This is a genomic window from Chryseobacterium daecheongense, assembly GCF_003729955.1.
GTDB classification, from domain to species: Bacteria; Bacteroidota; Bacteroidia; order Flavobacteriales; family Weeksellaceae; genus Chryseobacterium; species Chryseobacterium daecheongense.
Map to the genome: position 1 here is coordinate 634,387 of NZ_RJTX01000002.1, position 57,671 is coordinate 692,057.

At 36.8% G+C, this 57,671-nt stretch carries 54 protein-coding genes and 1 riboswitch (2 of these 55 only partly in view); of the genes, 32 read left to right on the forward strand and 22 right to left on the reverse strand.

The window, feature by feature from the left end; translation table 11 throughout:
- The 7 genes from EGI05_RS11415 to EGI05_RS11445 form a co-directional block, all read left to right on the forward strand.
- A protein-coding gene (locus EGI05_RS11415) for a DUF6443 domain-containing protein (RefSeq protein WP_166668335.1) crosses the window boundary here: on the forward strand, positions 1–586 show its final stretch. The gene continues 3,047 nt to the left of window position 1, outside the view; only the last 586 of its 3,633 coding nucleotides appear in the window; its start codon lies beyond the left edge, outside the window; its stop codon occupies positions 584–586.
- A 10-nt stretch (positions 587–596) separates the two neighbouring features.
- Positions 597–1,019: a hypothetical protein gene (locus EGI05_RS11420; protein WP_123263147.1), complete on the forward strand. Its 423-nt coding sequence runs from the start codon at positions 597–599 to the stop codon at positions 1,017–1,019.
- Positions 1,020–1,159: 140 nt separating this feature from the next.
- Positions 1,160–1,486, forward strand: a complete 327-nt coding sequence (locus tag EGI05_RS11425) for a hypothetical protein (RefSeq protein ID WP_123263148.1) — start codon at positions 1,160–1,162, stop codon at positions 1,484–1,486.
- Between the two features lie 993 nt (positions 1,487–2,479).
- Positions 2,480–2,866: a hypothetical protein gene (locus tag EGI05_RS11430; protein ID WP_123263149.1), complete on the forward strand. Its 387-nt coding sequence runs from the start codon at positions 2,480–2,482 to the stop codon at positions 2,864–2,866.
- Positions 2,867–3,008: 142 nt separating this feature from the next.
- Entirely contained in the window at positions 3,009–7,352 is a 4,344-nt protein-coding gene (locus EGI05_RS11435; RefSeq protein WP_123263150.1) for a CusA/CzcA family heavy metal efflux RND transporter, read from the forward strand.
- A 2-nt stretch (positions 7,353–7,354) separates the two neighbouring features.
- Positions 7,355–8,500: an efflux RND transporter periplasmic adaptor subunit gene (locus EGI05_RS11440; protein WP_123263151.1), complete on the forward strand. Its 1,146-nt coding sequence runs from the start codon at positions 7,355–7,357 to the stop codon at positions 8,498–8,500.
- Between the two features lie 51 nt (positions 8,501–8,551).
- Entirely contained in the window at positions 8,552–9,016 is a 465-nt protein-coding gene (locus tag EGI05_RS11445; protein WP_123263152.1) for a heme-binding domain-containing protein, read from the forward strand.
- Positions 9,017–9,034: 18 nt separating this feature from the next.
- On the opposite strand, the gene EGI05_RS11450 is transcribed toward EGI05_RS11445, so the two are convergent.
- Together EGI05_RS11450 and EGI05_RS11455 are read right to left on the reverse strand one after the other, a co-directional pair.
- Positions 9,035–9,760, reverse strand: a complete 726-nt coding sequence (locus EGI05_RS11450; protein ID WP_123263153.1) for a YoaK family protein — start codon at positions 9,758–9,760, stop codon at positions 9,035–9,037.
- Between the two features lie 84 nt (positions 9,761–9,844).
- Positions 9,845–10,528, reverse strand: coding sequence for a Crp/Fnr family transcriptional regulator (locus EGI05_RS11455; protein WP_123263154.1), 684 nt, complete (start codon positions 10,526–10,528; stop codon positions 9,845–9,847).
- Positions 10,529–10,657: 129 nt separating this feature from the next.
- On the opposite strand from EGI05_RS11455, the gene pckA reads away from it, so the two are divergent.
- From pckA to EGI05_RS18170, 8 genes are all read left to right on the forward strand, one after another.
- Positions 10,658–12,247, forward strand: a complete 1,590-nt coding sequence (gene pckA, locus EGI05_RS11460) for a phosphoenolpyruvate carboxykinase (ATP) (RefSeq protein WP_123263155.1) — start codon at positions 10,658–10,660, stop codon at positions 12,245–12,247.
- A 42-nt stretch (positions 12,248–12,289) separates the two neighbouring features.
- Complete coding sequence (gene gcvH, locus EGI05_RS11465; protein WP_123263156.1) at positions 12,290–12,670, forward strand: glycine cleavage system protein GcvH; 381 nt, start codon at positions 12,290–12,292, stop codon at positions 12,668–12,670.
- Between the two features lie 3 nt (positions 12,671–12,673).
- On the forward strand, positions 12,674–13,771 hold the full coding sequence (gene gcvT, locus EGI05_RS11470) for a glycine cleavage system aminomethyltransferase GcvT (RefSeq protein WP_123263157.1): 1,098 nt from the start codon (positions 12,674–12,676) through the stop codon (positions 13,769–13,771).
- Between the two features lie 25 nt (positions 13,772–13,796).
- Complete coding sequence (locus EGI05_RS11475) at positions 13,797–14,168, forward strand: glycine cleavage system protein H (protein WP_123263158.1); 372 nt, start codon at positions 13,797–13,799, stop codon at positions 14,166–14,168.
- Positions 14,165–14,761: a methyltransferase domain-containing protein gene (locus tag EGI05_RS11480; RefSeq protein WP_123263159.1), complete on the forward strand. Its 597-nt coding sequence runs from the start codon at positions 14,165–14,167 to the stop codon at positions 14,759–14,761. The genes EGI05_RS11475 and EGI05_RS11480 overlap by 4 nt, the downstream gene beginning before the upstream one ends.
- Positions 14,762–15,356: 595 nt before the next feature.
- Entirely contained in the window at positions 15,357–15,689 is a 333-nt protein-coding gene (locus EGI05_RS11485) for a HopJ type III effector protein (RefSeq protein ID WP_123263160.1), read from the forward strand.
- A gap of 98 nt (positions 15,690–15,787) precedes the next feature.
- Entirely contained in the window at positions 15,788–16,807 is a 1,020-nt protein-coding gene (locus EGI05_RS11490; RefSeq protein WP_123263161.1) for a helix-turn-helix transcriptional regulator, read from the forward strand.
- Positions 16,808–16,859: 52 nt separating this feature from the next.
- Positions 16,860–16,988: a hypothetical protein gene (locus EGI05_RS18170; protein WP_262694413.1), complete on the forward strand. Its 129-nt coding sequence runs from the start codon at positions 16,860–16,862 to the stop codon at positions 16,986–16,988.
- 56 nt (positions 16,989–17,044) lie between these two features.
- Here the strand turns inward: EGI05_RS18170 and EGI05_RS11495 are convergent, their stop codons facing one another.
- Both EGI05_RS11495 and EGI05_RS11500 read right to left on the reverse strand, forming a co-directional pair.
- Complete coding sequence (locus tag EGI05_RS11495; protein ID WP_123263162.1) at positions 17,045–18,229, reverse strand: DUF1501 domain-containing protein; 1,185 nt, start codon at positions 18,227–18,229, stop codon at positions 17,045–17,047.
- A gap of 24 nt (positions 18,230–18,253) precedes the next feature.
- Complete coding sequence (locus tag EGI05_RS11500; protein ID WP_123263163.1) at positions 18,254–19,630, reverse strand: DUF1800 domain-containing protein; 1,377 nt, start codon at positions 19,628–19,630, stop codon at positions 18,254–18,256.
- Positions 19,631–19,869: 239 nt separating this feature from the next.
- On the opposite strand from EGI05_RS11500, the gene EGI05_RS11505 reads away from it, so the two are divergent.
- From EGI05_RS11505 to EGI05_RS11535, 7 genes are all read left to right on the forward strand, one after another.
- On the forward strand, positions 19,870–20,433 hold the full coding sequence (locus EGI05_RS11505) for a hypothetical protein (protein ID WP_123263164.1): 564 nt from the start codon (positions 19,870–19,872) through the stop codon (positions 20,431–20,433).
- A gap of 115 nt (positions 20,434–20,548) precedes the next feature.
- A complete protein-coding gene (locus tag EGI05_RS11510) occupies positions 20,549–21,598 on the forward strand; it encodes a glucokinase (protein WP_123263165.1) in 1,050 nt (349 codons plus the stop codon).
- A gap of 145 nt (positions 21,599–21,743) precedes the next feature.
- Positions 21,744–22,310 carry a YceI family protein gene (locus EGI05_RS11515; RefSeq protein ID WP_123263166.1) on the forward strand — a complete coding sequence of 189 codons (567 nt, stop codon included), beginning with the start codon at positions 21,744–21,746 and terminating at the stop codon, positions 22,308–22,310.
- Positions 22,311–22,388: 78 nt separating this feature from the next.
- Positions 22,389–23,015: a YceI family protein gene (locus EGI05_RS11520; protein ID WP_123263167.1), complete on the forward strand. Its 627-nt coding sequence runs from the start codon at positions 22,389–22,391 to the stop codon at positions 23,013–23,015.
- A 66-nt stretch (positions 23,016–23,081) separates the two neighbouring features.
- On the forward strand, positions 23,082–23,723 hold the full coding sequence (locus tag EGI05_RS11525; RefSeq protein ID WP_123263168.1) for an alpha/beta hydrolase: 642 nt from the start codon (positions 23,082–23,084) through the stop codon (positions 23,721–23,723).
- Between the two features lie 107 nt (positions 23,724–23,830).
- Entirely contained in the window at positions 23,831–25,174 is a 1,344-nt protein-coding gene (locus EGI05_RS11530; RefSeq protein WP_123263169.1) for an ammonium transporter, read from the forward strand.
- Between the two features lie 100 nt (positions 25,175–25,274).
- Positions 25,275–26,693: an L-serine ammonia-lyase gene (locus EGI05_RS11535; RefSeq protein WP_123263170.1), complete on the forward strand. Its 1,419-nt coding sequence runs from the start codon at positions 25,275–25,277 to the stop codon at positions 26,691–26,693.
- A 45-nt stretch (positions 26,694–26,738) separates the two neighbouring features.
- On the opposite strand, the gene EGI05_RS11540 is transcribed toward EGI05_RS11535, so the two are convergent.
- From EGI05_RS11540 to EGI05_RS11580, 9 genes are all read right to left on the reverse strand, one after another.
- Positions 26,739–27,584, reverse strand: a complete 846-nt coding sequence (locus tag EGI05_RS11540) for a prephenate dehydrogenase (RefSeq protein WP_123263171.1) — start codon at positions 27,582–27,584, stop codon at positions 26,739–26,741.
- A 161-nt stretch (positions 27,585–27,745) separates the two neighbouring features.
- The gene (locus tag EGI05_RS11545) at positions 27,746–30,025 is read right to left on the reverse strand and encodes a cation:proton antiporter (protein WP_123263172.1); all 2,280 of its coding nucleotides are present in this window, start codon (positions 30,023–30,025) and stop codon (positions 27,746–27,748) included.
- Positions 30,026–30,121: 96 nt separating this feature from the next.
- Positions 30,122–30,511, reverse strand: coding sequence for a hypothetical protein (locus EGI05_RS11550; RefSeq protein WP_123263173.1), 390 nt, complete (start codon positions 30,509–30,511; stop codon positions 30,122–30,124).
- Between the two features lie 112 nt (positions 30,512–30,623).
- Complete coding sequence (locus tag EGI05_RS11555; RefSeq protein WP_123263174.1) at positions 30,624–31,334, reverse strand: LytR/AlgR family response regulator transcription factor; 711 nt, start codon at positions 31,332–31,334, stop codon at positions 30,624–30,626.
- Positions 31,312–32,082: a histidine kinase gene (locus tag EGI05_RS11560; protein WP_123263175.1), complete on the reverse strand. Its 771-nt coding sequence runs from the start codon at positions 32,080–32,082 to the stop codon at positions 31,312–31,314. Before EGI05_RS11560 ends, EGI05_RS11555 begins: the two co-directional genes overlap by 23 nt.
- Positions 32,083–32,087: 5 nt before the next feature.
- Positions 32,088–32,459, reverse strand: a complete 372-nt coding sequence (locus tag EGI05_RS11565) for a hypothetical protein (RefSeq protein WP_123263176.1) — start codon at positions 32,457–32,459, stop codon at positions 32,088–32,090.
- Complete coding sequence (locus EGI05_RS11570) at positions 32,459–33,652, reverse strand: alanine dehydrogenase (RefSeq protein ID WP_123263177.1); 1,194 nt, start codon at positions 33,650–33,652, stop codon at positions 32,459–32,461. Before EGI05_RS11570 ends, EGI05_RS11565 begins: the two co-directional genes overlap by 1 nt.
- Before the next feature lie 67 nt (positions 33,653–33,719).
- Complete coding sequence (gene tsaE, locus EGI05_RS11575) at positions 33,720–34,127, reverse strand: tRNA (adenosine(37)-N6)-threonylcarbamoyltransferase complex ATPase subunit type 1 TsaE (RefSeq protein ID WP_123263178.1); 408 nt, start codon at positions 34,125–34,127, stop codon at positions 33,720–33,722.
- Positions 34,128–34,682 carry a transglycosylase domain-containing protein gene (locus tag EGI05_RS11580; RefSeq protein ID WP_166668334.1) on the reverse strand — a complete coding sequence of 185 codons (555 nt, stop codon included), beginning with the start codon at positions 34,680–34,682 and terminating at the stop codon, positions 34,128–34,130.
- A gap of 186 nt (positions 34,683–34,868) precedes the next feature.
- On the opposite strand from EGI05_RS11580, the gene dnaG reads away from it, so the two are divergent.
- Positions 34,869–36,845: a DNA primase gene (gene dnaG / locus EGI05_RS11585; protein WP_123263180.1), complete on the forward strand. Its 1,977-nt coding sequence runs from the start codon at positions 34,869–34,871 to the stop codon at positions 36,843–36,845.
- A gap of 52 nt (positions 36,846–36,897) precedes the next feature.
- Positions 36,898–37,584, forward strand: a complete 687-nt coding sequence (gene clpP, locus EGI05_RS11590) for an ATP-dependent Clp endopeptidase proteolytic subunit ClpP (protein WP_123263181.1) — start codon at positions 36,898–36,900, stop codon at positions 37,582–37,584.
- Between the two features lie 42 nt (positions 37,585–37,626).
- Here clpP and EGI05_RS11595 read toward each other — a convergent pair whose 3' ends face one another.
- Complete coding sequence (locus EGI05_RS11595; protein ID WP_123263182.1) at positions 37,627–38,736, reverse strand: T9SS type A sorting domain-containing protein; 1,110 nt, start codon at positions 38,734–38,736, stop codon at positions 37,627–37,629.
- Between the two features lie 106 nt (positions 38,737–38,842).
- Positions 38,843–39,031: riboswitch (cobalamin riboswitch) on the reverse strand.
- Positions 39,032–39,107: 76 nt separating this feature from the next.
- On the opposite strand from EGI05_RS11595, the gene EGI05_RS11600 reads away from it, so the two are divergent.
- Entirely contained in the window at positions 39,108–40,370 is a 1,263-nt protein-coding gene (locus EGI05_RS11600) for an esterase-like activity of phytase family protein (protein WP_123263183.1), read from the forward strand.
- Positions 40,371–40,439: 69 nt separating this feature from the next.
- Here EGI05_RS11600 and tpiA read toward each other — a convergent pair whose 3' ends face one another.
- The 5 genes from tpiA to EGI05_RS11625 form a co-directional block, all read right to left on the reverse strand.
- Entirely contained in the window at positions 40,440–41,198 is a 759-nt protein-coding gene (gene tpiA / locus EGI05_RS11605; RefSeq protein ID WP_123263184.1) for a triose-phosphate isomerase, read from the reverse strand.
- 15 nt (positions 41,199–41,213) lie between these two features.
- A complete protein-coding gene (locus EGI05_RS11610; protein ID WP_123263185.1) occupies positions 41,214–43,340 on the reverse strand; it encodes a S9 family peptidase in 2,127 nt (708 codons plus the stop codon).
- Positions 43,341–43,367: 27 nt separating this feature from the next.
- Positions 43,368–43,718, reverse strand: a complete 351-nt coding sequence (locus EGI05_RS11615) for a tellurite resistance TerB family protein (protein ID WP_123263186.1) — start codon at positions 43,716–43,718, stop codon at positions 43,368–43,370.
- Positions 43,719–43,820: 102 nt separating this feature from the next.
- Complete coding sequence (locus EGI05_RS11620) at positions 43,821–44,936, reverse strand: BT_3928 family protein (protein WP_123263187.1); 1,116 nt, start codon at positions 44,934–44,936, stop codon at positions 43,821–43,823.
- Between the two features lies 1 nt (position 44,937).
- On the reverse strand, positions 44,938–45,504 hold the full coding sequence (locus tag EGI05_RS11625; RefSeq protein ID WP_123263188.1) for a DUF1599 domain-containing protein: 567 nt from the start codon (positions 45,502–45,504) through the stop codon (positions 44,938–44,940).
- A 147-nt stretch (positions 45,505–45,651) separates the two neighbouring features.
- Here EGI05_RS11625 and folP point away from each other — a divergent pair, with 147 nt between their 5' ends.
- The 7 genes from folP to ilvA all read left to right on the forward strand — a co-directional run bounded on the left by folP (position 45,652) and on the right by ilvA (position 53,984).
- Entirely contained in the window at positions 45,652–46,512 is an 861-nt protein-coding gene (folP, locus tag EGI05_RS11630) for a dihydropteroate synthase (protein WP_185144972.1), read from the forward strand.
- Positions 46,513–46,850: 338 nt separating this feature from the next.
- On the forward strand, positions 46,851–47,723 hold the full coding sequence (gene ilvE, locus EGI05_RS11635) for a branched-chain-amino-acid transaminase (protein WP_123263189.1): 873 nt from the start codon (positions 46,851–46,853) through the stop codon (positions 47,721–47,723).
- Positions 47,724–47,899: 176 nt separating this feature from the next.
- The gene (gene ilvD / locus EGI05_RS11640) at positions 47,900–49,579 is read left to right on the forward strand and encodes a dihydroxy-acid dehydratase (protein WP_185144973.1); all 1,680 of its coding nucleotides are present in this window, start codon (positions 47,900–47,902) and stop codon (positions 49,577–49,579) included.
- 9 nt (positions 49,580–49,588) lie between these two features.
- Positions 49,589–51,322 (forward strand): biosynthetic-type acetolactate synthase large subunit, encoded by a 1,734-nt coding sequence (gene ilvB, locus EGI05_RS11645; RefSeq protein WP_123263191.1) that lies wholly within the window; start codon positions 49,589–49,591, stop codon positions 51,320–51,322.
- A gap of 12 nt (positions 51,323–51,334) precedes the next feature.
- The gene (locus tag EGI05_RS11650) at positions 51,335–51,616 is read left to right on the forward strand and encodes an ACT domain-containing protein (RefSeq protein WP_123263192.1); all 282 of its coding nucleotides are present in this window, start codon (positions 51,335–51,337) and stop codon (positions 51,614–51,616) included.
- 48 nt (positions 51,617–51,664) lie between these two features.
- Positions 51,665–52,711, forward strand: coding sequence for a ketol-acid reductoisomerase (gene ilvC / locus EGI05_RS11655; protein WP_123263193.1), 1,047 nt, complete (start codon positions 51,665–51,667; stop codon positions 52,709–52,711).
- A gap of 13 nt (positions 52,712–52,724) precedes the next feature.
- Entirely contained in the window at positions 52,725–53,984 is a 1,260-nt protein-coding gene (gene ilvA, locus EGI05_RS11660; RefSeq protein ID WP_123263194.1) for a threonine ammonia-lyase IlvA, read from the forward strand.
- A gap of 441 nt (positions 53,985–54,425) precedes the next feature.
- On the opposite strand, the gene EGI05_RS11665 is transcribed toward ilvA, so the two are convergent.
- The 3 genes in view from EGI05_RS11665 to EGI05_RS11675 are tightly spaced (at most 28 nt apart) and all read right to left on the reverse strand, a layout consistent with a single transcriptional unit that may run on beyond the window.
- A complete protein-coding gene (locus EGI05_RS11665; RefSeq protein ID WP_123263195.1) occupies positions 54,426–55,895 on the reverse strand; it encodes a M20/M25/M40 family metallo-hydrolase in 1,470 nt (489 codons plus the stop codon).
- A gap of 9 nt (positions 55,896–55,904) precedes the next feature.
- Positions 55,905–56,141: a hypothetical protein gene (locus EGI05_RS11670; RefSeq protein WP_123263196.1), complete on the reverse strand. Its 237-nt coding sequence runs from the start codon at positions 56,139–56,141 to the stop codon at positions 55,905–55,907.
- Between the two features lie 28 nt (positions 56,142–56,169).
- On the reverse strand, positions 56,170–57,671 hold the 3' portion of the coding sequence (locus EGI05_RS11675) for a peptidase associated and DUF5686 domain-containing protein (RefSeq protein ID WP_123263197.1). Its footprint extends 913 nt past the window's final position; only the last 1,502 of its 2,415 coding nucleotides appear in the window; its start codon lies off the right edge, out of view; it ends in the stop codon at positions 56,170–56,172.

Here is a 57,671-nt window from a genome sequence, read left to right on the forward strand (position 1 = left end):
GGTTGAACAATTTAAAAGTCATTTTGATAAATATGTAAATAATGGATTACTTCCAGATAAATGGTATGGTCCTGCGGGGCAAGGAAACTGGTTTTTTGGTACAAGTGCAACTTTAACTGGTTTTGTTGGAATTATACAATCTGAAAATATGTATGCACAAGGTGTTAGAAGAGGTATTTCCGGAAATTATACTTTGGCAGGAAGAAATTTAAATTTATTTGGAAAAGCACCAATGACAAAAGCTACTGTCCCTATTTCTAAAATTGGAAAAATGGGCGGTATACTAGGTAAAGTTTCTTTTGGTCTCGGAGTAGGTATGGACATTAAAGGGGTAATAAATTATTATGATAATCCCAATTCACCAAATGCTGTTATTCCAGCTAAAGCAGGTATTAATACAATTATGGGAGCCATTGGAACATGGGGTGGAACTCCTGGTGCAATTTATGGTGTATTTTACTTTGGTATTGATGCATTCTATGGTAATGGTACCGGTTGGAATGGAGTAATGAATGATATCGAAACAGCAGAACATAAATCGGATTATAGTATTGATTGGGGAACAATGGCTCCAAATGGAGCATAGAATTTAAGCTATGATAAAAAAAGCATATTATTATTTTTTCTATAAGATTTATAAATCAATAGAATATACCTCTGATGAACTAGGAGGTAAATTTTGGAGTGATTGGAAAGCAAGTTTGGTATTGGATGTATTATTTTATTTTATAATAACCTCATTATTTATTTATTATAAAATATTCTTCAATCGTTATATACATCTCAGTGAAAGCAATTTTGATATATTTTTAATCATAATTCCAATTATATTATTCAATTATTTTATTTTTCATCATAAGTATCAATGGAAAAATATAGTTAAAGAATTTGATAGACTGCCTAGAGAAAAAAATCTATTGGGGGGATGGATTGTTTTTGGAATAATATTATTTATTATTGCTAATCTGATTTTTTCATTTTATTTAATGAGTCAAATAGATTGGGTACAATATAGATGAATGGAAATGGAGGTCAAGGGGGGCTAGGTTTCTTTAATGGAGCTAATGATTTTCAAAGTGATATAGATAAAGGGTTTAATCAGGCTGGACCCTATAAGTTCATATTATGGGCTCATGAACCTAAATAAAATTTGGACCGATTGGAAAGCTTTTTTAGTTTTGACAGTTTTGGAAATTTGGTTAGTTTCTTTGGTAAAATATATTATTTATTTAATATTCCAATTGAAAGCTCAGATTATAGTAGTATTGACATTTCCACAGTTATTATAGGATTTTCTTTTATTATTTTAAATTGGTATATTTTTGAACATGAGGATAAATGGAAAACGATAATAAAAGAATTTGACTTGTTGGCTAAAAAAACTAATAGAATTGGAGGCATTATTGTATGGATACTAATCATATTAATTGTTGTGCTTTATTGGTATAGTATTTTTAGTATTCTTCCAAAACTCACTTATATTTAGTGTTTTGAAGTCAATACCATAATTTTTTAATTGATTCACAAAAGATTTACATAATCATATAGGACATATAGTTTTTTGATTTTTTATTCAAACTATAAAATATTTGATAATTCTTATAATTATAAATTAATATATACCGGCCCTTAATTGAGTCGGTATTTTTTAATTTGTTTTAGTCTTTTACTTGAAATAGTATTATTTTAAGTTAAACTAACACAAAAAATCTCTATATTTATTCTCCACCAACTAAATATACTATGGAAATCAGAATTACAGTAAAACAACTAGGTAAGAAACATCCTCTCCTCTCAGAGCAAACACTTGAAATTGCTTACAATCATCCTAATATTACATTATAAGACTTATTAAAGCTCATTGTCTAACAACAGGTAGAAATCTTTAATGAGAAATAATTTGAAAAGGAGGATGAGGATTACTTAAAAGCTCCACAAGAAAACTATCTTAACATTCTTACAGATACCGGAAAAATAGGCTTTGCCAGCATTTATAACAACAAAAAAGCTGATTTTGGGAAAGCACAGGAAAATGTCATTCAGGCTTTTGAAGACGGTATGTTTGCTGTGTTTTATAATGATGAGCAGCTTGAAAACCTCTCCCCAAACATAGATTAAGCTTGGGTCATACTTTCACTTTCATAAGGCTTACCTTTCTCGCAGGAAGCTACTGGTAATTATTTAAACACAAATCATAACATCAATGGAAATCACAGAAAAATTACAATCGAAAAAACTTGTCAATTACTATAAGAATTTAGCACTTGAGAGTATAAATTATAATTTCTCGGCAATTTGGAATTGGCTTTCGGCTTTTTGGAATTGTTGATTGTAATTGGAATTTTACATAAAAAGACAATTTTACTATGTATCGACACTAATAAACAGATTATAAAATAATTGAAATTATAGTGTACATTTAAGTTTATCATATTTATTTAAAATCATTCTTAATGAAATATTTCATAATTTTGACAGAGTGAAAAAGCTGATTTCCATATTGTTGTTATCATTATATTTGGTTTCTACAACCGAAGTGTATCAGCTTTTAAAAATGCCACTTCTCATTGAGCATTATTTTCAGCATAAAAACCTCAATCCTGAAATGTCGCTTACAGCATTTCTGAAAATCCATTACGACCATCCTGTGAAAGATAGTGATCACGACCAGGATCAGAAACTACCTTTTGTCTCCCACGTAAGCCTTCTTTCTGTGGTTTTTACCATCAATCCGTCTGTAGATTTTTATTTTACGGAGAAAATATACAATCCTCATGAGATCAAGAATACTCTTTATAAAAGTATTCTTTACCATAAAGAAATACTCAATTCTATCTGGCAGCCGCCAAGATTCCATCAATCTTAATCTGTATTTCTCAGTCATTTTTTGAACTGAGAAGGTATTCTGTTTACATATATATAAGTGCCTGCATGAGATGCAGATGCACTGGGATTTATGTTTCAGTATATTGGTTTTATCACAATAATTAAGATTAATCAATCACTTTATGCTTACAAAAATCATTGAGTTTTCAGTAAAGAATAAACTCATTATTGCATTGTTGGTATTAGGGCTCATTGGAGTAGGGGCCTATCAGGTCACAAAATTACCGATAGATGCGGTGCCTGATATCACCAACAATCAGGTACAGGTTATTACCACTGCGCCTTCTTTTGGTGCAACGGATATAGAGCGCCTTGTCACTTTTCCTATAGAACAGGCGAATAATAATATTTCAGGATTAAAGGAAATCAGGAGCTTTTCCAGATTTGGGCTGTCTTTGGTTACCATTGTCTTTGAAGATGATGTTGACATCTATTGGGCTCGGCAACAGGTTGCAGAAAGGCTGCAGCAGGTGAAAGCTGTCATTCCGCAAGGAATAGGAAACCCGGAACTTGGCCCTATTTCTACGGGGCTTGGAGAAATTTTTCAATATGTCATAAGGCCTGAAAAAGGATATGAAAAGAGATACAATATCACAGAACTTCGTACGATTCAGGATTGGATTGTAAGAAGGCAGCTTTTAGGAGTAAAAGGAGTAGCAGAAATCAGCAGTTTCGGAGGCAAACTGAAACAATATGAAATTGCAGTAAATCCCGACAAGTTGAACGCCTATGGAATTACCATCAATGATGTTTTTGATGCCCTTCAGGCCAATAATCAAAATACGGGTGGAGCTTATATTGAAAAGGGACCTACTGTTTTATATATCAGAAGTGAGGGGCTGGTAGGAAGTATTGAAGAAATCAACAATATTTCTATTGCTACAAAAACAAATGATGTTCCATTGTTTATAAGAGACATTGCAGAAGTGAAACCTGGCTTTGCAACCCGCTATGGAGCAATGACCTTTAATGATCAGGGAGAGGTCTCAGGGGCTGTAGTTATGATGCTGAAAGGTGAAAACAGCAATCAGGTTATAAAAAATGTAAAAGAAAAAATTGCCCAGGTTCAGAAGACCCTTCCCAAAGGAGTAGTGATAGAGCCTTTCCTGGATCGTACCAAGATGGTGAACAATGCCATTGGTACTGTCGAAAAGAACCTTACAGAAGGGGCGTTGATTGTTGTTTTTGTTCTCGTATTATTCCTTGGAAATATAAGAGCAGGTTTATTGGTGGCTTCGGTAATTCCTCTTGCGATGCTGTTTGCCATCTGTATGATGAATCTTTTTGGAGTCAGCGGTAACCTGATGAGCCTTGGGGCTCTGGATTTCGGATTGATTATCGATGGAGCAGTGATCATTGTGGAATCTGTTTTACATCAGTTCAGCCATAATTCAAAGTTTAAAAAGATATTATCTGTCGGACCATCAGAAATGGATACTATAGTTGTAGATTCTGCGGGAAAAATGATGAACAGCGCCGTTTTCGGGCAGATCATTATCCTGATTGTTTATCTTCCAATCCTTACTTTACAGGGAATTGAAGGGAAAATGTTCAAACCGATGGCTCAGACTGTTGCTTTTGCATTGCTGGGGGCGTTTTTACTGTCTCTGACTTATATTCCGATGATGAGTGCTGTTTTACTGAGAAAAAGAAGTGAAAAACCTACTTTTTCAGATAGAATCATGAAGAAAGCAGAGAAGATTTATCTTAATACTTTGCTTAAGCTTCTTAGAATTTCTAAAACGGTTTTTGTGATTGTGGCAGTCCTGTTTATAATGGCTGTTTTCATCTTATCCAGAATGGGAGGGGAATTTATTCCTTCTCTTGAAGAAGGTGATTTCGCAGTAGATACCAGGGTTTTGCCGGGAAGTAACTTGACAACGACTATTGAAAGTACCCAGAAAGCAGCTCATATTCTCAAATCCAGATTTCCGGAAGTGGAAAAGGTTGTTACAAAGATTGGAAGCGGGGAAGTTCCCACCGATCCCATGCCAATGGATGCCTCTGATATGATGGTGATTTTAAAAGATAAAAAAGAATGGACTTCAGCTTCCACTTTTCCGGAATTGGCCGAGAAGATGGGGAAACAACTTCAGGACGTCCCTGGAATTACTGCCAGTTTCCAGTTCCCTGTTCAGATGCGCTTTAATGAATTAATGACGGGAGCAAGACAAGATGTAGTAATCAAAATTTTTGGCGAAGACCTGGATGTTCTTTCACAAAATGCCCAGAAACTAGGGCAAATTATAGAAACAGTTGAAGGAACTCAGAATCTTTATATAGAGCCTGTTTCCGGAATGCCACAGGTGATCATAGAGTATAATCGTCCGCTGATTGCTCAGTATCATCTGTCTATCGCAGACATCAACAGGATTGTTAATACAGCATTCGCAGGACAAAGTACAGGATTGGTTTTTGAAGGTGAAAAGCGTTTCGATATGGTGGTGCGGCTTGATACTAAAGATCGCAAAAATGTTACCGATATTAAGAATCTCTTGGTACCCACTCCTTTCGGAAATCAGATCCCGCTATCCCAACTTGCCAAAATAGAGGTAAAAAATGGTCCTAATCAGATTCAGAGAGAAAATGCCCAGAGAAGAATTGTAGTGGGCTTCAATATAAAAGGCAGAGATGTACAAAGTATTGTGGAAGAACTTCAGCATAAAGCAGACCAAAAAATGAAACTTCCCACAGGATATTATATGACCTATGGAGGATCATTTGAAAATCTTAATAAAGCCAAACAGCGTCTTATGATTGCGGTTCCGATCGCATTGGCTCTTATTTTTGTGATGCTGTTTCTGGCTTTTAATTCCATTAAAGAAAGTTTACTGATCTATACTGCAATTCCACTTTCTATTATTGGGGGAGTATTTCTGATGGCACTCAGAGGAATGCCTTTTAGTATCAGTGCCGGAGTAGGATTCATTGCGCTTTTTGGAGTGGCGGTATTGAATGGGATCGTTTTAATTTCAGAATTTAATCGCCTGCGGAAGAGAGGAATTACAAATATTGTCAGAATTATTGTAGACGGAGGAGAATCAAGGCTTCGTCCCGTTCTGATGACGGCTTTTGTGGCCTCATTAGGATTTATTCCAATGGCTGTCAGTAATGGTGCCGGAGCAGAGGTACAGCGGCCTTTGGCAACTGTCGTTATTGGTGGGCTGATGGTGGCTACTTTTCTTACCCTGTTCGTTTTACCATTGCTTTACGTAAATATTGAAAAAGGATTTAAAATGAAAAAAAAGAATAATAAAAACTTGGCAGCTGTATTGATTTTGATTTTCGGTCTAGCAGGAATCGGGATTAAATCCCAAACTCCGATCAGTTTGCAGAATGCTATTAATATGGCATTGGAGAACAATAGAAACCTTAACAATGAAAAACTTAAAACGGAGTATTCAAAAGCGTTGATCAAATCGGCCAATGATATTCCACAGACAGGAATTACAATGGATTACGGGCAGATCAATAGTGCTTATAACGATATGAAATTCGGGGTATCACAGAATATAGCATTTCCAACAATGTATAAAAAACAGAAGAATGTATACACGGAAGAATGGAAAAAATCCATGTTAAACGTTTCTTTTAAAGAATATGAGCTAAAGAAAGCGGTGAGTCTTACTTTTTATAATATTTTATATTGGAAAGAAAAAGAAAAACTCCTTCAGGAAACTTTAAAGCTATATACTGATTTTCTGGATAAAGCAAGCCTTCGTTTGAAGGCAGGGGAGAGTAATATTCTGGAAAAAACAACAGCTTCCAACCAGAAGTCAGCGATAGAAATTCAGTTAAAGCAGGTAGAGCAGGAACTTTCTGTTTTAGGATATCAGCTTCAGTGGCTTTTAAATTCCGAAACAGATTTTCTGCCGGAAGATCAGAAAATTTTTCATGGCGGTCTTCAAGATGAGCTTAGCCTACATCCTGCCATCAAAGTACTGCAGCAGCAGAAAAATGTATATGAGCAACAGATTGTTCTTGAAAAGGCAAAAATGCTTCCTGGGCTTCAGCTAGCTTACAATCTCAACAGCTTCAGAGGAATGGGTGCTGATGATAACGTATACAACTCTGCACCACAGTTTCATTCCGTACAGCTGGGGGTTTCTGTTCCTGTTTTTTCAGGAGGACAGAAGTCAAGAATACAGGCCGCTAAAATTGCTGAATCAGTTGCTGAAAACGATTTGATAAATACGGAATTTGCTTTGAAAAGTCAACTTAAAAAGACAGCGCATATCTATCAGACCAATCTTGATATTGTTTCCCGATATGAAAGCTCAGAATTGAAAAATGCGGATGTCATTACTGAAACAGCTAAAAAACAGTTTCTTGCCGGGGAGATTAATTATCTGGAGTTTGTCATACTGGTCAATCAGGCGATTACCTTAAAGAATAATTATACCGACGCTGTATGGAAACTGAATCAAAGCGGTATAGAACTGGAATACATTACTTTAAATCCTTAACAATGAAATTTAAACTTAAAATTATATCATATTCCTTATCCATAGGATTACTCATATTTTACCAATGTAAAGACCATGAAAAAATAGAGACGGTTTCTGCTGCCTCTAAAGATGAAAATGTAGTAGTTCTTACCGATGCCCAATTGCGAAATGCTCCGATAGAAACAACAACGCTTTCTTTACAGAAGATTTCTTCGGTTTTAAAGCTTAACGGAATGATTGATGTACCTCCGCAAAATTTGGTTTCAGTCAGTATTCCTTTAGGGGGATACCTTACATCGAGCAGTCTGCTTCCCGGTAAACCTGTATCAAAAGGACAGGTGATCGCTGTTATTGAAAATCCACAGTTTATACAGCTTCAGCAGGATTATTTGATGGCAAAATCTAAATTGCATTTTGCCCAATTGGACTATAACCGTCAGAAAACACTAAACCAAAGCCAGGCAACCAGTGATAAGGTGATGCAGCAGGCACAGTCTGAAATGAACAACCAGAAGATCTTAATGAACTCTCTGGCTCAACAGCTTCGTCTTATCAATATCAACCCCGAATCACTAAGCTCAGGAAACATTACGAAAAGCGTACCTGTTTATAGCAGTATTAACGGTTTTGTCAGTAAGGTAAATGTGAATATTGGAAAATATGTAAATCCATCTGATGTGCTTTTTGAATTAATTAATCCGGATGATATCCATCTTAATCTTAAAGTATATGAAAAGGATTTGCAAAACCTGAACAAAGGGCAACGATTTGCAGCATATACTAATACCGATCCGGATAAAAAGTATTATGGAGAAATCTTATTGATAAGTAAAGATGTCAATCCCGGAGGTTGGGCTGAAGTACATTGCCATTTTGAAAAATATGACCAGAGCCTTGTTCCTGGAATGTATATGAATGCCGAAATAGAAACGAGTACTTCTTTCTCCAACGCAGTTCCCGAAGAGAGCATAGTTAATTTTGAGGGGAAAGACTTTGTTTTTGTCGAAGAAAAAAAGCAGACCTACAGGTTAACTCCTGTAACATTGGGTGAAACTGAAAACGGATTCATACAGATACTCAATTTTAATGATTTTAATAATAAAAAAATTGTAACCAAAAATGCCTATACACTTCTTATGAAACTTAAAAATACAGAAGAAGAATAGCTTGTAATAAATGAAGAATTATTCTAAAAAATTAAATAAGATATAAAAATAATGAAAACATCATCTTTAATAAAAAAAGGAGCCGGACTTATTGTGCTATTGATAATTATTATTCAATTTTTTGATACTGATGAAAATATAGCAGCTGCGCCCTCAGAAAATGCAATTGAAAAACATTATCAGGTGCCATCTCATGTACGGGGTTTACTAAAAACAAGCTGTTATGATTGTCATTCTAATAATACAGCTTATCCATGGTACAGTAGGATACAGCCAATAAAATGGTGGTTGGCAGACCATGTCAATTCAGGAAAACGACATTTGAATTTTGATGAATTCAACACATACTCTAATGAAAAAAAATTGGAAAAATTAGATGAGATTGCTGAGACGGTAACAAACGGAGAAATGCCTCTTACTTCATATACAGTTATCCATCATAATGCAAAATTATCTTCCGCAGATAAATCAGAAATAGAAAAGTGGGCAGCTGAAATTAAAAAACAGATCGAATAACAGCTGAAAAGGCAGAGGTTATCTTAATCTTCTTTTCAGGGAATAGTATTTAAATAAAAGTCTATCATACCATTGGGCAAATAATAGTAAAGCAACCGGAATAAAAAGGGTCTTCAATTGAAAATGCTGATAGGAGAATCCACCAATGATTCCGCCCAAAAAGAAACAGCTAATGATCATTAATTTTAAGAAGATACTTTTATTCAGTTGAATTCTTCTTCCTTTTTCTTTGTTAAAAAGGAGTTGTGACAACTCTATTCCTAAATCTGTAAAAAGCCCTGTGAGATGAGTGGTTCTTACAACTGATTGAGATACACGGGTAACAAGGGCATTTTGAAGTCCCATGGCAAAAAGCAATGCCGAAGAAATTATAAGGGGAACAGAAGGACGGTCTGGTAAGAGTTCGGGTGAAAAACCAACAGCAAGCATGATTATAATTTCAACAGACAAAGGAATTATATAAGAAGTGTGAGATTTGTGTTTTGAGGCCCATTCTATAATAATTCCCGAAAAAAAGGCACCCAGTAAGAAAAACAAAATATAGAACAAATAAATAAATGCCATCTTATAATTCTTTAAAAACAGTTCTTCAGAGAAATAAGCAAAATGCCCTGTAACATTGGTGGTGAGTGTACTTACAGAGAGAACCCCTGTGATATTCACTAACCCTGCAACACAAGATAAGATAGAAGCTAGTTTTAAATTATGGGAGTAGGTTCGTCCTTTCCCTTTATGTCTAAACATGGATCATTCCTTTAAAGTTATTATTTATGGCGGAAAAAACAAATATGCAGTTTATCAGAGGAGAGTATAAAGCAAAAAGATTATTTATCTGTAGATATTTGCAATACGGGTAAGTCTTTCCAAGTCTGTTAATTGTATTTTTCTTCCTTCCATTACAATGAGATGATCTTCCCTGAAATCATGAAGTATCCGGGCCAATGTTTCATTAGCTGTTCCTACCATATTGGCGAGATCAGCCCGGGAAAGAGTGATGTATACTTTATCTGAAATATCCGATTTATATTTCTTATGCAGGATTAATAAGCTGAGTGCCACACGCTCCCTTACAGTGCGCTGAGACAGAACTGTCATCAGGTTAGCCATTACACTGAATTCATGGCTAAGGCTTTTAAGAAGCAGTTTAGAAAATATCTCTGACCGATCAAGGATACTTAAAAAATCCTCCTTTGAGATAAAAGCAATAACAGAATTTTCGATGGTTTGAGTGGTATCCCCGTAAGAGTCATTACTTAATATCGCTGAATATCCAAAAAATTCTCCTGCATTATAGATGTAAATAATTTGTTCTCTGCCATCATTGTCCACCTTATATTTTTTTACTTTCCCTTTTTTTAAAAAAAATATACCATTAGGAATAGTTCCTTCGGTGAATATAGCATCATTTTTACGATAATTTTTAACCTGCATTACTTTTTGAAGCATCTCCTTATCATATTCAGAAAGCTCCTCAAAAAGATATTGATTATTAAAAATAAACTTTGAAATCATGGGTTACTAAATTAGGTAATTTTATGTCAATATAAATTTGACTTAAATCAAGTTTATGAAAGATATGCATCATTTATCCTTCTCTATAAAGCAATTATTTTTGTAACCATTGAAACCGGAATTTATTTTATGGAATATTTAGAATCTTTAAGGAAAATTGGAATAATACCTAATAAAGAAGTCTATAGCAATTTGTCTGTATCCCAGTTGATATCTCAAACTCTGAGAAAAAATCAGGGAATTATTACAAGTTCAGGTGCTTTGGCTTGTGATACGGGTGAATTTACCGGCCGTTCGCCAAAAGATAAGTATATCGTTATTGATGATAATACCAGAGATTCTATTTGGTGGGGAGAGGTTAATCAACCTTTTAATCCGGAGGATTTTGACAGGTTATATGATAGTGTTATTGCACATCTTTCAGACAGGGATATATATGTAAGAGACGTTTATGCTTGTGCAAAACCTGAATATAGGCTCAATATAAAAGTTATCACCGAGACTGCCTGGTCCAATTTATTTGTCAACAATCTTTTTCTCCGACCTACGGAAAAGGAACTGGAAACTTTTCAGCATGAATGGCTAATCCTTAATGCTCCCGATTTCAAGGCTGATCCCGAAATTCACAATACCCGTCAGCATAATTTTACGATTATCAACTTCACCAGGAAAATAATTCTTATTGGAGGAAGTGCCTATACCGGCGAAATCAAAAAGGGAATTTTTACAGTATTGAACTATATCCTGCCGTTTGAGAAAAATGTGCTCTCTATGCACTGCTCTGCCAACATTGGGACCAGGGGAGATACATCCGTATTTTTTGGACTCTCAGGAACAGGAAAAACAACGCTTTCGGCAGATCCCTCAAGAAAGTTAATCGGTGATGATGAACACGGGTGGGATCATGAAAGTGTTTTTAACTTTGAAGGAGGTTGTTACGCCAAATGTGTTAATTTGAGTAAAGAAAAAGAACCGCAGATATTTTCAGCAATCCGTTCAGGAACTTTACTTGAGAATGTCCGGTTTTTTGAAGGAACAGATATTGTTGATTATGATAACGTTTCAGTAACAGAAAATACACGAGCCGCTTATCCGATTGACTTCATTGATAATGCGGTGCATCCTTCCATAGGAAAAACTCCTGATCATATTTTCTTTTTAACCTGTGATGCATTCGGAGTTCTTCCTCCCATATCAAAATTATCGGTAGGGCAGGCTATGTATCATTTTATTTCAGGTTATACTGCAAAAGTGGCTGGCACTGAAGCTGGTATTACAGAACCACAGACAACCTTTTCGGCATGTTTTGGCAAGCCTTTTTTACCGCTTCATCCTACGAAGTATGCGGAGCTGTTAGGAAAGAAGCTAAAAGGAAGTAACATCAATGTTTGGCTTATTAATACTGGCTGGTCCGGAGGTGCTTATGGTATCGGAGAGCGTATAAAGCTGGCTTATACCAGAGCTATGATCTCAGCAGTCCTTGAAAATAAACTGGAAAAAGTAGATTTCATAAAAGATCCCGTATTTGGACTTCAAATGCCGGTGGAGTGTGAAGGTGTTCCATCTGAGATTTTAAACCCTAGAAACACTTGGAATAAATCCTCGGAATATGATGAAACAGCATTGCATCTTGCTGCGCAGTTTGTGCAAAACTTTAAGTCTTTTGAATCCTTTGCGGATAAAGAAATACTGAATGGAGGCCCGTTGGTCCAAAATTAAATGATAGAATAATATAGATAAACTACAAAAGATTTAGTAATAATGAAGATTCCTGAAAACCTTTTATATACAGAAGATCATGAATGGGTTAGATTAGAAAACGATACGGCCTATATTGGGATTACCGATTTTGCTCAGCATGAATTAGGTGATATCGTATACGTAGAAATTGAAACTTTAGGAGAAGATTTGAAACAACATGACGTGTTTGGAACAGTGGAAGCAGTTAAAACAGTATCTGATTTATTTTTGCCTCTTGCAGGAGAAATATTGGAGATTAATCCCAAATTAGAAACCCATCCTGAATTAGTAAATTCTGATCCTTATGGAGAGGGCTGGATGATTAAAATTAAGGTGGAGAATCTTTTTGATGCGGAAGGGCTATTGAGATCCGATTCGTATGCATCCTTAATCGGGCAATAATCAATGGAAGCAGTAAAATTAAAGAAAACGGCATTTAATGCCATGCACCATGTTTTCGGAGGGAAGATGGTAGAATATGCAGGCTATGAAATGCCCGTTCAGTACAAAGGAGTTAATCATGAACATGACACGGTAAGGAATGGTGTTGGAGTTTTTGATGTATCTCATATGGGAGAGATCTCAATACAAGGTAAAGGCTCCCTGGAGTTAATCCAGAAGATTACTAGCAATGATGTTTCAAAACTTTATTCCGGAAAAGCTCAATATAGCTGTATGCCAAATGACACTGGTGGAATCGTGGATGATTTGCTGGTGTATAAGATAAGTGAAAATGATTATCTACTGGTTGTTAATGCTTCGAACATAGAAAAAGATCTGGACTGGATTAAAAGCCACAATTCATTTGGAGCTGAGATAAATAATATTTCAGATTCCGTTTCTCTGTTGGCTGTTCAGGGACCTAAATCTATGAAAGTTTTACAGAAGCTTACTGATGTCAATTTAGAGAAGATGGAATCTTATACTTTCACTATCGGTGAATTTGCTCATATTCCGAATGTTTTGATCTCATCAACAGGATATACAGGAGAGAAAGGATTTGAAATATATGTAGAAAACAAATATGCAACCCATTTATGGGAGGCCATATTTACTGCTGGAAAAGATGATGGTATTGAACCGATCGGATTGGCAGCAAGAGATACATTACGTTTGGAGATGGGGTATTGCCTTTACGGAAATGATATTAATGATTTCACTTCACCTTTGGAAGCCGGTTTGGGTTGGATAACAAAATTTACTAAGGATTTTGTTCATAGTGGATTTTTAAATATTCAAAAAAATAAAGGAATTATTAAAGAATTGGCTGGTTTTGAAATTAAAGGCAAAGGAATCCCCCGTCATGGCTATGAAATTTGGGATAGTAACCATCAAATTATTGGCACGGTTACTTCCGGCACCATGTCTCCTACATTAAAAAGAGCGATAGGAATGGGGTATGTTTCCATTGAAAACTCTAAGCCGGGAAGTGAAGTTTTCATTAATATTAGAAATAAGCCTGTCAAAGCTATCATTGTTAAAACTCCATTCATTAAAAAATAGGTTATTTATTAGATTATAAAGTTGTATGATCGTTCTTAAAAATTTTTATTATACTGAAAATCACTTGTGGTTAAGAAAAATTGGAATATATGATTTTTGTATCGGTATCACAGATTTTGCCCAAAAAGAAATAGGAGAAATTCACCTGATTGAATTTAATGAAAAACAAGGCGTCATACGAAAAGGTGAATCTTGGGGAAGTGTATATGGAATCAATAAGACCTTTCAGCTTATAGCTCCTTGTGATTGTAAGATTATAGAAGTAAATCAAAATATAACTATAAAGCCTTCCCATATCAATACGGATCCTTACAATTGCTGGTTTTTTATTCTTTCAGCCAATATCTCTGCGGGCGAATTTTTGACATATAAAGAATATACACAAATAATAAAATGATTTTTAAACAGCTTAGGCAGAATATGAATGTAAAAGATGCCGTTTTCAATGGGATATATCCGCCTAATATACAGGCAGTGGCAGAAAGACACTGGACACCCGTTGCAGTGGCTAAAATGGCAGCGGAATATTTAGTGGATAGCCCGGGTAAGAAAGTACTTGATATTGGTGCTGGTGCAGGAAAGTTTTGCCTAGTTGGTGCTGCTTCTACAACGGGATTTTTTTATGGAGTGGAACAAAGATCATCTCTGACTAAGATATCAAGGAAAATAGCAGAGAGGCATAATATCACTAATGTAGAATTCATTAATTCCAATATCAATAAAATTAATTTTTCCAATTATGAAGCATTTTATTTTTTTAATTCCTTTTTTGAAAACATAGATACTTCATTCCCAATTGATCATACCATACTTCCTGATAATGATTTGTATCATTCCTATTCAGACTATGTAAAAGAGCAATTACATAAAACTCCTGTTGGAACCCGTCTGGTTACCTACTGGAGTAAATGGGATGAAATTCCGGGAAGCTTCGAATTGGTAGATTCCGCATGCAATGGGTTTTTGAGTTTTTGGAAAAAAGTATCATGATTTTATGAATCAAGAAACTCTATTTTTGGGATAAAAGCTTGCAAGTACAGAGAATGCAAAAGTATAATACATATGTGGTCTGAATATTATGTATGTTTTTTGGGTATTACTACAATTTGTAGTAATACCTTTTATCCAAAGACTGTGTATTGATTAATTGATGAAAAATCTTGATATTTTTTATCCCGTCAGTTATAAAACCAATTTGTTGTCCATAAATATGTTGGTTTGACATTACTATTTTTTTTAAGCATTGCCACAATTTTGTGGTAATGTTTTTTATTAATATGGATGCATTATTTATATTTGAAATGAGGCTCTACCAATGATTAAACCTTAAGTCTCATTTTATATAGAGTTTTTTTTAATTATCGTTAAAACATATGAGTAGAAGTAATATTCTTAACAAGGGATAGGATGTCCCCAATTATAAAAATGGAACATTTTAATTTTTAATGTTTTTTGTTAGGATATATTAAAGTAGCAATTTATATATTTGGATTTGTACTTTTTCGGCAATTTGGAAATGGGCTTTCAGCTTTTTAGAATTGTTGATGATATGAATTTTTAAAGTTTGAATTAAAATTAGAAATAAATGCTATTAGAACAACTGGAGAAAGCTCCTGAAACAATCCAATTTAAAGAAGTTATTGCCTATATTGATGAACATTATGATTTTACACCTACAAAATTCACTAATGGAAATACCATCAATGAAGCCAATCAGAATAATGGTTCCTGTAAAGTGTTCAGCTTTGCCCAATTGAATAATTTGTCCAAAGAAAATGTATTGCCTCTTTTTGGTGAGTATTATAGAGAAGATGTATTAAAAAATCCTGAGGGAACTGATCATCAAAACATCAGAAACTTTATGGAATTCGGATGGGATGGAATTTCTTTTGAAGGAGAAGCTTTAAAGAAGAAATAATGGATTTTTGCCATTCTGGACAAGCGAAGAATTTTATTTAGAAATATTCTTCCTTTTCAGAATGACAAATTTTAGTTTAAAAGATAAAGCACAACGCCATGTCATCCAATAAAAATGCCCTTATCCGCTATAAAACACTGGATAAATGCCTTAAAAACAAATACCGGAAATATACCTTGGAAGATTTAATTGATGAATGTTCCGAAGCGTTGTTTGAATTTGAAGGAAAAGAATCCTATGTAAGCAAACGTACCGTTCAGCTTGATCTCCAGAATATGCGAAGTGAAAAATTCGGATATGAGGCTCCTATTGAGGTATATGACAGGAAGTATTACCGATACAGCGATCCGGATTACAGCATTCATAACATTTCTGTGAATGAAAGTGATCTGAAAGCGATGAACAATGCGGTTCAGATCCTCAAGCAGTTTAAGGATTTTTCTATGTTTAAAGAAATGAACGGGGTGATCCAAAAGCTGGAAGATTCCATTCATGCGAAAAATCAGAAATCCATTATTCATTTAGACAAAAATGAGCAGCTGAAAGGGTTGGAACATATAGATATTTTGTATGAAAGTATTTTAAATAAAAAGGTTTTAAAAATTCTTTACAAAAGCTTTACGGCAAGAGAATCTGCTGTTTTTACCGTGCATCCGCAATTATTAAAGGAATATAATAACCGTTGGTTCCTGATCTGTCTGTATAAAGGAAGCATGTATAATCTGGCGCTGGATAGGATGGAAAAGATTGAAACAGATGAAAAAGCAGAGTATATTGATAAAGATCTGGATGGTGATGAATACTTCAAGGATATTGTAGGAGTTACGGTTTCCGAAACAATGAAGCCTAAAAATGTGGTATTCTTTGTAGACTCTTCCAATGCTCCATATGTAAAGACCAAACCGTTTCATAAAAGCCAGGAAATTGTAAGCGAAACGGAAGAAGGAACAGTTTTTAAGATCTGTGTACAGATCAATTATGAATTGGAAAGACTGTTTTTAGGTTTTGGAGATTGTTTAATTGTTCATAAACCCAGAAAACTGAGGTTGAAATTACAGGATAAATTCAAGGCAGGAAATAAGAATTATGAAACGCTGATCATTCCTGGAGAAGATTAATAATTTGAGTTGGCTTGGAAATTGTATTTAATTAATTATAAAATGCCACATTATGAAATCAAGACTTTTTAAAACATTGATCGCGGTTTTAGCACCTTTGGTGATAGAATTTGTAGTTAAAAAAATATCAGAAAAATTAAACGAGAAGAAGGAAGATAAAAAGCAGTTACCTGCTCAATGAAGTAGTTAAAGTTTAAAATTGAAATCGGCTTTTCCAGAGGAAAAGCCGATTTTTATTTATACAAAGTCATAAACCCCGTTTTTCCAGCCCAAAACTTTGGAAGTGTCTGCCTTAAGCCAGTTTTTAAGAATAGTTGCATACACTTTTCTGAAATCTTCCGAATAGATCAGATCACCCTCATTCAGATTCTGAAGGTCCGGAAGAGCATTTAACAGTCCTTTCTTTTTCAGGCCTCCGCTGATGAAAAACATCTGATTGGCTGTTCCATGATCCGTTCCATTACTTGCGTTCTGGGCAACACGGCGTCCAAATTCGGAAAAGGTCATAAGTAGGATATTATCGAAAAGACCATTACTTTTCATATCTGCCACAAAAGATTTTACTGCTTCATTAATGTCATTGAAAAGTTTTTTCTGACGGTCATTCTGATTAACATGGGTATCAAAACTTCCGATGGAAAGATAATAAACTCTGGTGTTGATATCAGATTTGATCAATGAAGCCACGGTTTTAAAATCTTTTCCCAACTGGGAGTTCGGATAGGCTTGAGTAGTTGTTTTCGATTTACTTTTCTCAAAAATATAATCCGCATTATTAATTGTAGAGCCTAAAGTCTGATAGAGATAAGATACTGTTTCATCATCGTGATGGTGATCATACAACGACTTGAAATATTTTTCCTGGCTCGTCTGATATAATCTTTTCGGATCTTTAAATGCAAATGCCTTATTATTTTCTCCTTTTAAAGCCAGACTTAACATATCGTCCACTTCCAAAGCCTGTGTAGGATGCTCACAACGGTAGCATTCTTCATCCAAAAAACGCCCGAGCCAGCCCGTTTCCAGATATTCATCGCTTCTGCTTGCAGAATGCCAGATATCCATACTTCTGAAATGCGATTTATCTGGATCCGGATAGCCGACATTGTTCATAATGGCTAATTCTCCACTGTCAAAAAGCTCTTTAAAATACGATAAGAACGGGTTGATCCCGGTTTCATCATTCAGGGACAGGGAATCTTTAATGGCAATGTTATTCCTTTCTCTGAAGTAAATATCGTTTTTAGTGGGAATGATGGTATTCAAGCCATCATTGCCGCCTGTAAACTGTAAAACGATCAGGATTTTCTGATTAGGTTCCAGTGCTTCATCCAAAGTCATGGCTTTCAAAAAGTTGGGCATCATGAATGATGCAGTAGCTAATGAGCTTATTTTAAGGAATTCTCTTCTTTTGATTAACATGTTGCTGATTTTTAGATGAAACAATTACATAAGCTGATATTCGGGAGTCGACATCAGGTTGATCACATTCATTTTCACGCTCTTGTCCGAGAAATTTTTCACAGAATTTATATCAAGCGTTTTGGTATTCAGAATCAGGTAGTCCTCACAGTTTTTATTACTGAAAGCCTTTTCAACGCGGTTCCAGTCGATAGTAATGTTAGGATTTTTGAAACTCTTATTCATAGCAGTTTCGCGGGATTTCATTCCCATATCAATATCGTCATCCTGTCGCGGGGTATATTCTAGAGGTCTTAATCCGGACCAGATTTGTGGGATTTGCAATCTCAGCATCAATGTGGAACTGTCGATCCACGATTTTCCATTAGGCCATCCCGAAACATTCGGCGGATACAAAAGCATCTGTCCTAATAATTTCTGATAGACAATAAGGTTTTCCGGATTCTGAATGTCCATCGGAAGTATTCTCATCATTCCTGCCATCAACTCAATGGGTGATTTTATACGATTTCCGATGTTTTTCTGGTCATAAAACCATGAAGCAGAAAATATTTCGGTCATCAGCTTTTTAATATCATAATTGGACTGATAAAAGCTTTCGCTTAATTTATTAATGATAGTGTTATCAACATTTTCATTGACAAAAAACTTGTATATTTTGGTAGTAATGAACTTCGCGGTGGCTTTTTGTTCCAGAATCATATTCAAAACATCTACACCGGTAAAATTTCCAGTTTTTCCCAGAAATGTTTTGGTACCGGTATCATGAAGATTAGGTCTTTCTCTGAAGTTTCCTAGCTTATCGAATCCCCATCCCGTAAATGCTCGAGCACCTTCTCTGATATCTTTTTCCGTATAATTTCCTCTTCCCATGGTAAATAATTCCATCACTTCGCGGGCGAAATTTTCATTGGGATGGCCTTTTTTATTTTGCTGGTTGTTGAGAAAGTTCAGCATTGCCGGAGACTGGCTGACCTCAAAAAGAAGGTCTTTAAAATTACCTAAAGCATTTTTTCTAATGACATTTAATATTTGTCTGCTGAATTTAGGATTAATGACCCTGGTTGCGAAATGTCCGTGCCAGAAAAAAGCCATTTTTTCTCTGAGCTGGTCTTTGCTGTTCACCATTTTTTCCAGAAAGTTGAGGTTCAGTTCAAGGTTTTGCTCCCTGTTGATCTTTAAAATCTCTTTTTTTCTTTCCGCTGGCGTTTTATCATTCATATAATCTATGATCTCCACATCCGGAGTATCATAATTGATTTCGGAAAAATTTTCTGTTTTGAACAGATCTTCTAATAAAACTTTAGTGTCCTTGGCCTTCAAATCTTCAATCTGGTTAATGCCCGGGCCGAAACCGGCACGCCAGAGAAGATGTTTATGATGTTGCAGAGAATGATCCATAAGCAGAGGTTTGTTTTTGGATATTCCAAAAGGTGAAAAGTTAAAATAAGAACGGTTAAGAATTCTTAATATTACTTTTTTGAAGAATAAAGTTAAACATTTATTTAATTTATCATAAAATTTAAATAATTGATATTCATTTATTTGCGGGTTATTTAAGTGTTAAAGTAGAAAAAAATACCCTGTTTTGGCATGATTTTTACAGTTTAGTGAATAGTAAAATTTAAAAAATCAGAGTTATGAAAATGTTTAAACAAGCGCTTTTATTGGCTGGAATTGTAACAGCCGGTGTAGCCAGTGCACAGGACTCACAAATGAATAACATGATCAAGGTAGGTGCCAACGTAGGATTAGCTGTTCCCGCTGATAACGTTTCTGCTGCTGTAGGTGTAGATGTATCCTATCAGAATTTAATTACTCCCGGATTTGGTTTAGGTATCGCAACCGGGTACAGTCATTATTTCGGAAAAGATAATGACGGACTGAACAATAATGATGTAGGGGTAATTCCTGCAGCTGCATTGATCAGAATTTATCCTAAACAAACAGGATTCTATTTCGGTACAGACATCGGATACGGATTCTTGGTAGGTGATAAAAAAGTGGCTTCCAACAGTACGGTTGACAGACCGGATGGAGGTTTCTACATCAAGCCTGAGATCGGATACCACAACAGAGACTGGAATTTCTTTGTACAATATCAGAAGGTATTTACGGGAGATAAAGGAGATATTGTTGGTCAGGACTACAATGTGGGGAACATTGGAGTAGGATTCGGGTACAATATTCCATTAGGAAAGTAGTTAGATTTAAATATAAACAATTATTAACCAAAACCTTTTCAATTTTTTGAAAAGGTTTTTTTGGCTCATACAAAAATTACGAAAACAATTATTATATTTGATAAAATTTGCGATTATGAATTTGAATCCAAAATTTCCATTGTATTTACCGGGAGTAAAGAATACTGATAATGATAATGTTTCTATCATTGGGGCAAATCTTCGTGAAGATGTTACCAACTTGGGGTATTTTGTTTCCAGCAACGGAAGTATAGAAATAAAAATACAAAACGATTATCCTACTAAAGAATATTCTTCCTTTTCGGAGATCTTAAAGAAGTTTATTGCGGATAATCATTTAGAGAATGTAAGTAGACTGGGAATGGCAGTTCCGGGACCTGTACTTGACGGAAAAAGTAATCCTTCAAGATTGGGCTGGAATTTAGACGTGGAAGAATTTAAGAGAGATTTTGGGTTCGGGAACGTGTATATGCTTAATGACCTTGAGGCTTCGGCATACGGAATGAGTCTTCTTCAGGACAGTGATCTTGAAGCGATTTATACTAGCGGACACCTGGAAAAAGGGAATGTGGCTATTTTAGCACCAGGTAACGGATTGGGCGAAGCAGGATATTACTTTGACGGAAAATACCTGAGACCTTTCGCTACAGAAGGAGGACACTCCGAATTTTCTCCAAGAACCAATGTAGAAGTTGAATTCTATCAGTTCCTGAATAATATTTACGGAATTGTAAGCTGGGAAAATGTATTGTCTAAAACAGGCTTATTCAATATTTATCGATTCTTAAGAGATGTCAAAAGACATCCGGAACCTGAAGGGCTGGCTGAGCGTCTTTCCAACGGGAATTTTGTTCAGGAACTATACAAAGCTGCTGTAGAAGATGATATTTTGATCTGCAAAATAGCATTAGATACATTCCTTGAGTTTTTAGCAAGAGAAACTAACAACTTAACCTTAAAGCTAAAAGCGACGGGTGGTGTTCTGATCTCAGGAGATATTCCACAGATCATTAAAGATTACATCGATAAAGACAGATTTTACGAAAAATTCAAGATCAGCGATAAAATGGAGAACATGCTGAGAAATATTCCAATCTATCTGATCAATAATGATCACACGGGATTGAATGGTTCAGCACTCTATGCGGCTTATCCTCAGGAATAAATACAGCTCCGGTTTTCCCGGAGCTTTTTTTTAACTGATATTATTCATAAAAAGAATTGGTTTTATTGATATACATCAACGAAATCTATCAAAGAAGATAACTACATTTGCATCATTAAATAACAAGGTAAATAACTTTATTCTAATGAAAAAAATATTATTATTAGCTGTATTAGCTGGTGGTTTAGCTTTTGGACAATCTAAAAAAGTAGTAGCTTCTGACGTTCACTGGTGGGGATATAAAGTAGCTAAATCTGAGGCTAGCTCTCATGATGGAACTGTAAAAGTAAAATCCGGAAACATGGTGATGAAAGGAAACCAATTGGTTGGGGGAACTTTCGTATTGGATATGACGTCTATTAATTCTACAGACCTTACAGGAGAATATCAGGCTAAATTAAACGGACACCTTAAAAACGGAGATTTCTTCGAAGTTGAAAAGTATCCTACAGCAACTTTCAAAATCACTTCTGTAAAGAAAAACAATGATAAAATCTATAACAGCCTTGTAACAGGAGACTTAACAGTGAAGGGAAAAACAAACGCAGTGACTTTCCCAGCTAAGATTTCTTACAGCAAAGGAGTGGTAAGTTTAGTTTCTAACAAATTCACGATCGACAGACAGAAATTTGACGTTACTTATAAGTCTACCATGCAGGATGTATTTTTGAAAGATGACATCGATATGCTTGTAAAGGTAACAGCTAAATAATTTAACCAAAAAAAGATTAGTAAAAGTGTAGAAGTTCTACACTTTTTTTTATTTTTGTTGAATTGTAAATAAAAAAGAATGAAAAGATTACTATTGTTTGCTATGATGTGTGTGAGCATATCATTCACTTATGCTCAAAAGAAATTTGATAAGGTTTCTAAAGTAACTTCATCTGAGATCAGATGGTGGGGATATAAGGTTGTAAAAGCAGAGGCCTCCTCGCATTCAGGAACCGTAAAGTTGAAAAGCGGTAAGTTCAATTTTGACAAGACCGTTCTTGTTGATGGTGAATTCATCATTGATATGAGAAGCATTATGGCAGGAGATGTGTCTGAAGAAGATCAGATCAAACTGACCAACGAGCTTAAAAGTACCAATTTCTTTGAAGTAAAAAAATTCCCTATAGCTAAATTCCACTTAACTAAAATTATTCCTTTAGCGAATAGTGAATATAATTCTACGGTATACGGAGACATCACGATCAAAGGGGTGAGAAAAACCATTACTTTCCCGGCTAACGTTTACGTTACACAATTTACTGTAGTGATCGAGTCTGCTAAATTCTCATTGAACAGAAGAGACTTTAAAGTATTCTATCAGTCTTCATTGAAAGATTACTTTATTAAGAATGAAATGGATTTCCAGTTCAGAGTTTCTACGGAGAAATTAGATAACGAAAACAGAGTTCCTGTGAAGAAAAAATAAGCAGGGCTTTAAGAATAATTCAATGGATATCTTTTTTAAGATGTCCATTTTTTTTATTTTAGTACTATGAAGATTTATATAGTAAGCGGCCTCGGAGCAGATTTTAAAGTGTTGGAAAGAATACAATTTCCGAATCATTACGAAATTGTATTCATAGACTGGCTTATTCCTCAAAAAGATGAGCACTTTCACGCTTATGTGGGGAGAATGGCTGAAAGAATAGATGCTTCAGAGCCTTTTTGCCTTTTGGGATATTCCTTTGGCGGCATCATGGTACAGGAAATCCATAAGCTGAAGCCTGCCGAAAAAATAGTGATTCTGGGAAGTATAAAATCCGATAAAGAAAAGTCCAGGCTGATCAGAGCCGGAGAAATTACCCGGATTCCTAAAATGGTTCCGGTAAGCTTTTTTAATGACAGAACAACCAATATTTATTCTGTGGTAAGAAAGTTCTTTGATCCTAAAAATCCACGGCTTTTACAATATTTCAGAGTCAGGGACCCTTATTACCTGAAATGGTCCATAGAAAAGATCTCAGACTGGAAATACGAGGAAAATCCGGATGTCATCCAGATATTGGGAGATAGAGATATTGTATTTCCTTTAAAAAACTCCAAACCCAATTATATCGTGAAAGGGGGGACTCATCTTTTTCCTGCAACAAAATATAAAGAAGTATCTAAAATTTTAGAGGATATATTTAAATGAAATCATAATTTATTCTTTTCATGTTAAAATTATAGGGATCGGTTATTAAAAATTATAGTTTTTATGAAATTTATGTTTACTTTTGATAGGGTTAAATGTAAATTAGTATGACTTTAGGTTTAAAATGGATCGTTTCATTTGCGATCATTACCCTTGTAGCCTTTGGCGGCTTGTTTTGGAGCCCCATTGTTGATTTTCCTAATACAGGAGAATTTTTAAGTGAAGATAAAATCATTGGTGCTGACGTTGCCTGGATTCTGGCAGCTGCAGGCCTTGTTCTGTTGATGACACCTGGTTTATCATTCTTTTATGGTGGAATGGTAGGAAAGAAAAATGTGATTTCTACCATGTTACAAAGCTTTATAGCCTTAGGGGTGATTTCCATTTTGTGGGTCGTGATCGGTTTTTCTTTATCTTTTGGAGATTCTTTGGGATTTGAGGTGAACGGAGTTCATTATGGTATCATTGGAAATCCTTTAAGCTATCCTTTTTTCAGCAGGGTAGGAGTTTTCCCTCATAATAAAATGGCTTCCACTATACCTTTTGTACTTTTTGCTCTCTTTCAGATGAAATTTGCAGTCATTACTCCGGCTTTAATTACCGGTTCTTTTGCAGAAAGGGTACGATTCATTTCTTATCTTCTATTCATAGTACTTTTCAGTATTTTTATCTATACACCTCTTTGCCATATGGTTTGGCATCCGGATGGGCTGCTCAATAAATATTTCGGAGTAAAAGATTTCGCTGGTGGAACCGTTGTCCATATGAGCGCAGGATTTGCCGCTTTAGCTGGTGCATTGGTTTTAGGTAACAGGAAAAACCCGCACCATGAGCCTTCTAACATTCCTTATGTGCTTTTAGGAACAGGAATGCTTTGGTTCGGATGGTTTGGATTCAATGCCGGATCTGCTCTTAGTGCGAATGCAACAGCGGCTATGGCATTCGGAACTACGACAATTGCTTCCGCTTCTGCGATGATGACTTATATCTTTTTTGACAGGATCAACAGGCGAAAAGTTTCGGCTTTAGGAGCTTGTATTGGTGCGGTAGTTGGTTTAGTGGCAATCACTCCGGGATGTGGTTTTGTGACCATTCCTGAAAGTCTTTTTATTGGATTTATTTCTGCTATTGTTTCCAATATGATGGTTAATTGGAAAGCTCTAAAGAAAATTGATGATACTCTTGATGTTTTTGCCTGTCATGGGGTAGGCGGAATTATGGGAATGATATTGACCGCCATTTTTGCTCACGGAGAAAATGCGAGCCTTCTGCATGGCGGAATTGAAGTGTTTGCTCATCACATGATGGCTTTGATTCTGGTTTCTCTGTTTGCATTTTTCGGGTCATTGGTTTTATATAAAATCACGAATTCCATTATTACTTTAAGGGTTTCCGAAGAATCTGAAAATATGGGGCTTGATCTTTCACAGCATGAAGAAAGTTTACATTAACTGTCTTGAAACCTTAAATAATTATTAATCGTTACATAAGAAAGAGGTTCATAAAGATTTATCATGTATCTTTGTTTTGAGGAAACAGGGTGAATCATTTATGGAGTCTATATCAGTTTTTGAAATCATTAAAGTAGGAATCGGTCCGTCAAGTTCGCATACGATGGGACCATGGAATGCAGCCTCTGCATTTATCAGAATTTTAAATAGAGAAAGATCAGTTGCCGAAGTAAAAGAGGTTTTTCTTGAATTTTTCGGATCTCTTGCCAAAACGGGAATCGGGCACGGAACAGATATAGCCGGAATGCTAGGTTTGAATGGGGAGGATTTCAAAACTATAGACACGACAAAAATTGATGAGAAAGTAGCCAAAATCAAGAACGATCAGATCCTTAATCTGGGTGGTGAAAAAGAAATTCCATTTATCTATGGATATCACTTGGTTCTGAATATGCAGAAATCCCTGGATTTTCATCCTAACGGAATGATCTTCAGAGCTGTTTTTGAAGATGGTACCGAGCTTGTACAGGATTTTTATTCTGTGGGCGGAGGTTTCATTGCAAGCCAGGAAAAAAATTCTATCCAAAAACATTGTATCCGTACATTATATCCTTGCCATCACGGTTCGGATATTGTGAAATATTGCGAAAAGCTCGGATTGAAAAAAATGTCGGATTTAATTTTAATGAACGAAGAAAGCTGGAGAACTCAGGAAGAAACCAGACAGGAAGCTCTTTACATTTGGCAGCAAATCAAAGAGTGTATTTACAAAGGAGTCAACAAAGAAGGAACTCTTCCGGGAGGACTGAATGTGTCCCGGAGAGCGGCAGGAATCAACAGAAAGCTCCTGGGTGATAAAATCTACAGAAATCTTGATGAATGGTTTCAGCTGGTAGTGGATGCTGAAGAAAACTTTACCAATATCAATAAATGGATCGCATGCTTTGCTTTGGCAGTGAATGAAGAGAATGCAAGTTTCGGAAGAATTATTACAGCGCCTACCAATGGAGCAAGTGGAGTAATCCCTGCTGTTTTAATGTATTCTCAGGCTTTCACACCTTTTACATCCGAAGATGATATCGTAAGATTTTTATTGGTGGCAGGAGAAATCGGGACGTTATTCAAAAAGAATGCAACAATTTCCGCGGCGATGGGTGGATGTCAGGCAGAAGTAGGAGTTTCCTCTGCAATGGCAGCGGCCGGATTAACAGAGATTTTGGGAGGAAGTGTCGGACAAGTCTTAATGGCAGCCGAAATCGCTATGGAACATCATTTAGGCTTAACCTGTGATCCGATTAAAGGATTGGTACAGATTCCTTGTATCGAGAGAAATACAATGGGGGCAATCAAAGCGATTACCGCTGCAAATATTGCCCTAGAAAGTGATCCTGGTAAAGCAAAAGTTTCTTTGGATGAGGTTATTCAGACGATGTGGGAAACAGCTCTTTCTATGAGTGATCGTTTTAAAGAAACTTCAGAAGGCGGATTAGCTATTGCGGTGAATGTTCCGGAATGTTAGTGAATTAATATCATTTTCAAAATATAAAAAATTAAAATAAGAGGATTACTTGTCAAGTATTCCTCTTATTTTATTGGCATTTTTGATCAGTTCTTCTAAGTATTCATAATTTTCTTTCTCCAACGCAGCCTTGAATTTTCTAAGCTGGGAAATATGCTCGTTCAAAACATCGAGAACGTTCTCTTTGTTCTGTTTGAAGATAGGAACCCACATTTCAGGATGGGATTTTGCCAAACGTACAGTACTTGAAAAACCTGAACTTGCCAATTGGAAAATAGTCTCTTCTTCACGTTCCTTTTCTAAGACGGTATTGGCTAAAGCATAAGAAGTGATATGAGAGATATGAGAAATATAAGCGGTATGAATGTCATGATCTTCTGCATTCATGTAGATCTTGTGCATATCAAGATTTTCAATGATCTTTTCCACCAGATCCAACGCATCTTGTGCAGATTCTTCCTTATTGCAAATGACTCCTGCTTTTCCGGAAAAACTCTCTGCAATAGCCGATTTAGGTCCGCTGTTCTCCGTACCCCACATCGGATGGAAAGCTACAAATCTGGAGCGTTTAGGATGATTTTTAACGGCATTGACAATTCCGGCTTTGGTAGAGCCTGCATCCATGACAGTCTGATCATCGGAAATCAGATCCAGCACATCCGGCAATATCTTTCTCGCTCCATCCACGGGAATGGCAACGATGATCAGGTCTGAATTTTTTATTCCGTATTCCAGGTCTACTTTGGCATCAATAATTTTTAAATCCAGTGCTTCATTAAGATGCTTATCATTGTTATCAATTCCGTAAATGAAGTTTGCAATTCCTTTTTCTCTTAATTTTAAAGCGATTGATCCTCCAATTAAACCTACACCAATAATACTAATTTTCATTTCTCTCTATTTTTAAAATAAAAAACCCCGTCCAGGACGAGGTTTTAAGTTATATACATAAGAATCCTATCCCAGATCTGAGGTAAAAATTCTATAATAATATGTTCTTTTATTTGCAATCACTAAGCGAAGGTATAAAATATTTTTTAATTGAAAAAAAATTAAGGGTTAGAAATTATCAACGTTGAAGGGATATCCGATAACCAGAAGCTTTTTGTATCAATAAGGTTTTTCCAGCTTTTGCTGCTGATCAGCATTAAATCCTGAGAGCTTAAGAATTCTTTTTCAATCTTTTTCTCATTGTAGAGCGTAATGTGATTCGGAGCAACCTGTTCAATACTTCGGATCAGTTCTTTTACTTCAATATTGTTTCTGATCTGTCCAGCAACATCTAAAATGATCACCTGGGAATTATTATTGTTGATCAGTCTTTTTGCGTATTCAAGCAAGTAAAAATCGCTAAGCCTGAAAATGGGAACAAAAACCCTGTCTGCAGATTTGAAATCTTTATCAACCAAAACTCCAACCGGAATATGGGTCTTATCTAGAATCTGCAATGTGAAATCGTCAAAAGGAGAATTATTAAAAATATAGCTTTTACCTTTTACCGTATTGAGAAGCTTTTCAGGATTGATGATTTTGGTAGTGAACCCCAACAGTCTTCCGAGCAAACTTCCTTCATACATGGATTTTCCAAGCATGATCAGAAGAAGATCATAATTTCCTTTGTTGGAAATACTGGCCAGATCATTTTCAATATCTGTAGAAGCTTTGAAAAGAGTGGTTACCTGGAGTTTAAGATCATGTGAGGTTTCTATCACATTTTTGAATTGCTGACTCTCGTATTCATCAATTTCATATGCATGCATTTCGTCTACAGGAGCAATATTCATTGCAGTGATGCTTTTGTTCCCGTTCATTTTATTAGTGAAATCATGGGCCAATCTCAACAATGTGCTTCCTGCTTCAGGTTTATCGAATGACAGCAAAACACGATATTTGGAATCATTTTCAGGGTGTTCTGCTTCTTCATCTTTTTTAGACCTGAATATAAAGTTGATAAAATCCAGCGCCGGACCCGTCATAAAAGTTGTGAATAATGCCATAATTACCATCATGGCAAAAATTTCAGGGCTTAAAACGCCTAGATCATACCCGATATTCAAAACAATAAGCTCCATTAAGCCTCTTGTATTCATCAAAGCTCCTATTGTTAAGCTCTCCTTCCAGTTGATTCCAAGAAATCTTGCCGTCAAGGCACTTCCTGCGAATTTTCCTACCACTGCGGTCAAGATAATGAATCCTGCCGTTATCCATAAATGGCTATCGTTCAATAATCCTATTTGTGTACGAAGCCCGGTGAATACAAAGAATAAAGGAAGTAAAAGAACCAGAGCCACATCTTCTACCTTATCGATGAAAAGAGTACGGAATTTGGCATTTTCCGGCATGATAGCTCCTGCCATGAATGCTCCGAAAAGAGCATGAATTCCAATTACTTCCGTAGCATAGGCGGAAAGTATTAATGTTAAAAAGAATATGGCAACCATTGGTTTGCTGATGGTATTTTTACCTGCCTGCAAATCTCCCACTCTTTTTAAGAAGGGCTTCACAATCTTGATCATTAAAAACACATAGGCAATAGCCATGATAATAACATAAATTGAGCTTGCAAACGAACCTGCTTTTACAATAGCAATAACTGCCGCCAGAATACACCAAGCCGTAATATCATCTGCTGCCGCGCAGGTAATGACAATAGTACCCAGTTTGGTCTTTTGAAGATTTCTTTCCTGTACAATTCTTGCCAATACCGGGAAAGCCGTGATGCTCATCGCAATGGCAATGAACAAGGCAAATGAAGTAAACTGAACTCCATCCGGTGCAAATTCCTGATATACATAGTATGAAAGTCCAATACCCAATGCAAAAGGAATAATGATACTTGCATGGCTGATTACCACGGCATCGTGAGCTTTTTTCCTCAAAACACTAAGGTCGAGCTCCATTCCTACAATGTACATGAAAAGGATAAGTCCTATCTGGCTCAAAAACTGTAGGTTTCCTAATGATTCTTTCGGAAACAGGAAAGCGGAAAATTCAGGAAAATACATTCCTACAAGCGATGGACCTAATACGATACCTGCAATCATTTCCCCGATTACGGTAGGCTGTTTTATTTTCATGCAGATCCAGCCAAATAATCTGGCTACCAAAATGATGGTGACAATTTGTGCCAGCAACAGAGCCAAAGGATGGTGGAGATTGGTTTTAAATGACTCAACGAAATTATCCCATGTGGAGCCTGTGGTAGTTTTTACAACAATACTTTCTTTTCCCTCTAATGTTTGTCCTTCAATAATGAAAAAATACATGAGACAGGAAAACACAATAATGGTGCTGATGTAAAAAATAATGCTTTTATATTTTCCCCAGTTCATAGTTCCGTTATTTTTGTGCAAAGTTGATAAGAATAAATTGATATTACGCAGAATTTATTCTAAAATGTAATAAGTGTGATGAAAAATGTAATAAAATCATTTAAAAGAATATCCTAATCCTATACCCATTTTCCAGCTACCGTCTTGAGTAGATGTTTTAGCATTGTAGTAAACAGGTATTTGTAGTGGCAATTTCCTATAAATTATGGAAACTCCTGCTCCCAGAGTAGGCATAATAGTACTGTTTTTAGTTTTTTCAGACTGGTCCTCTTTTATTCTTAAGGAGGGAAGCATTCCTAACAGAAATTTAAAATCTTTGTGTTTTACACTCATATTAGGGCCTGTAAAATTAATATAAGCTCCATGATCTATATATCCGGCTACTACTATTCCGTCAAAAAAAGAAGTTTTAACAGCAGAAGATGACTCCTGGGAAAAGCAAAAACCGGATATGAGAATTCCACAGGCATAAAGAAACGGTTTCATTATCTAAAAATCATTTAATCAATGGCGAAATTACGATGGCTAAATGGCTTTAACCGGTTGTATGTAATGAAGAGTCCTAATTTTGCAACAAAACTGTAAACCTTTGGAAGATCTATTTTCCGAACATTTCCATCAATGAATTTTTATAGGTCTCTCCGATTTGTAATCTGAGGAAATTCTCGCCGTCTGTTGAGATGGTGGTGATAATTTCATTGGTCGAAAATACTTTGATAGAAGATAGTGCAATGATTTCTTTTTTATTCACCTGTGCAAAATCTTTGGAAGGCAGCATTTCCAGAAGGTTTTTGAAATTTAAGTTTTTGAGAACGATGGTAGTTCCGTCATTCAGGATGATGTCTTTATCCCGGCTGTCTATTTCGGAAGTTTTAATATAGGCGATTTGTTCTGTGAAGATAACAGTTTTTCCTATATTGGTATTCCATTCGATAAAATCTTTCTTTTGAGAAGTGGATACCAATTGCTGTGCTTTTTCAAACGCCTGTGCCAACCTTTCTTTTTTTATCGGTTTCCGTACGTAATCCACCACATTCAGATCAAATGCTTCGGCAGCATATTCTTTGTAAGCAGTTGTAAAAATAATTTTTTTTGAATCTGAGATCAATTCAGCAACCTGAAGCCCCGTCATTCCGGGCATCTCTATGTCAAGAATACAGACATTACAGTCGATCTGGTCAATTTCGTTTAAGAAGACTTTAGGATCATTAAATGCTTTCACCACTTCCACGTTATCAATTTGTTCACATAGAAGCTTAAGATAGCTTATCGCCAGTAATTCATCATCAAGAATAACGCATTTTATCATAGAATTCTCCTAAATTGATACTTAATTCTGCAGTGAATATACCGTTTTTTGAACTTTTAGTAAGCTTATAATGATTATTGTAGATCATTTTCAGCCTTTGATCCAGAGACTGGCTTCCAAAACCGCTTTTTTCCTTTTCCAAAACATTTTTTAGTGAAGCTTTATTACTTACTTTCATCATGAACATTCCGCCTTCAAGTTCCATATGAATGGAAATAAAGGAGTCCTGTGCTAAAAAATCGGTGTGTTTGAAGGCATTTTCAATTAAATCAACCGAAATTAACGGGGCAAAAACTTTTTCTTCATAAATCATATCAGATTTATTGATTCTGGATTTGATCCTGAAATCAAAAAGGGGATTGATTTTAATTTTATTGATCTCGATGAGGCTTAATGCAAAGTTCAGTTCTTCTTTGGGACTTACAAACTTATTGTTGCTCTCGTATAAAATATAATCCAGAACATTGGCAAGCTTATCCAATGACATATACGTCTGATAGGCATGTGACTGAACGGAATTAAGGATATTTTTGAATAAATGAGGGTTAAGTTTAGTTCCGATGTGTTCCAATTGGACTTCATTCAGTTTTTGCTCAATCAGCTTATTGGTTTCTGAAAGTCTGGTATTTCTTTGTTTAAGCTTTTTATTCTGTCCCCACAAGTAAATACTGACCGTAAGAAAAAAGAAAACGGCAAAAACTCCAATGAATATCAGATAATCATGGATCATGTAGTAATTGCCTTCCATAGTGTCTATTTAAGCTTTTTAAGACTGTTCAGTGTAGCGGTTTCTTCACATTTTTCAAAAGTGATTTCATAAACCGGATTTTCCTTTGGATAAATCAAGAGGTAGTCAGGACACGGTTTTTTCTGTGCATGGCTACGGTCAAAATCTACTTTTCCGTTGGTAATGATACTGTCTTTTAGAAATTTTTCATCAATCTTATTGGCATTCATTTCACTTTTGAAACTCTCGGAATATTTGAAGTCCTTAGAAAGGGTTTCGGCAATAACACGGCTGTTCGGTAAATAGCCACTGCAGCTTGCTCCCTTTTTATTTAAAATAAAAAATACAATGATAAGTCCAGGAATAAGACCGATTAAGTAGAATTTCAGTTTTTTCATTAGAAAATTAAAAGATTGATATCGTGATAGGTAAGCCCAAAACGGTCGCAGATGATTTTTTTAGTATGTCTCCCTTTATACATATATAAGCTCTGCTTCATTTCATTTTTACGGATCAGCATGTTTTCAAAACCGCCTTCTTCATCATAATTCAGAATATAGGAAAGGAAGAAATTAGAAATAGCTTTTGTAGTGGTTCTCGGCATTTTTGAGGTCAGATTCGGAAGCCCACAATGGATTACTCCATGTTTGATGACATAAGGTTCTTCCATGGTAGTAAGCTCGGAAGTTTCGATTACTTTGCCGTTATCAATAGTAATATCGATAATTACACTTCCTTTTTTCATTTTGGACACCATTTCTTCGGTAACTATAGGTGTCATATTTAATCTTGGAAGAGCTCCGATCACCACATCTGCGCGTCTCAATGCTTTGCTTAATTCTTTTGGATCTATGATGGAAGTGGGAACTCTGCTGTCTACCAATGTATGAAGCCTTCTCAATTTGGAAAGAGAGTTATCAAAGACTTTTACACTTGCTCCAAGCCCGATAGCAGCTTTGGTAGCGAATTCTCCTACAATACCGGCACCTAGAATTACAACTTCTGTAGGTCTTACCCCGGTGATTCCGCCCAACATTAACCCGTTGGATAAGGCTAATAATTCAGAAGCGTATAAAATGGATACTGTACCTGCAATTTCACCGACTAATCTTACTAAGGCTAGCTGCTTATATTCATCTACAATGAATTCAAAGGCGATGGCATTTATTTTTTTCTCTGCCAGCTTCAGGAAGTATTCTTTATCTCTTAAATTGATCTGAAGCGCTGAAACCAGATAGGTATTCGGTTTCATATACTCGATTTCAGCTTCTGTAGGCGGGTTTACTTTAAGAATCAGGTCTTGTCCGAAAGCTTCCTTCGGATCGTTGGTGATTTTCGCCCCCGATTCTGAATATTGTAAATCTGTAAAGAATGAACCTTGTCCGGCTCCTGATTCTATGATGATTTCATGTCCGTGTTCGACCAAAACCTGTACTGCGTCCGGCGTGATGCAGGTTCTTCTTTCATGAAGACAAGTCTCTTTAGGAATTCCAATGCTGAACTGTTTTCCTTTTTTTATAACCTCCAATTTTTCTTCCTTCGGCATCAATTCTTCTTCAGTGAAAGGAGTAAAAATATTTGTGGTGCTCATTCTACGTTAAATTAGTTCTTACAAATAATTATTACAGTCATATTCATGAAGCAAAGATACATAATATTTACTCGAATGATATCTCTCTGCTTTCGCCGGTATTGATGATGCTCATAGTGTGATAGTTAAGCCCGTAAAGGTCCTCTTCATACACTTCCGGCCATTCTATAATGCAGAGGAAAGCATTGTCAAGATACTCTTCGATACCAATGTCATATACCTCATCAATATTTTTTAAGCGATACAAATCAAAATGATAAACTTTTCCTTGAGGAGTCTGGTACTCATTCACAATGGAATAGGTGGGTGAGCTGACTTCATCTTCACTTCCCAGTTTTTTCAGTAAAAACTGAGTGAAAGTGGTCTTTCCAGCTCCCAGGTTTCCTTTCAAGAGGAGAATATGATGTTTTAGCTGTGGAATGATCTGATCAACAATGTGTTGCCAGTCTTCAAGTTTATTAATTGAGTAGTTCATTTATTTATTCAAATTTTCAGAATATAAATCACAAAAATATTTTGCTCTGCTTTTTGCCTGTTCCGGATTTCTATTTCTGTTGTTTTTAACAGGGTTTTCATAAAGAGCAAGAATTTCTCCCATTTCTATCGGTTTTAAGGCTTTAGTCTGTTTATTAAATAAAGATTGTGAAATCTGTTCAGTGCCTTTTCTGTTTTCTAAGAAGTCAAAATTACTGAAATTAAAATTGAGACATTCTTTTTGGGTATAGCGGTGTTCAATATATCGTGTTACCCAAAAAATATCAAAAGTATTTTTATTTTTAATATCTAAAACTGGAAATAACAGATTGGCTGTCTGACTGCAAGGGCATTCTTTCCGGGTTGTTTTTGAACTGGAAAAAGTATCTCTTACCAAATCCCATGAGTTGTTAGACAAAGCATTAGGATAAACCGTATTATAAAAACCGGTAAAGTTTTCCGGTAATTTGGAGCTGCTTCTGATGTACCAGGTTATGGACTGCTTATCATCTTTATTGATTATATAATGACCTCCAAATTCTATATATATTATCAACAAAATAAAAGCTAAAATTACTAATATTAAAAACCTTTTAAAATATTTCATAAGCAATAAACGGCCATTCGAATGTATAATCAAAAATAATCAAATTTCTTTTGAAAATATGAGGTTTTCTTTCTCGAGTCTCAGAGGTCTTACTTTTGGTCTCTAACATCTCCAAAATTTATTTATTTTTACACTATGATTACGAAGCAGACCATAGACAAGATTTTCTCAACGATCAGGGTGGAAGAAATAGTGGGGGAGTACGTTCAGTTGAAAAGAGCCGGGTCTAATTTCAAAGGATTAAGCCCTTTTCATGACGAGAAGACGCCCAGCTTTGTAGTTTCGCCGAGTAAACAGATCTGGAAGGATTTTTCCACTGGAAAAGGGGGTACAGCCATTTCCTTCTTGATGGAGATTGAAAATTTCACTTATCCGGAGGCACTTCGTCATGCTGCAAAAAAATACGGAATTGAGATTGAAGAAGATCAACGGGAGTTTTCCGAGGAAGCCAAAAGTGCCCAAACAGAGAGAGATTTACTGTATAAGATCCATGAGGTGGCCAATAATTATTTCCAGGAAACGCTTTGGGATTCTGAAGAAGGAAAAAGTATTGGTCTGGCTTATTTTAAGGAACGTGAGCTTAAAGATGATATCATCAAAAAATTCCAACTGGGGTATTCTCCTGAAAAGAAAAATGCTTTCACGGAATATGCCTTGGAAAAAGGGTATGCTAAAGATATTTTAGAGAAGTCCGGACTTTCCATTTTTCCTGAGAATACACCTGCCGGAGTAGACCGTTTCCGGGAAAGAGTGATTTTCCCGATTCATAGTTTTTCTGGAAGAGTGTTAGGTTTTGGAGCCAGAATACTTAAAAATAATGTCAAAACAGCTAAATATCTCAATTCTCCAGAAACGGAAATTTATCACAAATCCAATGTATTGTATGGCCTGAATCAAGGCAAACAGGCTATTTCCAGAAAAAATGTCTGCTTTTTAGTAGAAGGTTATATGGATGTGATCTCACTGCATATGTCAGGAATTGAAAATGTAGTGGCAAGTTCAGGAACTTCTTTGACTACAGAACAGATCAAGCTTATCAAAAGGCTTACGGAAAATGTAACCATTCTCTTCGATGGAGATAATGCAGGAATTAAAGCCAGTTTCCGAAGCATTGATATGCTTTTGACCGAGGGGATGAACATCCGTGTTCTTCTCTTTCCGGAAGGTGATGATCCGGATTCCTTTGCCAGAAAGCATCCGCAGGAGTATGTAGAGAAATTCATTGAAAATGAAGCAATGGATTTCATTGATTTCAAAGCGGAAATTCTTTTAAAAGAAGCGGGAAATGACCCCATAAAAAAAGCCGAAGCGATCCGTAATATCGTAAAATCGGTAGCCTTTGTACAAAATGCACTGAAAAGAGAAGTTTACCTGAAGGAGGTTTCCAATAAATTCGGATTGTCAGAGCAAAGCTTGTTCAATGAGCTTGATGTTCAGAAACAGATCACTCAGAATCAAAATCAAACTGTTCAGCAGCAGAAAGAAAATAAGGCTCCTAAACTGGAAGTGGTTCCTAAACCTGAACTGGAAATAGATTCCGTACAGTTTAATATTCTTCATCAGGAAAACAGGCTGATCGATTTGATGTTGATGTTCGGAGATATGGTTTTGCAAAGGAAAAATGAAAATCAGGAAAAGTATGAAGTGACCGTTATTGAGGAGATTCTGCATCATTTCGAAGAGGAACACTATGAATTCCAGATAGAAACTAATAAAAAGATCATTGAGAACATCCGGGAGGGTATTGAACATGATGAGCTCCGTGCCGGAAACTTTTTTCTTACTTTGATGGATGAAGACATTACATCTAAAGTAGCTGATGCGTTGCTGATTCCTGATGAATTAAGTGACTGGACCACCCGGAATATATTTCCTCCGGCCATTGGTGATCATGTGGACCTGGAAGTCACCAATGATATTTTAATTCACAAATATTACTATATTCATTTCATGATCAAGCAACTTACTTCCGAGTTTGAAGGCTATCGCGATACAGATCCTGAAAAATATTTTGATTCTATCAAGAAAATCATGATATTGAATGAGCTTTCAAGAAAGATCACTGAAACATTAGGGTGGTCTCCTGTGACAAAAAGTCCTATAAAATTTTAGGAATAAAAGTTGTAATTTACATTTCAGATATTTTAAAATAATACACAGAAATATGGACATTAAAAAAGAATTCAGAGATTTCTCTGTGAAGCATTTAGGAAACAACGGTCTGGTTACCGATCAGTATATGGGAATGTATGGTCCTACCAATTTGACTCCGTACATTATGGAAGAAAGAAGACTAAACGTTGCTCAGATGGACGTTTTTTCTCGTTTGATGATGGACAGGATCATTTTCCTGGGTACAGGGATTGATGACCAGGTTGCCAACATCGTTACAGCGCAGCTTTTATTCCTAGAGAGTGCAGATCCTTCAAAAGACATTCAGATTTATATCAACTCTCCGGGTGGAAGTGTGTATGCAGGTTTAGGAATTTATGACACGATGCAGATTATTAAACCGGATGTTGCCACTATCTGTACAGGTATGGCTGCTTCTATGGGAGCGGTATTATTGGTAGCCGGAGAAAAAGGTAAGCGTTCTGCTCTTAAACATTCCAGAGTAATGATCCACCAACCTTCAGGAGGAGCTCAAGGGGTTGCTTCTGATATGGAGATCAACTTAAGAGAAATGTTGAAATTAAAGCAGGAGCTTTATGAAATCATTGCCCACCACTCAGGACAAACGTATGATTGGGTAGAAAAATCGTCTGACAGAGATTACTGGATGACCTCTGAGGAAGCGAAAGGATATGGAATGGTAGATGAGGTTCTACAGAGATCTACAGATAAAAAATAATTTTTAAAGAGTAGTAAAAAAACGCGCCGACAGGCGCGTTTTTTATTGTTTAATGAATTTATGAACGGTTGAATTGGTATGAGTTGTAATCTCTATAAAATAAACTCCCGGATTTAAAGCCTGTATATTCACTTTTTTAGCCTTTGAAGAAAGGATTTTTTGTCCTGAAACGGCATGAATTTTTATTTCTTTCACATTTTCCGAGGTTTCAATCTGAATGAAATCATGAGCCGGATTGGGATATATCCTGAAGGTTTGTTTTCCTATATCAGAAACGTCTAATACAGAATTGGCCGCTTCTGTAGGAGTAAATGGAAGTCTTTGTCCAAAACTTAATCCCATCCAGTCATTATTCACCAGTTGAATCTGAGATAAATCAGCATAATTTTTCCAACCCGAAAGATCTTTTCCTTTGTACAGTTTCCACGTATTGGATCCGGATACGTTTCCTGTAAAATTATTCAATGATAATGTAGAAATCTGGTTATTAGATAAAGTATAATTGAAATAAGAAGCTTGGGATTTGATCAATTGTAAGGCCTGTTCAGCAGTCATACTTCCATTATATTGAATTCCGAAAACAAAAGAATCCGTATGGGTTCCAAAATCTATAACAATTAAGCTTTTATTGCTTCCTGTACCAATCCAATTCACGATTTGAGAAGAATTGTACCACGCTGAGTTATATGCTGCAACGGGTGTGGAAGGGTGCGAAAGCGGTGGAGTAGTAGGCGTAAAACCATATCCGAAAGAAATTCCATACCACTTTCCATCAACCAGAATATCATTATTGACACCATTATTCAAGGTCATTGAACCAGAGCTGGTTCCGGACCAGGTAGACCAATAATCAGCCGAACTTGGAATATGATGGTTATAGGTAAAGCTGTAAAGAAATCCGGAAGGAATATCTGCCGAAATTTTCGGTTCTGCTGCGGCAATGGCATTAATGAGATCTTCCATTGTTAAGGTATTGGAATCAAAGCGGTATCCCCATGCATAGGAAGATGGATTGTTGTCATCATTGAAATCTGCAATGAAGTAGGCTTTCTTTGAACCTGTTCCTACCCAGAACTTAATGTCGTTTTCAGTGAATTGTGCCCATACAAACTGCATGCAGAGCAGCAAGAAAAAAAGATAGATATTTTTCATGATATAAAAATTTAAAGTTTTGTTCCCGAAACTTACTTACAGGATAAAAACATTCATGAAAAAAATCATAAAGCATTGATGATATTCCATAAACTTTTATCCCGAAAGTTGAAATGTATTAAAGGCAGGTCTCCTGGCTTGCATCTTAAGGTACACCTTCCCGGATCTCTCCAGTGGTCTTCTTGTACAATAAGTTTGAATAGCTTACAGTTGCGGGTACAGCTCAGGATTTGAATAATCTCACCTGATTCCCTATTAATGAACGGTATGTTCAACCTTAAACCGCTGCAAAGATATTTAAAATAGATTTATTATTGCATTCAAAGTGAGTTTATACAGAGGAATTATTTTCGCTGTTACAATAATAAACTATGAAAAAATTACTATTATCTGCATTCATGCTTTCAATATTGATGGCTTGTAATGATGATGACCATTCCAATAATCAGGATATTAACTATTCTAAACTTCCACAGGAGTTTCCTTTTTCAAAACTGGCAACACTGAGCGGGGTAGATGTAATCAACGGTGGCTTCGGTTCGGGAGCAACTGCTCATCCGACCCGTAAAGGAGAATTCTATGTCATCACCGACCGTGGACCGAATGTAACCTATCAGAATGGCATTAAAATCCTTGTTCCTTCTTTTACTCCCACGATCATGCATTTTAAAATCAATGCGGAAGGGAATATTGAAGTGATCAAATATATTAAGCTTAAAAATCCATCTGGACAACCTATTACAGGACTTCCAAATCCTGTAGGAATGGGAAGTACGGGAGAAGTTGCTTATGGAGCGGATGGAAGTGTATTGGGAACTGATAATTACGGTTTGGACAGCGAAAGTATTGTTGCCGCCACGGACGGTACATTCTGGGTCTCTGACGAATATGGACCTCACATCGTTCATTACAGTGCAGATGGAGTGGAATTGGAGAGAATAAGCCCAATCGGTGTGAATACAGGAACCAGAAAGCTTCCTGCCGTTCTGGCCAAAAGACGGCCCAATAGAGGGATGGAAGGGATGTGTATGACGCCGGACGGAAAAATGCTCGTAGGAACAATGCAGTCTACAATGTATGTTCCTACAAAAGTTCTTGCGACCAATACAACTTTGACGAGAATTGTAACTTTTGATCTGGCAACCGGGCAAACCAAGCAATATTTATATAAGCAGGACGGCGGAACTTCAGATTCCGTTTGCGATATTACCGCAATTAGCAATGCTGAATTTTTAGTCATTGAAAGAGACGGAAGATTTGGCTCACAGGGCGGAGTGAAAAAAGTTTATAGAATCAATCTTTCACAAGCTTCTGATGTCACCGGAACAGATGTGGCAGCAGTGGACGGAATGAAAATCAATGGCAAAGCGCTTGAACAGTCAACATGGGATGAGATTACGGCAGCCGGATTGAAACCTGTGAGCAAAACGTTAGCTGTGGATCTGGTAGCGAAATTAGGATATGAACATGATAAGTTTGAAGGAATTGTTTATCTAGGAAATAATAAGTTAGCTGTTTTCAATGATGATGATTTTGGAGTTGCGGATGACGGAAACGGAAACCCGAAAGCCAAAATCCTTCCGAAAACAGGAAAACAGGATAAAGGAACGATGTACATTGTGGATATTCAGTAATTAGACTTTTATAAACAGTTTCGGCGGCATCGAAGATGCCGCCGAAACTTATTTGTATTTATTTTAGATTTAATTAAAAGCTTCGATAATCTTAGAGAAATCCTCTAATTTCAATGCTGCTCCACCAATCAAACCGCCATCAATATCAGGCTGAGAGAAAATTTCTTTTGCATTATCCGGTTTTACGGAACCTCCGTAAAGAATGGATACTTCATCAGCAACTTCCTGTCCATATTTGGAAGCAATGATGTTTCTGATATGAGCGTGGATTTCCTGAGCTTGTTCCGGAGTCGCTGTTTCTCCTGTTCCGATTGCCCAAACCGGTTCGTAAGCGATCACTACCTTTTTGATTTCTTCTGCAGAAAGCGTAAACAAAGCCACTTCAGTCTGGTTTTTCACTACTTCAAAATGCTGTCCCGCTTTTCTTTGTTCCAGCGTTTCTCCATTACAATAAACAGGAATTAAACCTTTGTCAAGGGCTAATTTGATTTTTCTGTTGCAGTGGGAATCTGTTTCACCGTGGTACTGTCTTCTTTCAGAATGTCCGATCAAAGAACCGTTGACGTCGATAGATTCTAACATGTCAGCAGAAATTTCACCTGTATATGCCCCGCTTTCATGCTCGCTCATATCCTGAGAAAATACTCCGATCTCATCTTTTTCGAAGATATCTTTAGCCATCATTAAGTATAAAGAAGGCGGTGCAATCCAAACTTCACAGTTGGTCGTATTGTTGTTTTTATAGCTCAGTAATTGAATCATCAGTTGTTGAGCATCAATTACGTTTTTGTTCATTTTCCAGTTTCCGGCAACTATTTTTCTTCTCATAGTCTTATCTAAAAATTATTGATTAATTCCTTCTAATTTGAACATGAATGCATACACCAAAGCAACATCCTTCAGATAATCAAATCTTCCTGAAGCACCGCCATGTCCATAATCCATATCCGTTTTTAATAATAGTACGTTGTTATCGGTTTTCATATCCCTAAGCTTAGCTACCCATTTTGCAGGCTCAAAATATTGTACCTGGGAATCGTGTAAACCTGTTGTTACCAAGAGATTAGGGTAACTTTTCTTTTCTATATTTTCGTAAGGAGAGTAAGATTTCATATAGAAATAGGCTTCCTTATTATTAGGATTTCCCCATTCATCGTATTCGTTGGTTGTTAATGGAATGCTTTCATCAAGCATGGTATTCACAACATCTACAAATGGAACCTGCGAAATCACACCATTCCATAGATTGGGGCTCATGTTGACTACAGCTCCCATTAATAGACCTCCTGCACTTCCTCCCTGTGCATACAGATGTTTCGGGGAGGTATATTTTTCCTTCACCAGATATTCTCCGGCATCGATGAAATCTGTGAATGTGTTCTTCTTTTTCATCATTTTACCGTCTTCATACCATTGTCTTCCCATTTCCTGCCCGCCACGGATATGAGCAATGGCAAAAGCAAAACCTCTGTCCAGAAGACTCAGCCTTGTACTGCTGAAAGTTGCATTCATGGAATTCCCATAAGAACCGTAGGCATACAATAGCAACGGACTGTTTCCGTCTTTTTTGAATCCTTTTTTATATACTATAGAGATAGGAATTTTAGTTCCGTCTTTAGCAACAGCAAATAATCTTTCGGTGATATAATTCTTTTTATCATAACCACCTAATACTTCCTGCTGCTTCAGCAATGTTCTTTTCTCTGTTTTTAAATCCTGCTCATATTGAGAGCTGGGTGTGATCATAGACGTATAGCTGAAACGGAAATTATCGGTATTATATTCAGGATTTCCGGATGGAGAAACGGTATAAACCGGTTCGTCAAATTTCAAAAATTCCTTTTTACCTGTTTTTCTGTCATAAATGACCAATTGGGTAAGTCCGTTTTGTCTTTCACTGAAAACAAGATAGTTCTTAAACTCACTGATCCCTTCCATCAGGACATCCTTTCTGTGCGGAATAAAATCTTTCCAGTTTTCAACCCCTGTTTTATCCAAAGGAGTTTCCATCACTTTGAAATTTAAGGCGTCTTTATTGGTGGTAATTAAAAACTTATCTTCTAAAGGCGTCACATCATACAGGACGTCTTTCATTCTCGGTTGAAAAACTTTGAATGTTCCATTAGGATTGTCAGCATCCAGATATCTTGTCTCCGAAGATGTAGTAGCGCTGGAATAGATCATAATGAATTTTTCGTTCTTAGATTTTCCGACTCCTATGTAATTGGATTTGTCTTTTTCTTCATATACCACCGCATCTTTTGAGGAATCTGTTCCCAATGTATGTCTTTTGATCTTTTCAGATAGAAGCGTTATAGGATTGTTTTCCGTATAGTAAATGGTTTTATTATCATTGGCCCATGTGGCGTCTCCGTCCGTGTTTTTAATTCCCAGATCCGTTGTTTTTCCGGTAGAAAGATCTTTCAAAAACAATTGGTACTGTCTTCTGGAAACATCGTCTACACCATAGATGATTTTAGAATTATCCGGACTGATGCTGAAACCTGTCGCAGAGTAGTAGGAATGTCCTTCTGCAAGCTGATCTACATCCAGAATTACTTCTTCGGGGGCGTTAAGGTTTCCTTTTTTCCTGCAATATTTAAAATATTGCTTTCCCGTTTCTGTTTTAGTGTAATAATAATATCCGTTCTTAAAAACAGGTACAGATTCATCCTTTTCTTTGATCCTGGCTTTCATTTCCTGAAAAAGCTTGTCCCTGAAAGGTTCGGTGTCTTTCATCATCCCTTGCCAATAAGAGTTTTCAGCTTTCAGATAATCAACTACTTTCGTGGAGTCTTTTCCTTTTTTGAAATAATCGATCATCCAGTAATACGGATCATTTACTTTATCTCCGTGCATTTCACGGATGTGTTCCTGTTTTTCGGCAACAGGAGCTTTAAGATCAGGAAATTTCTGGGACTGCAATGTAGAAGCGCTCATGAGTAGTAATCCTAAATAATACTTTTTCATAGTTATATTTTGTTGAGAATGGTGCTGTTATTCCAGATGCCACAAATTCTTTAACAGCTTGTAGAAAGTATGTTCTTCATCTGTTACTACATGATCTGCTTTGATCAGTGATTTGGCAAACTGAGCAAATTTGATACGTTCTTCTTCCGTGGAATCATCATGGAAGCAACGGGCATGAAATTCAAAATGGTCTTTCCATTCTTCAGGACGCAGCAATGCAAGTGTTTCCAGTTCATTGTCAAGGTTCATTCTGAATGGGAATTCATCTGCTAAATATTGCTGAATAAGCATTCCTTCTTCCGGAGCAAATTCTCCGTCAACAGATGAAAGGATCATTAATAAGTGGTATCCGGCGATGGATTTATTAGATTTTTGCATTTCTTGATATATAGTGTTTAATTTTGATAATTGATAATTGATAATTGATAATTGAAAGTGGGATTGTTTTTTTAATTCACAATTGGCTATTCACTCTTCACTTTATTTAATATAATCTTTTGCTGGCTGCTTGTCTATAATTTTTCCATTTTGAAGGATTAAGACAAACGGATTGCTTCTTGCAATGGTTTTGATGGCTGTTCCGTCCATCATCGTATTTTTAATGGTTTTGAAGGTATTCGGATCCGTAGAAACACCATAAATCACCAAACCCTGTTTTTCGTCTTTCTGTGCATTTACTTTAGCTTCTACTTTCTGCAACAATTCTGCTGAAACATCTTTTGGATGATAAGAAAACACAATAATAGCTTTTGGAGCTTTGATCACTTCTTCCGTAACGTCAATTCCTGTAGGATCTTCGATCTTAAATTTCACGATCTCAGATTTATAGCCTTCTTTTACCAGTTTGGATTCATTTTTTCCTTCTTCAATTTTCCATGGAGATCCTTCTTCCCAATATTTTGTTTCTTTGATGTAATCATCCTGGTTTACTTTGATCACCTCTCCTGTTTTCTGATTTTTAAGGGAATAAAAAGTTTTATATTCCGATGGGTTTTTAGCAATCTTTTCTTTTTCGGCGGCCAGATTAGTTCCGATTTTATAATCACGGAAATCAATGATCGGTTCATGCAAAATTCCCTGAGACATAATGTAGATCATCACAAGAGAAAATAATCCCAATATGATATATTTAGGCCTATCCGAAGATTCTTTTTGAGCGTATTCATCTTTCTTAGTGAAGTCTCTTCTGTATAGTAAGAACAGAAGAACAAGTCCGGCTAAAAGCACAATATCTTTAATGAAACTTTGCCAAGGCGTAAATTTAATGGCATCTCCAAAGCATCCGCAATCCGTCACTACATTGTAATAAGCGGAATAAAATGTCAGAAATCCAAAGAATATACAAAGAGCGATCAATGCAGAAAGTGTAAACTTAAGTTTGATCTTCAACAAAAGCATAAAACCTAAAAAAAGCTCCAATACGACAACGATAATGGAAAACAGTAATGCGAACTTTTCAAAAAAAGGCATATTGAAAACAGCAGGAGAGAAGTATTCTTCCATTTTAAAGGAAAAACCAACAAGATCGACTGCCTTTACAAAGCCGGACAGAATAAAAATAACGGCAATAATGAAACGTAATATACCTTTGATCATATTAAATAGTTTTGGGTTCGAAACTGTTTTCTTTTTCGGAGAATTTGATGAGACAGAATACTGCATAGTTCAGCATGTCAAAATAATTGGCATCCAGACCTTCTGAAACTATGGTTTTTCCCTGATTGTCTTCAATCTGTTTGGTTCTGAGAACTTTCTGGTAAATAAGATCCGTAATGGAAGAAATCCTCATATCTCTCCAGGCTTCACCATAATCATGGTTTTTCTTTTCCATTAAAGCTTTTGCTTCATTGGCAAAACGGTCATACAGGCTTAAAATCTCCTCATTGTTCTCGTTAAAATCGTTAGAATATCCTTTTTCCAGCTGAATGAGGCCGATGATGGAGTAGTTGACAATAGCAATAAACTCATCTTCTTCACTTTCATCCACCATCTTTTTATCGGTCATCTGCAAAGTACGGATCCTGTTTACTTTAATATAAATTTGATCCGTAATGGAGCTGGGTCTTAAAACTCTCCATGCCGCTCCGTAATCCTGTAATTTTTTACTGAAAAGATCACGACACTGATTGATAATTTGCTGGAACTGTACTGAAGTTTTTAACATAAATTCTCTTAATCTTCCAAAGATACAAAATAGGTTGCAGAATTATAAATGATAGGTGATAAATCATCAATGATGGGTGGTGAATGGTGAATTGTAACAATAACCATCAACTATCAACAATTCACAAGTAATATTTACCTTTGTGGAATGCAAAATCATTTATCATCCATCAACTATCATTCACTGAATTGTAACGGCAGATTAGTAGATTTAAGTTCTCCGAAAATTATGGGAATTTTAAATCTTACCCCGGATTCTTTTTCCGACGGTGGAAAGTTTAATAATGAAAAAGATGCTTTGAAGCATACTGAAAAACTTCTTTCAGAAGGAGCCGGAATTATTGACATAGGCCCACAGTCTACACGCCCGAATGCTGAATTCCTGAGTAGCAAAGAAGAAATACAGAGAATAGGAAAAGTGATTTCACAAATCAAAAAAGAGTTCCCGGAAGCATTAGTTTCGTTAGACACTTTTTATGCGGAAACAGTACGATTTGGCTTTAATGAAGGAATTGATATGGTGAATGATATTTCCGGGGGACAATTTGATGAGACGATGTTTGATATTGTAGCAGAAACGAGATTACCCTACATCCTGATGCATGTGAATCCTTCCTACGAAACCATGCATGACAAGATTAAATACGAAGATATAACCTTGGAAATCAACCGGTATTTTTCTGAGAAAACAAATGTATTGCTTCAAAAAGGAGTGAAAGATATTATCCTTGATCCCGGGTTCGGATTTGGCAAAACAGTGGAAGATCAGATGAAAATGATTGATGAGGTGGAATATTTAGGTTTGGAAAGATTTCCTTTACTCATCGGAATTTCCAGAAAGTCATTCATATATAAGCCCCTTGGAAAATCTCCATTGGACATCGATGAAGAAACGCAGAAGCTTCATATGAAAGTTTTACAGCAGGGAGCTAAGATTCTGAGAGTACATGATGTAGCAAAAAGTGCAGCAGTTGTCAAACAATTTTGCGATAAAAATAAAAAATGCTAAAAAAACTTGCGCAGTATTTAGAAATTATTACTTTTGCAATATGAATTTTACGAATCAGAAAAATATTATGGTCATTTCTAACATTATTGTTGTGATTAACAACAGTAAAGAAGCGGCATTGTAAAATATTTTAATTTAAAGCATATAAGCCGTTTCATATTGAAGCGGCTTTTTTTATTTCAAAAATTATGTATCAGTTATTAACAGTAATTATTATCGTCATTATTATTCCCTTACGTTGGTGAGAAGGATAGAGTATGACTGTACATATTTGAGCCCTCTCACATCATGAGAGGGCTTTTTTATTTCCCTTTTGTTAATTTTTTAAACCCTATACAATGTATTACAACAGCAAAACGATCGTGTATTTTAACGGAAACTTTCTCAAGGCCGAAGAAGCAGGAATAGACCTTTATGGGCAGTCACTGCATTATGGGTACTCCATTTTTGAAGGTATAAAATCTTATAAGACCGATCGCGGAACCAAAATTTTTAAAGCAAAAGAACATTATGAAAGACTGAAAAGATCGGCAGAGCTGATGCATATTCCGTTTGACTATCAGGTAGGTGAATTAATGGAACTCACGTATGAGCTTTTAGAGCGTAATGGATTCAGCGATGCTTATATCCGTCCATTGGTGACCTGTTCTTCCAATATGTCTCTTTCAAAAGGACAAAAATCCTATCTCTCTCTGCTTGCCTGGGAATGGAGCAATGGCTATCTCGCAGATAAAATGAAGATCATGACTTCCGGCTTTCAACGCCCAAATCCTAATGCCTTTAAAATAGAAGCTAAAGTAGGTGGGCATTATGTCAATTCTATTCTTGCCTGTCAGGATGCCAAAGACAAAGGCTATGACGAAGCCTTGTTACTGGACGAATATGGAAACGTTGCTGAAAGTTCCGGGGCCAATATATTCTATGAAAAGGATGGAACTTTATTTACCCCTGCAAAAGGAAGCATATTGCCGGGAATCACAAGACAAACTGTTTTTGAAATATGCAGTGAACTAAATATTCCTGTCAAAGAAACATTCTTTAAACCTGAAGAAATGAGAGGAGCTGATGCCGCTTTTTTCTGTGGTACAGCAGCTGAAATTGTGGCATTGGATTCTTTGGATGATGTTCCTTTCACCAAAAACTGGAAAGATACAGCAAGCGGCAAGATACAACAGGCCTATTATAAACTGGTAAGAGGTCTGTCGTTGTAAATTTTAATAATTTAAATAATTGATTATCAGTTAAATGAATCTGTTTTTCAAGCAATTGAATGTTGTAATTTTCATAAAAGTGAAAATGAAAACAATATTACAAGCTGTAGTTTTGGATCAGAATTAAAGAATTTTTGACACCAAGCTGGAAATAAAAACAGCAAATGCAGGATAATATGCTAAATAAATATTCAAAAACATTCACACAGAACAGCGAACAGCCTGCGGCAAAGGCAATGCTTTACGGAATAGGCTTTACAGAAGAAGATATGCACAAGGCTCAGATTGGTATAGCCAGTATGGGCTACGACGGAAATACCTGTAATATGCATCTTAACGATTTGGCAAAAGTGGTAAAAGAAGGGACCTGGAATCAAGGTCTTGCAGGGTTGATATTCAACACGATAGGAGTAAGCGATGGAATGAGTAATGGTACAGACGGGATGCGATACTCACTGGTAAGCCGGGATGTGATTGCAGATAGTATTGAAGCGATCTGCGGAGCACAATATTATGACGGAATCATTGCATTACCCGGCTGTGATAAAAATATGCCGGGAACCATCATTGCGATGGGAAGGCTGAACAGACCCTCCATCATGGTGTACGGAGGAACGATAGCTCCGGGATGCTACAAGAATGAGTCCCTCAATATCGTTTCAGCCTTTGAAGCCTTAGGAAAAAAGATTACCGGAGAAATTTCAGAAGAAGATTTCAATGGGATTATCAAAAACTCGTGTCCTGGAGCAGGAGCATGTGGAGGAATGTACACTGCCAATACCATGTCCTCAGCTATAGAAGCGCTAGGAATGAGTCTCCCATATTCATCTTCCAATCCTGCATTAAGTAAAGAAAAGCAGAATGAATGTCTGGAAGCCGGAAAATATATTAAAATACTACTCGAGAAAGATATCAAGCCATCAGATATTATGACCCGTAAAGCTTTTGAAAATGCGTTGCGTCTGATTATCATTCTTGGAGGAAGTACTAATGCCGTCCTGCATTTTATAGCCATGGCGAAAAGTGTTGGTGTTTCCGTAACTCAGGATGATTTCCAGAAAATGAGTGACTGCACACCGGTATTGGCAGATCTTAAGCCAAGCGGAAAATACCTCATGCAAGACCTTCATGAGCATGGGGGAACACCTGCTGTCATGAAATATTTATGGGAGGAAGGGTTGCTGCATGGTGACTGTTTAACGGTTACCGGGAAAACCGTCGCTGAAAATCTTGAAAATGTTCCCAGCCTTGATTTTACAGAACAAAAAATCATCAGACCTCTATCCAACCCCATTAAAGAAACGGGGCATCTGAGAATATTGTATGGTAACCTGGCCGAAAAGGGAAGCGTAGCCAAGATCACTGGAAAGGAAGGAGAGAAATTTTCAGGGAAAGCCAGAGTATTTGACGGCGAAAAAGATTTGATCAAAGGAATTGAAAATGGAAGAGTTCAACACGGTGATGTCATTGTTATCCGCCACGAGGGACCTAAAGGAGCTCCGGGAATGCCGGAAATGCTGAAACCAACCAGCGCTCTGGTGGGAGCAGGACTGGGTGGAAGTGTAGCTCTAATTACTGACGGAAGATTCAGTGGTGGGACTCATGGTTTTGTGGTAGGACATATTACTCCTGAAGCTTATGAAGGTGGGCTGATTGCTTTTGTGAAAGACAATGACCTTATTGAAATTGATGCTGTAAACAATACTATACAGCTAAAGGTTTCAGAAGAAGAAATCGAACAACGGAAAAAAGAATGGCAAAAACCTGAACTTAAAGTAAAAAAAGGACTGCTGTATAAATACGCACTCACCGTGTCATCAGCTGCTGAAGGCTGTGTAACAGACGAACTCACTTAATAAAAAACAATGAAAAATCTAAGTATCCCTACAGAAACAGAAATCAGTGGCAGCCGGATTATTCTTGAAGCATTTCTTCAGGAAGGGGTAAAAACAATATTCGGGTACCCAGGCGGGGCCATCATTCCAATTTATGATGCTCTTTACGATTATAAAGATCAGCTGGAACATATTCTGGTCCGCCATGAACAGGCAGCAGTCCATGCAGCGCAGGGACTTGCCAGAGTTTCGGGTGAAGTTGGTGTAGTGCTTGCGACAAGTGGTCCCGGGGCAACCAATCTGGTGACAGGCTTAGCCGATGCACTGCTGGATAATACGCCTATTGTTTGCATTACCGGACAGGTTTTTGAACATCTTCTGGGAACCGATGCTTTTCAGGAAATTGATGTGATGAATGTTACAAGCCCGGTTACCAAGTGGAATTATCAGGTAACCGATGCAAATGAACTTTCCGACGTACTGGCCAAAGCATTTTATATCGCAAGATCAGGTCGGCCGGGTCCCGTATTGATAGATGTAACAAAAAATGCCCAGCTGCAGAAAATTTTATACAGAGAATACACGTCGTGTGATTCTTTGAGAAGTTACAAGCCTGATCCTGTTCCCCATATAGGCTATATTGAGAAAGCAGCCGCATTGATCAATGAGGCCAAAAAACCATTTATTATTGCCGGACAGGGAATTATGCTGGGAAAAGCAGAAAAAGAGTTTCTGCGGTTTGCGGAAAAATCTGGAATTCCTGTGGCGTGGACGGTTTTGGGAATGAGTGCTATTCCGACGGATCATCCGCAGGCAGTAGGAATGGTAGGAATGCACGGGAACTACGGACCCAATATTCTTACCAATCAATGCGATGTCCTGATTGCAGTGGGAATGCGGTTTGATGACCGTGTGACCGGAAAGTTGGATCAGTATGCCAAACAGGCAAGAATCATTCATCTGGATATTGACAAAGCAGAGATCAATAAAAATGTGACAGTTGAAGTTCCTATTCTTGGAAACTGTAAAGAAACCCTACCGCTTCTTACACAGCTGATAAAAGAACGGCAGCATGTTGACTGGCATCAAAAGTTTAAAGATTGCTATGAAATTGAACATGATCAACTGATAAGCCATGAATTGTATCCTTCTGAAGGAGAAATTACCATGGGAGAAGTGATCTGTCAACTGAATGATATGACCCAAGGAGAGGCTGTTATCGTAACTGATGTAGGACAGCATCAGATGGCTGCTTGCAGATACTCAACCTTTAAACATTCCAGAAGCAATATTACCAGTGGCGGATTGGGAACTATGGGATTCTGCCTTCCTGCAGCAATAGGAGCCGCTTATGGAAGAACGAACCATCCGGTCATTGCGGTGATGGGAGATGGAGGAGCTCAAATGAATATCCAGGAGTTGGGAACGCTGATGCAGTATCAGCCTGATATCAAAATTTTAATTCTTAATAACTGTTATCTGGGCATGGTAAGACAATGGCAGGAGATGTTTCACGAAGAAAGGTATTCATCGGTTGATATTCAGAGCCCGGATTTTGTACAGGTTGCCAAAGGATATAATATTCCTGGAAAGAAAGTAATACAGAGAGAAGATTTGGAGGCTGGTCTTAACGAAATGCTTCATCATAAAGGTGCTTTTCTTCTGGAAGTAATGACTGGTAAAGAGCACAATGTTTTTCCAATGATTCCTCAAGGGAAAAGTGTCTCAGAAATTATCCTTACTCATCATAAAACAGATCAATAAAATATAGAAAAGATGAAATCAGAAAACAAAGAATACACCATTACTGCTTATACAGAAGACTTTCTAGGGCTGATTGGCAGGATCAATGCTATTTTTTCAAGGAGAAGAATCTCTATTGTGAATTTCAGTGCAGGGCCTTCGGAGATTGAAAATGTGAAGAAATTTGTAATCATTATCAGGGAATCGGAAGAATCTGTACGCAAGATCACTCAACAGATGGAAAAACAGGTAGATGTACTGGAAGTTCATTATCATAAAAATCCGTATCTGACCTCAATAGTACATGCGAGTTGATGGTGATCAATCTAAAGTAATAAATATCAACAAATAAAAAATTAAAAAATGGCAAAATTGAATTTTGGCGGAGTAGAAGAAAATGTAGTGACAAGAGAGGAGTTTCCGTTACAGAAAGCTCAGGAAGTATTAAAAGATGAAGTTGTAGCTGTGATCGGATATGGAGTACAGGGACCTGGACAGGCATTAAACCAGAAAGACAACGGGATCAATGTGATTGTTGGCCAGCGGAAAAACTCAAAATCATGGGACAAAGCTGTGGCAGACGGATTTGTACCCGGAGAAACACTGTTTGAAATAGAAGAGGCTCTGCAAAAAGGAACAATTATATGTTATCTCTTAAGCGATGCGGCTCAAATCGAGTACTGGCCTAAAGTAAAGCAGAATCTTACGCCTGGAAAAGCATTGTATTTCTCCCACGGTTTTGGAATTACGTTTAATGAACGTACAGGAATTGTTCCGCCGGCTGAAGTGGATGTTTTTCTGGTTGCACCTAAAGGGTCGGGAACATCACTGAGAAGAATGTTTCTGCAGGACCGGGGGCTGAACAGCAGTTTTGCCATATATCAGGATGCTACCGGAAAAGCAAGAGATAGAGTGACTGCATTGGGAATAGCCATTGGAAGCGGGTATTTATTTGAAACGGATTTTAAAAAAGAAGTATTCAGCGACCTTGCAGGAGAAAGAGGTACCCTTATGGGTGCCGTACAGGGTATATTTGCAGCCCAATACGATGTATTGAGGAAAAATGGACACAGCCCTTCCGAAGCATTTAATGAAACAGTAGAGGAATTGACACAATCATTAATGCCTTTGGTTGCAGAAAACGGCATGGACTGGATGTACGCGAACTGCAGCACCACAGCACAGAGAGGGGCTTTAGACTGGTGGAAACGTTTCAGAGATGCCACTTCTCCGTTGTTTGAGGAATTGTATGACAGTGTTGCAAAAGGAGCTGAAGCCCAACGTTCTATCGACAGCAACAGCAAACCCGATTACAGAGAAAAACTGGAAGTGGAACTGGCCGAGCTTAGAGAAAGCGAAATGTGGAGAGCAGGTAAGACGGTCCGAAGTCTTAGACCTGAGAATAATTAATCAATAAAAAATAATGGAGACACAAACGTATCCAACTGTTTTGGAAAATGTCTATAAAGCGGCAGAAAGGCTCAAAAATGTTGTAGTAAGAACACCGTTGGCCATTAATAATAACCTCTCTGATATATATGAAGCGAAGATAAGATTTAAAAGAGAAGACCTGCAGCAGGTGAGGTCTTACAAGATCAGGGGAGCTTACAATAAAATGGCAGTGATGGCTCCTGAAAGCCTTGCCAAAGGAGTGGTTTGTGCCAGTGCAGGAAACCATGCGCAGGGAGTAGCTTTTGCGTGCAGGACAATGAAGGTGAAAGGAACTATTTTCATGCCTTTGCCCACTCCGGGGCAGAAGTTGGAGCAGGTGAGAATGTTCGGTGGGAATCATATAGATATTGTCCTTTACGGGGATACTTTCGATGAAGCTAAAGATGCCGCAGAGAAGTTTTGCAAAGATCATCAGGGAATATTCATTCATCCGTTTGATGATCAGGATATTATTGATGGGCAGGCTACGGCAGCACTGGAAATCCTTGAACAGTCGGATGAGCAAATTGATTATCTCTTTCTTCCAGTGGGAGGCGGTGGTCTGGCTGCGGGTGTTTGTACAGTATTCCGCGAATTGTCTCCACAAACGAAGATCATAGGAGTGGAGCCTTCTGCAGCGGCAAGTATGAAAAAAGCACTGGAGAGAGGAAAGCCGGTGCTTCTTGAAAAGATCAGCCGTTTTGTAGACGGAGCTGCTGTACAGAAAGTGGGAAATCTTACTTTTGAACTTTGCAAAAATGTACTGCAGGATATGGCTACAGTTGATGAAGGATTGGTTTGTGAAACCATTCTCTCCCTCTATAATAAGGATGCTGTAGTAGTGGAACCAGCGGGTGCTCTTTCTGTTGCTGCACTGGAAAAATATAAGGATGAGATCAAAGGAAAAAATGTAGTCTGCATCATTAGTGGGAGTAATAATGACATTACCCGTATGGAAGAGATCAAAGAAAAAGCTCTTCTGCATGCAGGGTTAAAACATTATTTCCTTGTTAGGTTCGCACAGCGTCCGGGCACCCTGAAAACCTTCGTCATGAATGTGTTGGGGCCGAATGATGATATCACTTTTTTTGAATACACCAAAAAAAATTCAAAGGAGAAAGGCATTGCTGTCGTTGGAATTGGATTAAGGGATAGTAAAGATTTTACTCCGCTGTTTGATAATATGAAAAAGTATGATTTTTTTGTCAATTATCTGAACAATGATCCTTCTTTAATGAACCTTCTTATTTGAGAATTTGAATTGATTTTAATTATTATCGTTTGCAGATTACGCAGATTTTTGAGCTACGGGTTTTAAGAATCGACACAGATGTTAACAGCAGCAATATCGACATTGGAAAATGGAGTGTTAAGAAAATGAACCCTGTAAACGTTAAGAAAATTCTACTGTCCTAAGCGCGGGACTTTATTTGATTCTTAATATAGATTGCTACCGCGCAAGTTTTAGAATTTTTAGAGAACAGGATTCATTTTTAGCGGAAGTTTCCCGGTCTTGAATTTTTGATTCTTTTGTTCAAGACAAAAGAATAATATTCAACCTCTATATTATTATGAACCCGGATGTGAAGTAATTTGAGTAAAGAATAGAATAAAGAATAAAGAGATTGCTTCGCTGCTGTGCTCCTCGCAATGACAAAAATAAGCTTCGGCGGCCCATTCGGGCCGCCGAAGCTTATCTCTCAAGCGTAAAATTTGAAATAACTTTTGGACGCTCTGTTTCATTGGCAACTTTCCAGGATGTTCTGTACATCCATTCCGTCATTTTATAGAGTTTTTTATAATTGATGTTTTCAGACTCATCTTGTGGAGTATGATACTGATCGTGCAAAACGCTTGTGAAGAATATAGCTGGAATTCCGGCTTTTGCATAAGGCAAATGATCACTTCTGAAATAAAAATATTCTGCATGACTTGGAGAATCCCAATCTTTTAGGTATTTGAATTTTGTACTTTCATGGTTAGCTTCTTCCGCCATTTTTACCAGTTCCTCCGAGTTTTTATGCGGAGCATTTCCTCCCAGTAAAGCAGCTTCTTCAAGATTGTTTCTTCCTATCATATCCCCATTAAGAACGGCTACAATATTTTCTTTCGGAACTACGGGATGAGCAGCATGCCATCTGGACCCTAACAATCCTCTTTCTTCAGCACCATGAAATACAAAAAGAATGCTTCTTTTTCCTGGCTGCTTTTTATATGCTCTTGCCATGGCTAACATAGCAACACAGGTACTTGCATTATCATCGGCTCCGTTATAAATGGTGTCATTTTTTACAGGGTGCCTTATCCCATCGTGATCCTGATGTCCGCTGATCAGGACATATTCATTTTTCAGTTTAGGATCTGTACCCTCAATTTTTCCGATGATATTTACGGATGGGTATTTATAGGTTTCTGTAATGAGTTGTAAGGAGATCTTAGGATTATTTTTTACCCAACCGGCGTTTTCTCTTTTAATCCATAGTACAGGAATAGCATTGGAAACGGTTTCTCTTAATCCTTCCACTCCATAAGTACCTCTTGTCATTTGTGGGACAACTTCCACCCAGCTTTTCTCCGAAGTATCATCGGTGATGAAGATGATGGCTTTTGCACCCAGTTCAAAGGCTTTGCTATAGTATTTGGTTCTTACAAATCCCGGGTATCTTCTTACAAAAAGAGTCATTTCTTTAGCAATGTTTTTGTCGGAGGCATTGATGGCTAAAACTCTCCCTTTCAGATTGAATTTTGATAAATCTTCAGGTTCTGCATTTCCCGCATAAACGATTTCTGAATCCAGATTAGCATTCACAGGTTCTGCAACCAGGAAGTCTTTCCATAATTTGAGCTTGCTTTCTCCAATTGTTAAAGTACTTTGTGGAATTACCTGATGCCTGTACATATCAAAGAACTGGAAAAATGTACCATGATCTCCGGCGGGGCTCATTCCCGCTTCTTTTGCTTTATCAGCCAGCCACATGGAAACTTTAAGTTCATCCAATGTTCCTGCTTCACGGCCCCAGAACTGGTCTGCTGCCAATTCGTACATATCCTTTTTAAGATCGGATTCCTTGATGGCGGAAACCAGCGGTTTTTTATAAGACTGTGCATTTCCCATAAAAAAAAGGAAAAGACCTAATAATGAGAAGTAATAATTTTTTTTCATGATGTATCGTTAATTCTTGTTAGCCAACTTTTCAGAAAACTGTTTTGAAAATTCTTTTCTGTCTTCTTCCAGCTTTTCCTGGTTACCCGGAAGAACATAATTGAAAAGGATTTTATCCTCATGATCGATGAAAATAATCTCTTTTTCTTCACCGTCTATCATCTGGGAGAAAATTTCCCACATGGAAACGTCTTTCAGCTTTAATAAATCGAAGAACTGATCTGCTTTTATCTCTATTTTTTTCATTTTATACTCAAATGTCTTTGACCATTTTTTAAAATTCTAAAAGTTTTAATTTAAACTGTATTGCAAAATTCTGTTTAAAGTTGGTGGTTGTGTAATAACCCACCCTGTAAAACAATCCCAGATTGAAGTAAGAAGATAAGAAGTTATTCCATTCTAACCCTACTTCCTGATACAGGTGATCCAGCTTTCTGAACTTGAACTGATGATACTCAGGATGTTTCATGTCTCCAATGGTTCCCCTCAGTACAAAATCAAAGCTCGAAACATTTTTTCCGAAGCTTTTGAAATAGAACGGAAGCTTATGGGTGAAATAATAGGCAATGAATTTATCATTATAATACTTTCCACCTTCCAATGTTGCAAAACCAAGATAAGATGTAAGGTTGAAATTGATGTCTCTGCCCGGAGAAGCCAGCCCGTTCATCGTAAAATGTTTCCAGATAGGCGCTTCACCCAATACCAAACCTCCGTAAAGCCGTACACCGGTAGTTCCCAGCATGGTTTTAAAGTTGTGAACAAAAAGCGCATCAAATCGGGTATAATTAAAGTCTCCACCGAATACTTTGAAGCTTTGCTCATAGTTAAAATACAACTCAGGGAATTTCTGCTCAATGATGGATTTCCCTTGTGGAGTCATTATATTGGTTGAATTGGGAGAGAATTTCAGGGTAAATAAAGTGTTGAAATTTTCAAATGCTGGGCCTCTTCCCCTGAATCCATAGTCGAACATGGCTTCTTCAAAATTTCTTTTGGCGGCAAATACGAGAGTGAGTCCGTTGGTGACGTCATTGAGATAGGATAGGGAAGCTCCTCTGAAATGATAGTATTTGTCATTATTAAGGTTATTTCCGTAATTCATCATTCTCATTTTAAAGTTCCAGAGTCTTCTGTAAAATTCTCCCGAAGCATTCACATCATTATAATATTCAGCCCTGAAAAATGAGTTTTTATCCAGAGTAGTTTTGATATCAAGACCAATCCCGTATTTCCATTTGTCGTCTTTGAAACCATACGCGAAATAATAATCAGGTGAAAAGTAGGGATTGAAGGTTTCATTCAGCTTAGCTTTTAAACCAACTCTGAATCCTTCATACAAGTTATAATTAACGATTTCGTCTACTGCAAAATCCACAACTCCAACTCTAATCTGTCCATTAATTAAACCAGTCAGTATTCTGGCTTTATTATCAATATTGTAAATCTTCCCTAAACTGTCAATAGTAGTATAGGTATTCCTTTCTCTTTCTGTGAGAGGATCTGTCCTGTAGAGATCCAGTGTTTTACCATCCGCATTCTTTACCGAAAAAGTGTAGCCTTTGAAATCTTTGGCTTTTTCTTCAACAGGTGATTGAAAATCAAAATATTTGGAAGTCAGGAAAGCGTAGGTTCCAAAACTTCTTTTATCTTTTTTCTCGGCTTTATTTTCCGGGTGTTCCTTATCATCTTCTTCCATTCCCATTTTACCCATCCTTAGTTTTACCTTTTCATGGGCAAGGAACCACTTGTTATTATAATAGACCCAGGTGCTGG

What these genes read in the sequence shown, in the direction of transcription:
- EGI05_RS11420 (WP_123263147.1), top strand. Translation starts at nt 597, where the DNA reads ATGATAAAAAAAGCATATTATTATTTTTTCTATAAGATTTATAAATCA.
- EGI05_RS11435 (WP_123263150.1), top strand. Translation starts at nt 3,009, where the DNA reads ATGCTTACAAAAATCATTGAGTTTTCAGTAAAGAATAAACTCATTATT.
- EGI05_RS11440 (WP_123263151.1), top strand. Translation starts at nt 7,355, where the DNA reads ATGAAATTTAAACTTAAAATTATATCATATTCCTTATCCATAGGATTA.
- EGI05_RS11445 (WP_123263152.1), top strand. Translation starts at nt 8,552, where the DNA reads ATGAAAACATCATCTTTAATAAAAAAAGGAGCCGGACTTATTGTGCTA.
- EGI05_RS11450 (WP_123263153.1), bottom strand. Translation starts at nt 9,760, where the DNA reads ATGTTTAGACATAAAGGGAAAGGACGAACCTACTCCCATAATTTAAAA.
- EGI05_RS11455 (WP_123263154.1), bottom strand. Translation starts at nt 10,528, where the DNA reads ATGATTTCAAAGTTTATTTTTAATAATCAATATCTTTTTGAGGAGCTT.
- pckA (WP_123263155.1), top strand. Translation starts at nt 10,658, where the DNA reads ATGGAATATTTAGAATCTTTAAGGAAAATTGGAATAATACCTAATAAA.
- gcvH (WP_123263156.1), top strand. Translation starts at nt 12,290, where the DNA reads ATGAAGATTCCTGAAAACCTTTTATATACAGAAGATCATGAATGGGTT.
- gcvT (WP_123263157.1), top strand. Translation starts at nt 12,674, where the DNA reads ATGGAAGCAGTAAAATTAAAGAAAACGGCATTTAATGCCATGCACCAT.
- EGI05_RS11475 (WP_123263158.1), top strand. Translation starts at nt 13,797, where the DNA reads ATGATCGTTCTTAAAAATTTTTATTATACTGAAAATCACTTGTGGTTA.
- EGI05_RS11480 (WP_123263159.1), top strand. Translation starts at nt 14,165, where the DNA reads ATGATTTTTAAACAGCTTAGGCAGAATATGAATGTAAAAGATGCCGTT.
- EGI05_RS11485 (WP_123263160.1), top strand. Translation starts at nt 15,357, where the DNA reads ATGCTATTAGAACAACTGGAGAAAGCTCCTGAAACAATCCAATTTAAA.
- EGI05_RS11490 (WP_123263161.1), top strand. Translation starts at nt 15,788, where the DNA reads ATGTCATCCAATAAAAATGCCCTTATCCGCTATAAAACACTGGATAAA.
- EGI05_RS18170 (WP_262694413.1), top strand. Translation starts at nt 16,860, where the DNA reads ATGAAATCAAGACTTTTTAAAACATTGATCGCGGTTTTAGCACCTTTG.
- EGI05_RS11495 (WP_123263162.1), bottom strand. Translation starts at nt 18,229, where the DNA reads ATGTTAATCAAAAGAAGAGAATTCCTTAAAATAAGCTCATTAGCTACT.
- EGI05_RS11500 (WP_123263163.1), bottom strand. Translation starts at nt 19,630, where the DNA reads ATGGATCATTCTCTGCAACATCATAAACATCTTCTCTGGCGTGCCGGT.
- EGI05_RS11505 (WP_123263164.1), top strand. Translation starts at nt 19,870, where the DNA reads ATGAAAATGTTTAAACAAGCGCTTTTATTGGCTGGAATTGTAACAGCC.
- EGI05_RS11510 (WP_123263165.1), top strand. Translation starts at nt 20,549, where the DNA reads ATGAATTTGAATCCAAAATTTCCATTGTATTTACCGGGAGTAAAGAAT.
- EGI05_RS11515 (WP_123263166.1), top strand. Translation starts at nt 21,744, where the DNA reads ATGAAAAAAATATTATTATTAGCTGTATTAGCTGGTGGTTTAGCTTTT.
- EGI05_RS11520 (WP_123263167.1), top strand. Translation starts at nt 22,389, where the DNA reads ATGAAAAGATTACTATTGTTTGCTATGATGTGTGTGAGCATATCATTC.
- EGI05_RS11525 (WP_123263168.1), top strand. Translation starts at nt 23,082, where the DNA reads ATGAAGATTTATATAGTAAGCGGCCTCGGAGCAGATTTTAAAGTGTTG.
- EGI05_RS11530 (WP_123263169.1), top strand. Translation starts at nt 23,831, where the DNA reads ATGACTTTAGGTTTAAAATGGATCGTTTCATTTGCGATCATTACCCTT.
- EGI05_RS11535 (WP_123263170.1), top strand. Translation starts at nt 25,275, where the DNA reads ATGGAGTCTATATCAGTTTTTGAAATCATTAAAGTAGGAATCGGTCCG.
- EGI05_RS11540 (WP_123263171.1), bottom strand. Translation starts at nt 27,584, where the DNA reads ATGAAAATTAGTATTATTGGTGTAGGTTTAATTGGAGGATCAATCGCT.
- EGI05_RS11545 (WP_123263172.1), bottom strand. Translation starts at nt 30,025, where the DNA reads ATGAACTGGGGAAAATATAAAAGCATTATTTTTTACATCAGCACCATT.
- EGI05_RS11550 (WP_123263173.1), bottom strand. Translation starts at nt 30,511, where the DNA reads ATGAAACCGTTTCTTTATGCCTGTGGAATTCTCATATCCGGTTTTTGC.
- EGI05_RS11555 (WP_123263174.1), bottom strand. Translation starts at nt 31,334, where the DNA reads ATGATAAAATGCGTTATTCTTGATGATGAATTACTGGCGATAAGCTAT.
- EGI05_RS11560 (WP_123263175.1), bottom strand. Translation starts at nt 32,082, where the DNA reads ATGGAAGGCAATTACTACATGATCCATGATTATCTGATATTCATTGGA.
- EGI05_RS11565 (WP_123263176.1), bottom strand. Translation starts at nt 32,459, where the DNA reads ATGAAAAAACTGAAATTCTACTTAATCGGTCTTATTCCTGGACTTATC.
- EGI05_RS11570 (WP_123263177.1), bottom strand. Translation starts at nt 33,652, where the DNA reads ATGAGCACCACAAATATTTTTACTCCTTTCACTGAAGAAGAATTGATG.
- tsaE (WP_123263178.1), bottom strand. Translation starts at nt 34,127, where the DNA reads ATGAACTACTCAATTAATAAACTTGAAGACTGGCAACACATTGTTGAT.
- dnaG (WP_123263180.1), top strand. Translation starts at nt 34,869, where the DNA reads ATGATTACGAAGCAGACCATAGACAAGATTTTCTCAACGATCAGGGTG.
- clpP (WP_123263181.1), top strand. Translation starts at nt 36,898, where the DNA reads ATGGACATTAAAAAAGAATTCAGAGATTTCTCTGTGAAGCATTTAGGA.
- EGI05_RS11595 (WP_123263182.1), bottom strand. Translation starts at nt 38,736, where the DNA reads ATGAAAAATATCTATCTTTTTTTCTTGCTGCTCTGCATGCAGTTTGTA.
- EGI05_RS11600 (WP_123263183.1), top strand. Translation starts at nt 39,108, where the DNA reads ATGAAAAAATTACTATTATCTGCATTCATGCTTTCAATATTGATGGCT.
- tpiA (WP_123263184.1), bottom strand. Translation starts at nt 41,198, where the DNA reads ATGAGAAGAAAAATAGTTGCCGGAAACTGGAAAATGAACAAAAACGTA.
- EGI05_RS11610 (WP_123263185.1), bottom strand. Translation starts at nt 43,340, where the DNA reads ATGAAAAAGTATTATTTAGGATTACTACTCATGAGCGCTTCTACATTG.
- EGI05_RS11615 (WP_123263186.1), bottom strand. Translation starts at nt 43,718, where the DNA reads ATGCAAAAATCTAATAAATCCATCGCCGGATACCACTTATTAATGATC.
- EGI05_RS11620 (WP_123263187.1), bottom strand. Translation starts at nt 44,936, where the DNA reads ATGATCAAAGGTATATTACGTTTCATTATTGCCGTTATTTTTATTCTG.
- EGI05_RS11625 (WP_123263188.1), bottom strand. Translation starts at nt 45,504, where the DNA reads ATGTTAAAAACTTCAGTACAGTTCCAGCAAATTATCAATCAGTGTCGT.
- folP (WP_185144972.1), top strand. Translation starts at nt 45,652, where the DNA reads ATGCAAAATCATTTATCATCCATCAACTATCATTCACTGAATTGTAAC.
- ilvE (WP_123263189.1), top strand. Translation starts at nt 46,851, where the DNA reads ATGTATTACAACAGCAAAACGATCGTGTATTTTAACGGAAACTTTCTC.
- ilvD (WP_185144973.1), top strand. Translation starts at nt 47,900, where the DNA reads ATGCTAAATAAATATTCAAAAACATTCACACAGAACAGCGAACAGCCT.
- ilvB (WP_123263191.1), top strand. Translation starts at nt 49,589, where the DNA reads ATGAAAAATCTAAGTATCCCTACAGAAACAGAAATCAGTGGCAGCCGG.
- EGI05_RS11650 (WP_123263192.1), top strand. Translation starts at nt 51,335, where the DNA reads ATGAAATCAGAAAACAAAGAATACACCATTACTGCTTATACAGAAGAC.
- ilvC (WP_123263193.1), top strand. Translation starts at nt 51,665, where the DNA reads ATGGCAAAATTGAATTTTGGCGGAGTAGAAGAAAATGTAGTGACAAGA.
- ilvA (WP_123263194.1), top strand. Translation starts at nt 52,725, where the DNA reads ATGGAGACACAAACGTATCCAACTGTTTTGGAAAATGTCTATAAAGCG.
- EGI05_RS11665 (WP_123263195.1), bottom strand. Translation starts at nt 55,895, where the DNA reads ATGAAAAAAAATTATTACTTCTCATTATTAGGTCTTTTCCTTTTTTTT.
- EGI05_RS11670 (WP_123263196.1), bottom strand. Translation starts at nt 56,141, where the DNA reads ATGAAAAAAATAGAGATAAAAGCAGATCAGTTCTTCGATTTATTAAAG.